The following is a 57,671-nucleotide window of genomic DNA, read 5'->3' on the forward strand; positions in this document are numbered from 1 at the left end:
ATCCCTTGAGGATCTCCTTGCCTTCGATCGAAGAGCGAAGATCTTCTATTTTTAATACCGGTGCTTGTGCCATAACGTTGCGTTCCCTCCATATTTGGATTTCATCTATTTAGAATTATTCTAAATTGATTCTCAGTGATTCTCAACTGTTAATTTTAATATAGAATAATTCCAATTCGCAAGGGGCGTTTCTTGCAGACCTCGTCCGACCGCTAATCGCTACCGCAAAGCCGCCCGAATTTGCTCGGCTTTCGCGGCGAACACCTCGTCCGACAACACCGGACGCTTCGCCAGATCGGCGGGCAGGGGGAGGCGGAGCCACGATTTGCAGCCCGCGAAAGCCGGATCGTTCGAGACGATCAAAGGCTCCTCCAGCCGATGCACGCGGAGCAGCAAACAATGCAGCGGCTTCGTTCGCTTCCAGTGCAGCCGCTCCGACGCGTAATCGTCGGTCCATATATGATATGGAGACAACGCTCGAAGCTGTTCCTCGTCATGGATCAGGATGTCCTCCGCCGCCTCGGCCCATGCCCGAATCGTCACGTTCGGCAGGTCCGGGCTCCACGACGCCCGCGTTTCCGACGCATATCGCCGGAACGGTTCCTTCAGCAGATGCTCCTTTTGGTGCTCGTACGTAGGAAAAAAGTAAAACGATTCGCTCGTCAGCTCGAAATCCCGGTTTTCTTCCCGGATGCCGCCTTTGCGCAGGGCAAGGATCGTGTCCCCCGCCAAAAACGCTTCGACCGCCGACGCCCATTCTTTCAGCAACGCCGTTTCTATACTCATTGTTCCACCTCTCCCCCTCCGGTAAAACCATGCAGCGCGTCGGCCGCATCAAAAACGCCCGTCCGCTCCATCCTAATATCGCAGTCATCATTCTCGCCAAAGGAGTGACGTTCTCATGCGCGAAAATCTCATGCGCGAAGGAATGATTCCGGCCATTCTCGGCACTGCGGTGGCCGCGACGGGAGCTACGCTGTTGAAGCGCAATCCGGCCGCAGGCTACGGCATCCTTGGCTTCGGTCTCGCCCACATCGTGCTCGGCGCCATCGACCTGTTCGAACACCGCTAAGGAAAAAAATGAAGAACACCTGCTCCCTCACGGGCTGCAGGTGTTTCCATTATACATAAAAATCGCTATTCGTTAAACGAAGCCAGCATCCAGACGTGCTTCTCGAGGGAGGAGTGGATCGCGAGCAGCATGTCCGACGTCGTTTCGTCGCCGGAGCGCTGCGCCAGCTCCATCCCCTCGACGAGCTCGGCGATGACGGTACGGAAGTCGGTTTCGATCGAACGGACCATTTCCGAAGCGTTCTCGTTGCCTTCGGCTTCCCGGATGGAGGAAGCGGCCAAATACTCCCTCATCGTCGCGAGCGGCCTGCCCCCGATCGCGAGCACGCGCTCGGCGATGTTGTCGATATGCAAAGCGGCCTCGGTGTACAGCTCCTCGAACTTCAGGTGCAGCGTGAAGAAGACGGGGCCTTTGACGAACCAGTGATAATTGTGCAGCTTGACGAACAGGACGCTCCAGTTGGCGAGCTGCTTGTTCAACACGGCTACCACGTCTTGATTGCCGGCATGCGGGGATCCCGATGGTGCGGTCATGGAGATGCTCCTTCCTTTGTGCAAGGATTTCGTTAACGAATTATATTTTCTTCCTAGCCCTGCTTGTCTTATACTATTACGTAATGCTTTTTTGAATTGAAAGGACGGGGTCCCCATGAACGCATATCATCCGCTGACCGAAGCCGAAGCGATCGAACGCGCGCGCGCGGTGCCGGGCTTCTTCGCTCCCGGCGCCGAGCTGACCAGCCGCGAAATCGGCGACGGCAATCTGAACCTGGTGTTTCATATTCAGGAGCCTGCGACAGGCAAAGGAATCATACTTAAGCAAGCGCTGCCGTACGCGAAGGTCGTCGGCGAATCGTGGCCGCTGACGCTCGACCGCGCCCGCATCGAAAGCGAAGCGCTGATCATCCAAGGCCGCCTCGCGCCGGGACTCGCCCCCAAAGTGTACGATTATGTGCCGGAGCTCGCCCTCACCGTCATGGAGGACCTCAGCGACCACGTCATCATGCGCCGCGGGCTCATCGAAGGCAACATGTATCCGCTGTTCGCGCAGCATATCGGCGAATTTCTCGCCCGCACGCTGTTCTTCACGTCCGATTTCGGCATGAACCAGCAGGAGAAAAAGCTGCAGACGGGACGCTTCATCAACCCGGAGCTGTGCAAAATTACGGAGGATCTCATCTTCGACGATCCGTACACCGTATCGCCGAATAACAATTACGATCCCGCCATCGAAGCGGAAGCCGCGGCGCTGCGCGAAGACCGCGAGCTGCACGCCGAAGTGGCGCGGCTCCGCTACGGCTTCCTGACGAAGGGACAAGCGCTGCTGCACGGCGACCTGCATACGGGATCGATCTTCGTCACGCCCGAATCGACGAAGGTGATCGACCCCGAGTTCGCGTATTACGGTCCGATGGGCTTCGATATCGGCGCCGTGCTCGCGAACCTGCTGCTGAACGCCGCGGCGCAGGGCGGGCGCATCGAAGACGCTGCGAAGCTTAACGACTTCCGCGCCTACCTGCTCGATACCGTCGTTGGGGTATGGAACGAATTCGAAACCCGCTTCCGGGCGCTGTGGGCGGAGCACGCCGTCGACCGGATGCTGCGCGAGTCGGGCTACCTCGACATTTTCCTGCGAGAGCTGCTGCAGGACACGTTCGGCTACGCAGGCTGCAAAATGGTACGCCGCATCGTCGGGCTCGCCCACGTCGCCGACATCGACGGCATTCCGGACGCCGATCTGCGCAACCGCGCCCGCCGCGTCTCGCTCGCCGTCGGCACCGCGCTTATTAAACATCATCGCTCCGCGGCTTCGATCGAAGACATGCGCACGATCGCCCGCCGCGAAATCGCCCGGAAGGAAGGTTAACCGACATGAACGAAGGCTGGCTTCAATCCGTTCGCTGGAACGCGGACCATCTCGAACTGCTCGACCAACGGCTGCTCCCGGAGGAGGTTGTTTACCTTGACCTGACGACCTCCAAGGACGTATGGGACGCGATCAAAGAATTGAAAGTGCGCGGCGCGCCGGCCATCGGCATCGCGGCCGCGTACGGGCTGTACCTCGGCGTCCGCGGCGTTGAAGGCGGCGTCCCGGAGCTGCTCGCCGCGGTGAAGCGCGAGCGCGATTATCTCGCGACGAGCCGCCCGACGGCCGTCAATTTGTTCTGGGCGCTCGACCGGCTCGTTCGCAAAGCTTCGGAGCTCTCGGAAGCCGGCGCGGACGCCGCGGCGATCAAGGAAGGGCTCCTGCGCGAAGCGGTCGTCATCCAGTCGGAGGACGAGGAGACGAACCGCCGGATCGGGGAGCACGCGCTCTCGCTGCTGCAGGACGGCTTCGGCGTCCTGACGCACTGCAACGCCGGCGGTCTCGCCACGGCCCGCTACGGCACCGCGACGGCGCCGATGTACCTCGCGAAAGAGAAGGGCTGGAACCTGAAGGTGTTCGCGGACGAGACGCGTCCGGTGCTGCAGGGCGCGCGCCTGACCGCGTTCGAGCTGATGCGCGCCGGCGTCGACGTGACGCTCATCACCGACAACATGGCCGCCATGGTCATGTCCAAGGGCTGGATCCAAGCCGTCATCGTCGGCACCGACCGCGTCGCCGCCAACGGCGACGTCGCCAACAAGATCGGCACGTACGGGGTGGCGGTGCTCGCCAAAGCGCATAACATCCCGTTCTACGTCGCTTGTCCGATGTCGACGATCGATCTCGACACGCCGACGGGCGCCGACATTCCGATCGAGGAGCGGCACGAGGACGAAGTGACGATCGGCTTCGGCAAGCGGACCGCGCCGGTCGGCGTGAAAGTGTACAACCCGGCGTTCGACGTGACGCCGGCGGAATACGTGACGGCGATCATTACGGAGAAGGGCATTGTCCAAGCGCCGTATGAAGAAAACCTCCGCAAATTGTTCGAGCAGTAAGCTCATAGCACGCAAAGGCGACCCGCCGTCGATTCGACGCGGGTCGCCTTTTTGGTTCGCTCGTATGTTTACCGTCCTCTGCGGCGCTCCGCGATCAACAGCGGCACCCGGAACAGCAGGTTGATGAGCAGCACGACGAACACGAGCACGGCCGCCGACTTCTCCGCGATTTGCTTCGCGTCCTCGACGATCGCCTCCGATTGGATGTACCACAAGTGGACGGAGAGCGTCGCGCCCGGCGAAAACAAATTGAAGTCCCACATGGCGCCCGACGTGCTGACGCCCGCCGTCAGGATGATGACCGCCGACTCTCCGTAAGCCCGTCCGGCCGTCAGACACATGCCCGTGACGATGCCGTTCATGGCGACGGGAATGACCGCGCCCAGAATCGTCTGAAACTTGTTCGCGCCGAGCGCGTACGAAGCCATACGTATCTCGGCCGGGACGCTGCGGATCGCCTCCTCCGTCGTCCGCACGAGCACGGGCAGGTTCAGGAAGGCGAGAGACACCGCGCCGCCCAAAATCGTCAGCCCGATGCCGAAATACTCGACGAACAAGGCGAGACCGACGAGGCCGAAGACGATCGACGGAACGGACGCGAGACCTTCCACGCACGTGCGCACCATCGACGTGAAGCGGTTGTCCGGCGCGAACTCCGCCAAATAAATGCCGGCGCCGAGGCCGATCGGAATCGAAAAGACGAGCGACAGGATGAGCACGTAGAACGAGTTGAACAGCACCGGTCCGATGCCGCCGCCCGCCATGATTTCGTCCGGGATCGTCACAAGGAACTCCCAAGTGACGGCCGGCAGCCCCTTGCGCAAAATCGTGAACAGCAGCCAGAAGATGAGCAGCACCGTCAGCAGGCCGACCGTCCACAGGACGGCCGTCGAACATTTGTCTACGAGCCGCGATACGCGGTTCGCGCGGAGCGCTACGGATTTACTCATGCGCCATGTCTCCTTTCCGCTGCAGCAAACGGATGATCAAGATGAGCAGCAGGGAGATGGCGAGCAGGAGGAACGCCATCAGGTACAGGGAGTAGCTCCACGTCGAATCGAACGGCACGTTGAGCACTTGGCCGACGATCGTCGTCGTCAGCACCGACGTCGGATACAAGAGACCCTCCGGCAGCTGCGCGGCGTTGCCGATGACCATGACGACCGCCATCGTCTCGCCGATCGCGCGCGCCATGCCGAGGATCACGGCGGCGATAATGCCCCGCTTCGCCGCGGGAAGGACGACGCGGGCGATGACCTGGAACCGCGTCGAGCCGAGCGCGTACGCGGCGTCGCGGTATTTCCGCGGCACGGAGCTGATCGCGTCGTCGCTGATGCGGCTGATCGTCGGAAGAATCATGAACGTCAGGACGATGGCCGCCGCGAGCAAGCCGTCGCCGAGCCCCGACCCCGACCATTCCCGCAGCAGCGGGATAAGCACCGTCAAGCCGATGTACCCGTACACGACGGAGGGGATGCCGACGAGCAAATCCATCACGGGGCGCAGGAAGCCGCGCAGCCAGTTCGGCGCGATTTCCGCGAGAAACACCGCGATGCAAATCGACAGCGGCGTCGCCATAAGCAGCGTCAGCGCCGTCAGCGCGAACGTGCCGATGATGAATACGGCGGCGCCGTATTGGCCGTTCTCGGGCGCCCAATCGAGCGAGAAGAAAAATTCCGCGACTCCCGCCTCTTGGAACGTCAGCAGGCCGGTCCGCCCGACGAAGACGATGACGCCGAACAGCACGAGGCAGACGAACGCCGCGCTCGCGAGACAAAACCACCGGAACATCCGGTTCGCAAGGCGCATGCGAACCCAGCGGTCGAACCGCCACGGGCCGCCGTTCGTCGCGACGAGGCCCCGGGGAGCGGAGGGAGCCGCCAATTCTGTGCGATGATCCATACTTTCATCCTCCACAAGGATCGATAAGAAAACGGTAAAAACCCAACCCGCTACGTCCATCTGCTGACCGACGTAACGGGCTGGGCCGGGGATTCGTATCCGTCGCGACCGCTTATTTCATTGCGGAGATCGGGATAAACTTCAGCTTTTTCAGCGAGCCGTTCTGGAACTTCGCGCTCTGAACGTACTTGATGAATTCCTTCGTCGCGCCCGTCGGCTGGCCGTCCGTCATGTAATAGCCGTAGCCCCAAACTTTGTATTTGCCGTTGATGACGTTGTCTACCGTCGCTTCGACGCCGTCGATGCTGACCGCTTTAATGTCGCCTTTCACGTACACGAGGTCGACGTAGCCGATCGCGTTTTTGTTCGAGCCGACGCTCGTCGTCATTTCGCCGCTCGAGCCCGTTTCTTTGTAGTTGCTGCCCTTCGACATGAATTCCACGCCTTGCAGCGCCTTGTCTTGGAAGTTGACGCGCGTGCCGGAACCGAACTTCCGGTTGACGACGACGATCTCCGCATTGCTGCCGCCGACGTCTTTCCAGTTCGTGATTTTGCCGGAGAAGATGTCCTGCAGCTGCTTCGTCGTCAAGTCTTTCACCGGATTGTCCTTGTGCACGATCGCGGCGAACGGAATGACGGCGACTTTGTGCGCGACTTGACCTTCGAACTTCTTAAAGCCCGGGACGTCGACCGACGCGTCCCAGTCGCAAGCGCCGATGTCGGCGATGCCTTTGCGCACGCCTTGCGGGCCCGTGATCGAGCCTGCGCCGGACGCCGAAATTTTCACCTTCGGGTGCAGCGCTTTGAATTCCTTCGCGGCTTGCAGCGTCAGCGGCAGCAGCGCCGTCGAGCCGTTGATGACGATACTTCCGGACAGCTTGCTTTGCGCGGCCGAAGCGAGCGATACGTTGACCAGCAGCGCGATCGCGGCCAGCATCAAAAATGCGATGCGAAATTTCTTCATGGTTCCGACTTCTCCTTTATCTTACGATTGGTGGAATCTCTTAAAATACCGGGACGAGCGCGCCGTCGCGCACGAACTGGAGCGTTTCCTGCTCGCCGTCCAGCGTCGTCGCGATGACGCTGCCGTTCGGCGAAACGACGATGTCGAGCACGACCGCGTCGGTGGACAGCAGGACGTTCTTCTTGTTCGAAGCGATCTCCACTTGGTACAGCACCGTTTTGCCGCTTTGCGTCGTGCCGAGCACGTAAGCGAAGCCGCCGGCGGTTTCGACCTGCTGCACGTCGAGGAACGAAAGCATCGTTTTCGCGCTGTTGTTGAACAAGTTTACCTTCTTCAACCGGGAAGACGAGGCTTCGCTCTGCGTGTCGCTGCTGACGAATACAGCGTAGTCCGTGCCGAAGAAGTTCAACGACGTTTTGTTCGCTTCGTCTTGGACCGCGACGTACGGACCCGGTTTCGCCATGCCTTTGTTAAAGAAATGAATCTGCGTGTCCGCGGCGGAGACGTCGATTTCGAGCGCATCGGCTTCGACCGGCTTGCTGCTGTCGACCGTCGTTTTGCCGACTTTCTCGACCGCGTAGACGAAGCGCTTGCCGTCTTCGCTCACGCGAAGGTCCATCTTGTTTTCCACTTTGTCGTCGATGATTTTGGCGATCTTCTTCGTTTCGAGATCCAGCTCGGAGACGATCGCCGCCTTGCTGCCCTCGATGTAATACAGCTTTTTGCCGTCGCTCGAAAATTGGAGCTCGAACTTCTCGGCTTCGTTCGTGCTGATCGCCTCTTGCGTCTTCTCGGCAAGATTGACGAGGTACACATGGCCGACGTCCGACGCGTAAGCGCCCCATTTGCCGTCCGGCGATACCGCGAGACCGGAGACGCCCTCGATGATCGGTTCCGCCTTGCTCGTAGCGGCGTTCACCAGGTAGTCCGTCGCCTCGGTTTCCCCGAAGACGGTCACGAGGAAGCTGGAGTCCGAAATCCAGCGCGGGCTCGTGGCGCCTGCCAGCTCCGAAGCGGATACGGCCGCGATCTTTACGCTGCCGGCGGCCGATACAACCGGGGAAGCAGGAGCGGCTGCCGCCATCGAGCCTGCGGCTAATGCGGAAATCAGTAGTGCGGAGGTTGAAACTTGGAGGATGCGTTTCATGCACCGTTCACCTTTCCCTTTGGGATATGGATTGTTCCTATCTAAAGAGAAAGTATAGGGCGGATGTGTTATACGAAGATTAAGCGGCGAGCGGAGAAGAGGGGGTTTGATGTAAATATTATGTAAATGCTTTATGCATTCGAATTCGGGAGGCTTGTCCAAAACCGCAGCATATGATGGAGCGAGTTCGCCGCATCGATGCAGGAATATGCATGTTTATTCGGAAAATTTGAATATCATTGTTATCGGATTGTAAAATTTAACTAATTAATTTACAAATAATACATATTTTCTTCGCGGAAAAGGTGCGCCGACGCAGCATTTCTCCCGCCGGCGCCGCTCGTTCACATCATTTTCAGCAGCGCGTCCGACCCTTTCATTCCGACCGTCACGCCGAGCCGCTCCGCTTCGATCGTCACCGATTCGAGCGGCGCCGCCAGCAGCTCCTCGAGCGTTTTGACGCCGACCGCCCGTCCCGCGACGATGCCTCGGTCCTTCAGCTTCTCGTTCAGCAGCGCGACATCCAGCGCGCCGCACATGATATATCCTTTCTCCGTCGAGACGACGACGAGCGTCGTTTTCGGCAGTTTCACCTCGATTCCGATCAACGTATGTTCACCGACGTGCAAGGGCGTCATTCGCATCATCGCCATCGCCTCCCATAAATCGACTTTGCTTTATCCTATGGCGCGATTCGATTTCGGGTGACGCTCGGGCGCGAATCGGGCGCCGGCGCGCGAACGCAAAACAACCGACGGACATCTCCGTCGGTTGTGGGATCCCGGCGCTTCAGGCCGGCTTTCCGTCTCTCGTTTCCTCCTCCGCTCGGCGCGCCGCCCAGCTGCGGAGCCGTTCCCGCATTTGATCGGGGGAGAGGGGCGGGCTGTACAAATAGCCCTGCATTTCGTCGCAGCCGTATGTACGCAAGTAAGCGAGCTGCTCCTCGGTTTCGACGCCTTCCGCGATGACGGTTTGATTCAAGTGATGCGCCATCGTGATGATCGTCCGCACGATCGCCGCGTCGTTCGGATCGTCCATAATGTCGCGGACGAACGACCGGTCGATCTTCAGCTTGTCCACGGGGAAGTTTTTCAAATAATTCAGCGAGCTGTAACCCGTGCCGAAATCGTCGATCGACACGCGCAGGCCGAGCTCCTTCAGCCGCATCAGCGCGGCCGTCGCGAATTCGACGTCCATCGTCATGCTCTCGGTGATTTCCAGATCGAGGTACGACGGATCCAAATCGGTTTCGGTCAGAATGGAGGAGACGCGCTCGATCAAATTCGGCTGAAGGAATTGCCGCACGGACAAGTTGACGGAGACCGGAATCGCCGGAAGCCCTTCCCGCTGCCACGCGCGGTTTTGCCGGCACGCCTCGCGGATGACCCACTCGCTCATCGGCACGATCAGGCCGGTCTCCTCCGCGATCGGAATGAAATCCCCGGGGGAGACGAGACCGCGCTCCGGATGGAGCCAGCGGATCAGCGCTTCCGTGCCGACGATTTCGCCTGTGTAAATGTTATATTGCGGCTGGTACACGAGCCGGAATTCGCCCTCTTGAATCGCTTTGCGAAGATCGTTCTCGAGGGTGAATTTCAGCAAATACAGCTCGTCCATTTCCGGCGTGAACACCTCGAAGCTGCTTTTCCCTTTTTCCTTCGCTTTGGAGAGCGCCACGCCCGCATTTTTGAGCAGCGCCGTCTCTTCCGTACCCGTGCTTCCCGCCGCGATGCCCATGCTCGTCGTAATATGCAAGGTATACTCCTGAATGGAGAACGGCTCTTCCAGCTCCTGATTGATGCGGCTCGCCAGCTCGGTCGGCGGGATCGAGCCTTCGACGTCCCGGAACAGAATGCCGAATTCGTCCCCTTCCATGCGGGCGGCGATCCCGAAGTCGGATACGCTCCGGTGAAGCCGATCCGCCAACTGCAGCAGTAGCATGTCCCCGATGTCTTGACCGAGCGAGCCGTTGACCACCTTAAAGCGATCCACGTTCAGCAGCGCGACGTAAATCCGCGTCCGCTCTCCGGCCGACAGCAAATATTCCGCCACCAAATCGCGGAACAGCCGCCGGTTCGGCAGGCCGGTCAAGTCGTCGTAATACGCCATGTGCTTGATCCGCTCTTCGGTTTGCCGTTTCTTCGTAATATCCTCGTAGATCGCGATAATGCCCGTAACGTGCTCCTGCTCGTCCTTCACCGGCAGCGTCGTCACCTGAATGTCGGCGGGGTACCCGCTCTGCAGCAAGATGACCGAGTGGAACGTCTGCACCCGACCCTCCAGCGTTTGGCGGAACCGATCCATCGTCTCGTTCAGATGATTGACGTGGATGAACTCGGTGAACGATTTGCCCAAGATATCCTCGGACCGGTACCCGGTTATGCTGCGCGACGCCGGATTCGTCCGGACGAACGCTCCCGTACGATCCAGCAGCGTGATGGCGACCGGGATCGAATCGAACAGCGAGGTGAACACTTCGTCTTTGCGCTGCAGCTTCCGCACCGTCGAATGCTCGGCGGCCGCCACTGCCTTATACCGCTTAATCAAAAACAGCGCTTGCGCGGCCATGCCGGCCGCCGATACGCCGGCGAACGCCCAATCGGCGCCCGCAACGTCGCCGAACGCCAGCCATCCCAAGAAAACAGCGAACTGAACCGCAAGTACGATCAACGGCAAAAATGGATTGAAACTTCGAGGCATTTGCATGGTTGAGGTCCTTTCGCGTGAGCTGGTTCGGATGGCGTACGGACCGCGTACGGCGGCAACGAGTCCGCCCACCCGCATAGCTGTTTCAAACGATGTATAGCCGTTGCTATTGCCTCTTGCCCGGACGGACGGCCGATATCGCCAGCAGCGCCCACCCCGCCAAAAACGCGAGTCCCCCGAGCGGCGTAATCGCCCCGAGCCACGTCATGCCCGTCACGCTCAACACATAGAGGCTGCCCGAGAACAGTACCGTCCCCGCCGCGAACAGCCGGCCCGTCCAAGACGTCAGCGACGGACGGCCGAACCGGTCGCCCAGCAGCCCGACGGCCAGCATGCCCAGCGCGTGCATCATATGATATTCGACCCCGGTTTGGTACGTCGCCGCGAAGCGCTCCGACAGCTGAAGACCGTGCGCGCCGAACGCGCCGATCGCGACGCACAAGAAAGCGCTGACGGCTCCGGCCGCCACCCACGTTCGATTCGACAACGAAATTCGCCCTTTCCGATTTTGTTAGCCTTTGGTTAAAATGATAATGCATCGCATGAAAAAAGGAAACTATTTTCAATTTCTGCCATTACTGGAGGAGGTACAAGCCTGTTATGGAAACCACCCACTCGCGCGCAGGCATAGCCTCGTTCCTTCTCGCCGCCGTCTCCGTCGTCGGGTTGATCGCCGCGTTCGCCTTCGCGGCTTCGATGGCGCCGCTGCTGGCCGCGGATCCGGAGGCGCACCTGGGAAGGATGCTGGCCGCCGTCGGCTTGATGTGCTTGTTCGTCGTAACGGCGCTCGTCGGCGGCGTGCTCGGAATCGTCGGCCTCTTCCAAAAGCAGCGCTCGCGGCTGTTCTCGATATTGGGGCTGTCCATTAACGCGCTGCTCGTCGCCGCCGTCATGGCGCTGCTGCTGTTCGGCATGATCAGCGCCCCGGCGCTGCCCGGCACGTTCGACGCCCCGTAACGCCGGCGGCGCGAAGAAGGTCCGTCAGCCGGTACAACGGCTGCGGACGGACCTTCGTTCTTTCGTGCGAACCGCGCTTCGGCGGTGCGCAAAGCCGCGGACGAAGGGTTGGTGTGAAGGGGCTTTTCGTGCGCGCCGGATTCCGCTATGATGGGTGTTCAACATGTAGATTTACAGCAGGAGGAACATCCATGAAGCTAAACGCAACGCAACGCAACGTTTGGAAGCACCTTTTCTTCGTACTCGCCCTCGTTTTGCTTTTCTCCGTCGTCCCTCCCGGCGCGTCCGCGGCCTGGGAAGCCCCGCAGCTGCCCTACAAGAGCGTCGGGTACGCCTCCGACGAACTGAAGGCCTATTTCAACGAAGACGGCTCGATCACGATCGAGGGCCGGACGGACCGCGGCGAGCGGCACGTGGACGTCACGTTCTGGTATACATACGCTTACGAAGAAACCGGCGATCCGTTCGGCTCCGACGTCTCCGCGCAGGCGGACATCCGGCCGGACGGCACGTTCGCGATCCGCAGCGGACCGCTCCATCCGGACTACCCGTCCTACAACGTCTCCTTCGCGTACGGCGACGGGTATTATTATCACGAGCCGTTCACGCTGTCCCGGCGCGCCGTCGATCAGCCGAAACTGATCGAGCGCAAAACGAAAACGTCGATCAAGGACGCTTACGCCGCGCTGGCGCCGACGATGTTCGACGATCCATTCGTCGAGCCGTTCCGGGCGAAGCCGCCGTACCGGTCCGGGAAGCTGTCGCCTGCGTTCCTGAACGACGGACTCAACATGGTGAAATTCGTCCGTTACGTCGCCGGCCTCCCGACCGACGTCCGGCTGAACGCGGACGACGTGAGCACCGCCCAGCACAAAGCGGTGCTGCTCGAGGCGGCTTACGATTACGCCGACCCGCACAACCCGCCCAAGCCCGCGGACATGCCCGACTCGTTCTTCGAGGCGGCCGATTCGGGCAGGGAGACGCTCGCCTTCTCGACGTTCACCGTCAGCGCGGCGGTCGAGGATTTCATGAACGATTGGGGCGACAACAACCGCGAGCGGGTCGGCCACCGGGACTCGTTCCTCATTCCGTCGCTGTCCGGCGTCGGCTTCGGGTATACGCCCGATTATTCGGTGACGCATTTCTCTTCCTCGGGGGAAGCGCCCGCCGTCGAGTACGATTACATCGCGTGGCCGGCCGTCGGCTATTTCCCGGTCGAGTACATACCGGCCGAGATGTGGTCGATCCACCCGGATATGACCAAATACAATTTCGACGATCTGAGCCAGATCCGCTTGACCGTCACGAACCGGACGACCGGCGAAACCCAAACGTTCGCGAACCCGAACGCGCGGCCGGACCGCGACTTCTTCGTCGGGTCGGTCGTCACGTTCGAGCCGGACGACATCCGCCGCGACGAAGGCGACGTGATCGAAATCGCGCTGCAGGGCATTAAGGACGCCGCCGGCCGCGAGACGGAAATCCGTTACGCGACGAAGCTGTTCAGCCTGTATGAGTTCACTGTCATGTATAACGGCAAGGAGCTCGACTTCTCGGCGCCGCCGCGCATCGAAGGCGGAACGACGCTCGTGCCGATGCGCGCGCTGTTCGAAGCGCTCGGCGCCAGCGTTCAATGGGATCCCGCCGCGCGGACCATCGCCGCGTCGAGCGGCGGCACGCAGATCGTCCTGCGGCTCGGCGACGCCGCCGCCCGCGTGAACGGCCGGACGATCCGGCTCGGCGCCGCCCCGACGGTCGACGCCGGCACGACGTTCGTGCCGCTCCGGTTCGTCGGCGAAGCGCTCGGCGCCAAGGTCGACGCCGACATGGAGCGCCGTTTGATCACTATCGAGAAATAAACGCGAAGAGCCGTTCCGGCCGGCGCCCTGCGCCTCCGAGACGGCTCTTCTTCTCCATATGCAAGAGGCCGTCCAGCGATAGGACGGCCTCTTGTACTGGGGCGTTCCTTACGCCTGCGCGCCGGCGGCGGCCCGATGCGGCTGGGCCAGCGCGGCCTTCAGCAGGCCGATTTCGACGCCGGCCAGCATCATGATGCCGATGCCGTGGTTGTCGTTCACGACGGTGCGCAGATCGTACATGTAATAGTCCGGCGAGAACGAGTAGCGCGACCCGCTGCACACGCCGTGCACGTTGCCCTGCCGGTCGATCGCCCCGCCGGTCAGCCCACGCCAGCCTCGGAACGCGGCGGCCGCGTATCGCTCCGGCTCCGGCAGCCAGCCGAACCGGACGCCGCGCGCGAAGGCGTACACGAACATCGCCGTGCAGGACGCCTCCTCGTACGCCTCCGGCTGATTGAGCACCTGGCGCCACAAGCCGCTCTCCGCCTGCAGCGCGGCCACGCCCTCGCAGTGCGCCAGGAACAGCTCGAGCAGCGCGGGGCGGTCCGGATGCTCCTCCGGCAGCTTCTCGAGCAGCTCGGAGAGCGAGAACAGGCACCAGCCGTTGCCGCGTCCCCACGGCACGCGCGTCGCCTTGCCGTATTTGAAATCGAACACGTGCGACATGACGCGCTCGTCCTCCATGAACAGGTAGCGGCGGTACAACAAAAACTGCCGCGCCGCTTCGTCCAGCGCCTCGCGCCGGCCCGTTGCTTCCGCGTACCGGATCAAGAACGGGGCGCTCATGTACAGATCGTCCGCCCACATCGTGTCGGCGGAATATTCGCCCGGGCACAGCCGGTAGAACGCCCCGTCCTCGCGGCGCTCCAGCCGGCGGAGGATGAAATCGGCGATCGTATCGGCGATGGCGAGGTACCGCTCATGACCCGTCTGCAAATAGGCTTCCAGCATGGCGGAGCCGAACGAGCCGCAGTTGTCCAGCATCTTGATCAGGACGAGCTGGTGATTGACGGACGGGAAGCCGTAAGTATCGCGGTCCCACAGCGCGTACTCGTATAGATCCGTGCAACTGCGGATGTGGCCGAGCGCGTAAGCCGCGAGATCGTCCCGGTTCAACGCCCGGGCGGTCCGCAGCAGGCCGTACATCGTTACGCCGAGCGGGTAATCCCAGCGCGCGTAGTTGGTGGCGGTGCCCGTCGTCCATTTGTTGCTCAGCATGGCGTTCTCGTAATAGGGTCTTACCATGAGACCCGGACCGTCCAGCCGCCAATAGGTCGACCCGGCCGAGCGGCCCGCAGCGTCGACCGCCGGAAACAGGACGTCCGTCCGGCATACCGCGTCCGGGTCCGGCTCGCCGGCGGCCGCAGGCAGCGGCCCCGCATACAGCCACGGGCCGCTCGCGCCGTGGACGGGCAGCGGCAGCTCGAGCGGCAGCGGCCGGCCCCCGGCGTGCGCGTGCAGCTCGAACCCCCACCCGTCGGACCCGCTCGCGCTGCAGACGAACAGCCGGCGGGTTCCGGGGGCGACGAGCGCCTGCACGCGGAACGGGCCGGGAGCGCCGAGCTCGACCGCCTTCGCGTCGTCCAGCCAAATCGTCGTGGCCCCAAGCGCGCGGCCCTCGAGGACGATCGTCTCCGCCCCTGCGGGAACGGCGACGGCGCTCCAGCCGTACGCCGCGGCCGGCGCGGCGGGCCGGCCGAACACGCGCCCCAGGTTCGGCAGCTCCGCCTCCTGCGCCGTCCAGCGCATCCGCGGCAACCAGGCGAGTCCCGTCGCCTCCTCCGGCCCCCGGCAATCCGGGAACCCGAAGTCCGCGCCGAACCGCCGGCGGTCCGAGGCGGACGAATACGCCCACCCCGCGCTCCCCTCCCGCTCCGCGAACGGGGCGAGCACGTGGAGAATGCGCACCTTCGCCTCGTCCGCCCCGAAGCGGCAGCCGAAGCCCGCCGGCGTCTTGCGGCACTCGATCAAGATCGCGTTCCAGCCCCGCCGGAACGACAGCGGCACGACGATGCGCGCATCCGGCTTCATCTCCTCCGCCGCCGACGAGCGGTACAATTCGGCGTCGTTCATGTACAGCCGCGTCGGGCCGAGCGGCTCCATCAAGGCGTCGATCGACCGTTCGTCGTCGCTCCACACGAGGCCGCATACGTAGGCATAGGCGCCGTCCGCCGCCTCGGGCAGCTTCGCCGACAAATCCATGTCGTACAAGCCCTCCCTCGTCTGCAGCACGCCCGACGAGGCGAACGCCCGCAGCGCGAACGGGACGGGCGGGTTCGCGCCCGCGTAGCGTCCGGACAGCGCCTCCAAGACGCGCCGCTCGTCGTCGCCGTACCAATACCGCGCGCTTTCGCGCGGCTCCAAATACCCGCTCATGCGCGTTCCCCCTCTTTCCCCGAACCGGCGCCGGCGCCGACGTCGGCGCCCTCACCGGGTTCCGCGCCAGCACCCGCGCCGACGGCCGCGCCCGCGGCGCCCGACAGCGTAATGCGGAACGTCCGGTCGTACGGCGTCAGCAGGTTCACGAGCAGCGTCCGGCTCTTCGGCGAATAACTGATGCTATTGAGCGCGACGGCCCGGTGATCGTGCGCGCCGCCGTCCAGCTCGATCCAGTCGCCGCCGACGGACATGCGCGCCGCGCCGCGCTTCCAGAACCAGAGGCCTTCCGCCGCCGGCTCCACCCCTTCGCCCGCGAGCTCGCCTTCCGCGCCGAACACGAACGACACCTGCGTCAGCAGCAGCTCGGGCTGCGAGCACCGAATGCGCACGTCCCAGCCGTCGCCGCGCTCGGTGAGCACCGCCTCGACCTCGTGGCGCTGCTCATGCGTCAGCTCCCGCTTCTGATGCGGCAGCGAATACCAAGGGCTGACGGGACCCGCGGCGCTCTCCGGCAAATCCCGCTCCGCGACGGGGCCGTAGTACCCTTTGCGTTCCACCGCCGACAGCCGATAACCGCCGCCCTCGATCCGCTCGAGCCGCTGCATCTTCACGAAGCCGGGCTCGAAGGCGGACGCGACTTGCACGGCCAGCAGCCGCGCGGCGCCGTGCCGCAGCGCGAACAGCGAAGGCGACTCCGTAATGACGGTCGCGCTCGTAACGCCGCTGCGGTGCCGCGCCACCGGCGCGCCGAAGTCGGGATGCAGCCGGCTGTGATAGATGCGCCCCCCGTGCCCGGCCGCCTCCATCCCGGCCAAATACGTCTCCCGGTCGAAGCCCTCGTTCAGGACGACCCGATACTGATCCGGCAGCGCGCAAGGCGTCACCGCGCCGTCCCGCAGCTGCGGGTACCGCAGCAGCCCGAGCATCGCTTGGTTCGGAAGAAACCCCGGCTGCTTCAGCGACGCCGCGGCAAGCTCCGCGATTCCCGCGAACAGCGGCTCCCGATCGCGCTCCGCCATCAGCTTCGCCGGCAAAAAATACGAGCTCATGTCGAAGGCGCCGCCGTAATCCTGCCGTCCGGAGTAATCCGTAACGACGTCGCCGTTCGGATGGATCAAATACGCCATCATCCGCAAATTCCGCCGCACCGGCTCGAGCAGCTCCGGCCGGTCGAACAGCTCCGCGGCGTAATACAGCATGATGTCGCTCACGGCGTTGTAGATGCCGTTGCTCCGCTCGGTCCACTCCCCGTCCTCCGTGCAGTCCATCCCTTCCGCGAGCCACTGCTCCGCCCGCTCTTTCAGCTCGGACATGCCGGTGAGCTTATACAGAAAACCGATCGCCGCGGTCAACACCCACCGGTGGTTCGGCGTATGGCAGCCGCCGGTCAGCAGCGCCGGGATCGTCCGCTCGAGAAACAGCCGGATCGCCCCGACCGCCCGCTCCAGCGGCTCCCAATCCTGCGCCGCGAGCAGGTCGTACACCTGCGCGAGACCGCCGACGACGAACGCGGTGTCCGGCGGCGAATGCATATTCGTCCACGGCGGCGAAATCGTCCCGTCCTCGTGCTGGAAGCGCAGCATGAACGCCGCGGCGAGCTCCAGCCTCGAAAGCAGCGCCGGATCGCGATAATAACGGGAATCCGGGCACGCCAGCGCGGACGCCCATACCGCCATCACCATCGGCGTCCCGCCGTGGCTCGGCCAAGCGAGGCCGTTCGCCGGATCGGCGACGCCGCCGTAGAAGCGGCTGTCCGGATCCAGCATCTGCTGCCGCATGCCGTCCTGCGCCCACTCGTCGTTCAGGGCGACGAGCTTGTCGTATACGCTCACGTTCGCTCCCCCTTATCCTTTCACGGCGCCGATCATGACGCCGTTCACGAAGTAGCGCTGCAGCCAAGGATAGACGATCAAGATCGGCACCGTCGCGAAAATGACGCTCGCCGCCTTCAGGCTTTCCGGAACGAGCGTCGCCATCTGCGCGCCCTCCATCTGCAGCAGGTCCGTAATCATGTTGTTTTGAATCAGCTGATACAGCTTCAGCTGCAGCGGATACAGCTCCGGGCTGTTAATATACATCAGCGTATCCGTGAAGCCGTTCCAGCGGCCCACCGCGTAGAACAGGCTGAGCGTCGCGACGACGGGCAGCGACAGCGGGAACACGATGCCGACGAGCGTCCGGAAATGGCTGCTGCCGTCGATCTCCGCCGACTCCAGCAAGCTTTCCGGAATGTTGTTGAAGAACGAAATAATGATGATGAGATAGAACGGGTTGACGAGGCCGGGCAGCACGAGCGCCCAAATCGTGTCGAGCAGGTTCAAGTTCCGAACCAAAATGTATTCCGGAATGATGCCGCCGCTGAAAAACATCGTAATCAGGACGATCACCATGAATACGTTCCGGCCGCGGAGCTGCTTCTTGGACAACGCGAAGCCCATCGCGATCGTCATCAGCATGCACAGCAATGTGAACAAACCGGTCAACAAGGCCGTAAACCCGAGCGAACGAATCATCGAGACGTCGGAAAACACCTTCGCATATGCCTCCGTGTTGAACTCCACGGGCAGCAGGCTCACTTGGCCGGATAAAATCGGCCCCGCCGAGCTGAAGGAGATCGCCGCTATATGAAGAAACGGAGCCAGACATAGCAGCGTAAAGACAAGCAGGACGATAAAATTGACGGTGTCGAACACACGATTAGCCGTTTGCTCTTTCATTGCGTCCGCTCCTTTCCTTAATAATCGAATTCGGTCGTTACATAATGCTCTCGTCCGTCAGCTTCTTGGACGCGTAGTTGGCCCCGAGCACGAACACAAGCCCGACGACCGCCTGGAACAAGCCGACGACCGTCGCCAGCGTATACTGGCCCGATTCCAACCCGATTCGGTACACGAACGTGCTGAGCACCTCGGAATATTCGCGGACGGCCAAATTGCCGATCACGTACGGCCGCTCGAAGCCGATCGAAATCATATGGCCCAAATTGATGATGAGCAGCACGATAATCGTCGGTTTGAGGCCCGGAAGCGTAATATGCCATATGCGCTTCAATCGTCCCGCGCCGTCGATGGACGCGGCTTCGAACAGCTCCTTGTTGATGCCGGTCAGCGCGGCTAAATAAATGATCGTCCCCCATCCGGCGCTCTGCCAGACGCCCACGAGCAAGTAAGTGACCAACCAGGCGTTCTTCTCGGTGAGAAACGGAATCGCCTCGAACCCTGCCGACGTAATCAGGTTGTTGATCATGCCGGATTGCGTGCCGAACACTTGATACACGATGCCGCCGATAATGACCCACGAAATAAAATGCGGAACGTACAAAATCGTCTGCGACAGCTTCTTGAACCAGACGAACTTCATTTCGTACAGCAAAATGGCGAGAATGAGCGGCGCCGGGAACGAGACGAGCAGATCGAGGAAGTTCAGCATCAGCGTATTGCGCAGCGCCAGGTAAAAATCGCGCATGCCGAACACTTCGCGGAACGCGTCGAACCCGATCCATTCGCTCCCGCCGATGCCTTGAAAGAAGTTGAAATCTTTGAACGCGATCTGAATCCCGTACATCGGGCCGTATTTGAAAATAATGAAATATGTCAGAGGCAAAATCAGCAGCGCGTACAGCTGCCAATATCTGCGCATGTAGACGCTCCAACTCACAGCGGTCCCCTCCTTCTTGGCGTTAAGGCGCTAGGCGCCGAGACGGGGTCTCCCCCGTCCCGGCCCGCAAGCCTCAACGTCTTTACTTGGACTGCATCTCTTTGTAAACCGCCGTCCGTTCGTCCAAAATCGCCTGGCCGCCGCTCGCCATATAGTCCTTCATCATCGTCTCGTAGACGGATTCGAACTGCTCCGGCTTCGCCATCGTCGTCTTGACGATCATTTCGTTGAACTTGTCTTGCAGCGTCGTGCCGTATTTCGTCTGCGCTTCGATCGGACGGTCGAGCAGCACCGGCGGAATGACGTCCGTATTGGCGATTTGCTGCGCCGCTTCGACCTCCGCCTTGAACTGCCTCGGCATTTGCATCGCGCGCGCCTTCAAATTTTGCTCCATGCTGCCGAACTGCTTGCCGTTCGAAACAATGACCATGTCGCCGACGTTATACAGTCGATTCAGCGCTTCCTCGGTCGGATTTTCCACCACGACCGGAAGGCCGTCCTCGAGCACGTAGTTTTCGCCCTCGACGCCGTTTTGCAGCTTGAACAAGTTGTCCTGCGTCGCCATCCAGTCCAAATATTTCACGGCCTCGGCCGCGCGCTTGCTCGACTTCGGAATCATAATGTACATGCCGTTCGGCGCGTACATCGGCTTCGGGTGCTTGCCTTCCGAATCGGAATACGCATCGACGGGCAGCAGTACGGCGCCCGGAACGTTTTTCTGGAGCGTCGCGTAGGAACCGTTTTCATAGAAAGGATTGATGTCGTCCTCGCTGTAGAAGCCGACCTTGCCCGACGAGACGTCTTCGCCCAGCTTCTTCTTGTCTTTGTCGAGCGCGAAATCTTTGCTCATAAGCCCTTCGTTGTACAGTTTGTTCATAAACTGCAGCGCGTCCTTGAAGCCCGGCAGCAGCACCGGATAATCGTTCGCGCCGAGTTGCTGCGTCAGCGTATACCGCTCTTCTTCCGTCACCGGCTTGATGAAGGACCAGATCAGCGGCTCGTATTGGGCGGACGCGATCGTCATGCCGAGCGGAATGACTTGGCCGCCCGTTTGGCCAGGATCCTGCTCTTTGAACGCCTTCAATGCGTTGTACAGCTCTTCCGTCGTGTCCGGGACTTCCATATTCAGCTGATCCAGCCAATCTTTCCGGATGAAAGACGCGTATTTGCCGACGATCGAACGTTTCGCGGGAATCGCGTACTGCGTCCCTTCGTACCGCCCGTACTTCAGCACGTCCTCGCCGAGGAACGATTTCAAATTCGGACCGTACTGATCAGACAGCGGCCCGACGTCCGTCAGCCCTCCCTGCTTCGCGTATCGATTGAATACGTTCGGATCGTACGTGAACACGATATCCGGCACGTCGCTGCCGCTCGCCATCAAGACGTTCAGCTTCTCGACCTCTTCAGAGCGCGGTACGGGCACGTATTCCACATCGATGTTGTTCGGATCCCCGAAATGCTCCTGAATATAATTCGTTAAATAGTTGTCCGTGATCGTCATGCCGGCCGGCGAGTTGCCTCTATCGAACACTTCGACCTTGAGCGTGACGCGTTCCGCCGCGGCCGGCGCTTTCGCCCCGCCCGTCGTCGTTTCCGGCGCCGCGTTCGAGCATGCCCCGAGCACCAAGGTACAGGTCAGCGCGACCGCCGCCGTCGTCCGCTTCTTCGCCTGAGCGCCTCGTTTCGTTTGGTTGCCGTTCATCTTCGTTCCAACCCCTTTTATCGAAATGATGGTATCCTGCAGGCCGCTACCAGGAGAACGCTTTCAGTCTGAGCGAAAACAGCCCGTTTCGGATTGACCAAAGTATGGCACGGGATCCGAACGGGCTGCAATAAACCAGTTTCCGACGCATAAACCGGTCGAGCAATTTCCATTACCTGGGTAATAAAACCGAAATCGCATGCTAAACCGTTTTCAAATCGGCCCGGAAATCCGGGCTGTTCCCGGCTTCATCTTCAGCTTTCGGAAGTCGCCCGGCGTGACGCCGACGATCCGTTTGAAGACGCGCCCGAACGTAATCGAATTCGCATACCCGACGCGGAGGGCGATGTTTTGCACGGATTCCTCCGTCTCGGCGAGCAGCTGCTCCGCGCGCTCCATGCGCAGCTGCACGAGGAAGTCGACGAATTTCAGATTGAACTCTTCCTTGAACAAGTAGCTCGCGTATTTCCCCGAAATGTGGAACCGGTCGCTCAGATGCTTCAAGGACAGATCGGGATTGTCGAAATGCTCCTCGATATACGAGCGCATTTCGTTGATCATCGCGCGATGGTTTTTCGTCTCGCTGTGCGCGACGTACGTCCGGTAGATGTCCGTCAGCCGCTCCGACCACCGCGCCTTCACGTCCTCCAGCGTCGCCAGCTCGTCGAGCTCGCGCGACATCGCTTCCGCCTCGGGTCCCCGGAAATGCGCGGCCAGCTCCTCCGACAGCTCCGACAGCTCGGCGTTTAGCATGTCCATGAGCGTCTGCAGCACCGTTCGAATTTCTTCGTCTTTCAATCGATCCGTCTCCATCCGCTCGAACAGCGCCTCCAGCTGCGCGCGCCAATCGCCCGCGATGAGCCGGAACTCCTTCACGAGCTCGGAGACGTGCTGCATATAGGCATACCACTTCCGGCTGCCTTCCTCCGGCACATCCTCGCTCATAATGACCGCCGCGCGGCCGAGCGACATTTTGTGCCGGAGCCCGTCGACCGCCGCCTTGTACGACCGCCCGACGCCGTCCCATCCGCTTTCGATCTGTCCGATGCCGAACAGCAGGGAGAGCCGCAAATATTCCGATACCCACGCGCGCCCTTTGTCCGCGAACCGGCGGATCGTCTCTCGGGCTTCCCCCGCATCTCCGCGGAGGCCGACGATCATGCCCATCCGGTTTTCCGCGATCCATTCCGCCCAACCGTACATGCCGTCCGCTTGAGCCAGCTCCTGCAGCACGTTCGTCAGCGCGAATTTCAGCGTATGCTGATCCCTATCGGAGAACGCGCTGCGGAAATTGCGGTATTGCTTGATCTCGACGACGATGAACGCCAGCATGTCCGGACCGCCCCCCTCGGGCAGCTGCGCCAGCGTCCGGAACCGCTCCTCCGGAATGTCGAGCCCGTTGCCATGCATCACATCGTGGAACAGCTGCCGCCGGCTGACGAGCCAATTTTCGCGCTGCTGCTTTTCGAACTCCGCCGTTTGTTGGATCAAGTTCTCGAGCGCGCTGTCGATCACGGACAGCTCGTCCATTTTCTGGCCGAACTCGTCCTCCCGCAGCCGAATCGACTCGATCCGGTTCATCATAATGCGAATCGGCTTGTAGTTTTTCCTCGTGATATAGATGATGTAAAAAATGGCGAAGCCGACCGTCAGCAGGCCGACGACGACCCAAGTGTACGAAATGACCGACACCCACACGAACAGTTGACCGGCGGCAAGGCCGCTCTCGAATTGCCAGCCGAGCAGCTCCGATTTCATTCGGTTCAGCACCCGGCCGTTCTCCGCCTCTTCCTGCGACGAGCGCGTGCTGAACAGCAGCCGCCCCTCTTCGTCGCGCACGTCCACGAACGAGACGTCGCCGTCGTTCATCGACTCGATCATGCGCTGGATCGCGTACATGTCGACGCTGATGACGATGAGGCCGTCCGTTCCGAAGGGCAGCGGTTCCCGTTTGTACATGGAAATGACCCGCTTCTCCGAATCGATCCGAAACTCGCGGAACGGCCGAATCGGCGACCACGACTGGTTATCCGGCTGCCGCAGCGCCTGCTCGATGAACGCCCGGTCGGCGAACGCCTCCCAAGGCACGAGACCGCTCGGCGTCAACACCTGCTTGTCCGCGTGGCGATACAAGTAGATCGAAGCGATCAAGCCGTCGCTCGCCGTCAGCCGGCGCATGCTGTCGGCCACGTCGTACATGATTTGGCTGTCCGCCTCCGCCCGCGCCGGATCCATGAACTCGCGGTATCGGTCGTTCTTCTGGACTTCTTCCAGCACGTCCAGCTCGATGTTCCGCAGCGAACGGGAGAGCCGGTCGATCATGTAACCGGTCGTCATCCGGTCCGCCTTCACGGTTTCTTTATACGAGAGATCGTTCACGATGGCCAAGGATAGAAAAATAAGAATTGTAATCGTAAACATAAAAATCGGGAAATAGGATAACAGCATCCGTCGATACCAATTTTGCTTCATGACGATCCTCCCCTTCCGCGCACGACGCACGTCCATCCATCGGCTGCGAGAAAGCGCTTTACCTATTCATTCTACGAAAGGTTGCACGCGGAAGCAATGAAATGGGGTCATGGAAATAACTCCTACAGCAAGCCGTAAGAGTCCCGTCGAGTTCGATCGCCGCGTAAACGCCAAGTCAACAAAAAAGCTAAAACCCCTGGAAAGATAGGGAATTTTAGCTTTTTCTCAATCGATATAGACTCGCTTATCCGCAATGAAAACGAGTTCTCCGAACCGCGCCGGCATATGAAAATTCACCTTGCCTGTGGGAGACCATGCCGAATAGTGCCTTCTTCCGGACGGATCGTCGTCGATCCGGTACAAATTCCAGCGCCACACCGTGCCGAGCTGCGGCCGCTCGGCGAACGCCTCGAAAGGAATGGAGATGAAATACGTCCTTCGGTTTTCGTTTGCGAACACCTGCGTCTCCATCGCTTCCGCGTTCCATTCTTTGTCGATCTGCAAGCCCCCGGCTTCGTCGCGATGAATGATCGCGTCGAATACGATATTCCTCGGACTGACTTCGAATTCCAAATAACGCCTTCCTTCGCCTGTCTCGTCGATAAAGATCTCTACTACGTCTTCCTCGTACAGCGGATCGTCGCGGCTTGTCATCGAGGCCGCCACGTAATCGTCTTCGCAATCGAAGCGGATGTGCAGCGCCTTGGAATCCCAGTAAGCCCGAACCGCGGTTTCGAGCCGCGGCGCTTCTCCCGTGACCGTATCCTGGAGGTGCATGAGCTCCAGCCCGTCCCACCGATCTTCAGCGGAGGACGACCCGCCTTCGACGAAGCGACATTCATATCGCATCGTTTCGCCCGCCGGCCTTTCTATCGCACCGGCGTCCACGCGCCGCCGCCGTCGGCGGATTCGACTTCGGCCTCGATGATCGCGATGGTTTCCATCGTGCTCTCCGGCGTCGCGGCGCTGACCGGCGTGCCGTTCGCGACGGCCTCCACAAAGTATTTCAGCTGAAAATAATAGCCGAGCTCCGGGGACAGCTCCGGGACATAGCCGGATGCGTCGCTCGGGTTGACGGTCAGTACGCCGTCCTTAAAGACGAGATTGCCTCTCTCGCAGTTGACGCGGAACGACATTTCGAAACCGAAGTCGCCCTGCAGCGTCCAGTCGGCCTGCGCGTTGATTACCTTGCCGTCCGGGTACCGATAGTGTGTCGAGACGATATCGTAGCCGCTGCCGGGCACCACGTTCAACGCCTGGCAGGAAACCGCTTCGGGTTTACCGAACAGCCAGTTCACGACGTCCGCGTCGTGCACATGCATATCGATCAGCGCCCCGCCGCTTTTCTCCTTCTGCGTCAGCCAGGCGGCCCATGTCGGCGTGCTTCCGCCCCGGAAAAATACGGCGGCCTTCACCTTGCCGTAGGTTTCGTTCGCTACCGCTTCCTTCAGGTAGACATAGGCCGGCCAGAAGCGCAGACATTGACCGACCATCAGCAGCTTTCCCGCTTCCTCGGCGGCCTTCGTCATGTCTGCGCACTCTCCGACGCTTAAAGCCATCGGTTTCTCGCACAAGACGTGAACGCCGCTTCGGAGGCATTGTACCGTCACGTCCCGGTGAAGGAACGTCGGAAGCGTAATGTCGACCGCATCCAGCCGCTCGCTCGCCAGCATCTCGGCAGCATCGGTATATTTCGCATATCCGCTCAAATCCAGGTCGGATGACGACGTCTCGATATTCCCGCCGGCTCCCCTTCCCGCAAGCTTCGCCGGATCGGCGTCGCAGACGGCGACGACTTCGACGGGCAGCCCTTCCTTCCGGAGCCGCTCATACGTTTCAAGATGGGTTCTTCCCATAAAGCCTAGTCCGATCAATCCGATTCTCATGCCGTTACCCCCTCCCCAGAATGGCATCCATGGCCGTAGAAGTGTTCTTTACGATCGTCGCGGCATGATGCGTATACGGCGGGATCATTTCGGCCGTGACGTAGCTGTCGTAGCCGATCTCTCGAAGCGCGCGCATCACTTCGGGATAATCGACATCGCCGGCGAGCAGGTCGACGAAGCCGTGAAGACCGCCGGCATTTCGTCTGTAATCCTTGAAGTGCACTTTCTTGATGCGCTTGCCGAGGATACGGATCCACTGCTCCGGATAGCCGGAGAACAAGACGTTGCCCACATCGAAATAGCTGCCTACGTAAGGCGAATCGACCGCATCGATGAACTGGCGCATTTCGAGCGGTGACAGTAAAAATTTGTTCCACACATTCTCGACGCCGATCGCGACCCCGAACTCCTCGGCTGTTCCGGCGAGCGAGGCCATGGCTTCCAAGGCACGGTCGTACGCCTGATCGTACGCGACGACGCCTGCATCCGGAATAAAATCGACTCCCACCGCCCCGGGCACGACTAAAATCGTATCGACGCCTAGCGCCGCCGCAAGCTCAAGCTGCCGCTTCACGATAGATTTCGCTTTCTCCCGGGTCCGGGGGTCATCGCTTGTCAGCGAATACGACCAATATAAGCCGCTCGCCAGGCTGGACAGCTCGATCCCCGCTTCCTCCGCCGTTCGCCGGATCGAACGGATCTCATCGTCCGTGCAGTCGAGGCTCAGCTCCCCGTCCTCGTTCATAGCGAGCTCGATCCCGTCGAACCCGGCTTCGGCGGCCGAACGGATGCAGTCGGCGACTTTCATGCCGCCCGGAAACGACCAAATATTGATGCCCTTCTTCATATTGCCCCCACCTCGCCTTGCAAGATGGTTTCATTATAAGAGACGATTGCAGCGTTGCATTTATACAAACAGCCGGATTTTTTATACAATGGAAGAGCAACGACAGTGCCATCGAAAGGAAGTCGCCCATGAAATTCCCGAGGACCATGCTGGAGCAAGTCATAACGGTCGGCGGCCTGATCTCATTCCATTACTTCGAATATGCCAAGGGATTTGTTTTCGAAGGCGAAGAGCACGACTTCTGGGAGTTTCTGTACGTGGATAAAGGAGAAGTGGAAGTCAGAGCCGACGATCGCTTGCTGGACATGAAGCAGGGCGAAATCATTTTTCATAAGCCCCACGAGTTCCATACGGTCCGCGTACGGGAGCATCATACGCCGCCGAATCTGATCGTCATTTCGTTCGAATGCGCTTCGCCGGCGATGTCGGCCTTCGCAGAGCGCCGATTTGCGCTCGACGGCCGGGAACGAAATCTGTTGTCGCTCCTCATGCAGGAGGGCTTCCAAGCCTTCGAGCCGCCCTGGGGCGACCCGTCGTACCACCGCCTCGAGCGCCGCGCCGATGCGCCGTTCGGCTCCGAGCAGCTGGTGAACGCTTATTTGGAAATTTTGCTGATTTCATTAGCGAGAAGAGCGTCCGCGCCCGCCGCCGACGGTGTTAAAATATCGCATGTGCGTAAAGAAAAATCCGACGAGCAGCACGCGGAGCAAATTATCGAATACATGCGCTCCCACCTGTCGGACCCTCTGTCGCTGGACGACCTCGGACGAGCCCTGCACCTCGGAAAGAGCCGGCTGAAGGAAATTATGCATGCCCATACCGGCATGGGCGTAATGGAGTATTTTAAGAGCCTGCGCATCGAACAGGCCAAAACGATGATCCGGGAAAGCCAGTGCACGTATACCGAGATCGCCGAGAAGCTTGGATATTCCGGCATTCATTATTTCTCCAGGGATTTCCGCAAAAAGACCGGCATGTCGCCGTCCGAATACGCCAAAACCGTGCAGGCGCGAATGCGTCTGTAAAGGAAAAGGAACCCTATCCCCCGAACAGCAGGATAGGGTTCCTTCCATTTTCGCTTACGTCCGCTCCCGGTTTCGTTCATACCAATAACCGGGCAGCCCCTTTTCCATTCGCAGCAGCGCCTCGAGATAATAGTAGTCGCCCCAGATGATATAATCGTCGGGACCGGCATCGCCCCTGACGTAATAGGAGCCGTGCTTCAGGATCCCTTCCGCCTCCGGTTCGTCTTTCGTCGAATAGTTCTCATACAGCGATTGCATGGAACGATGAACGGCATCCGCAAAATAGGCGTAATCCGCTCCGTCCCGCTCCAGATGCTCCATGAGCTCCAGCAGCCCGCATGCCGTAATGGCCGAGGCGGAGCTGTCCCGGTAGGTGCCCTCCGCCTGCTCGACGTCGAAGTCCCAGTAGACGACATGGTCCTCGGGCATCCGTTCGATGAAATATCGGGCAAGCCGCTTCGACGTTTCCAGGTACAGCGGATTTTCCGTATACCGGTAGCATAGGGCGAAACCGTAGATGCCCCAAGCCTGCCCGCGCGTCCAGGTGGAGCCGTCGTGAAAGCCTTGATGCGTGCCGCCTCGGATCGGCTGGCCGTCTTCCTGATCGAAGTAAAAGGTGTGATACGAGGAATCGTCGCCGCGCACCAGATATCGGCGGCTCAAATCCGCGTGCTTGACGGCGATTTCCTTATATTTCGGATCACCGGTCTGCTCCGACGCCCAGAACAGCAGGGGCAGATTCATCAAGCAGTCGATAATGATCCGCCCTCCGTTCTTGGCGTCCCCTTCCGGTCCCCATGCCTGGATGTACTGCCCTTTCGGCCGCCACCGCGTCAGCAGCTTGTCGGCCGCGTCCAAGGTCAGTCTGCGCGCCTCCTCGTTGCGCTCGACGATCCAGCCCGCCAAAGCCGACGGGCAGTAGAGGAAGCCGATGTCATGATGCTCGAGACTGACATTCTCGTCGAGCCGCCGGCGGAAGTCGGCGATTTGCCGGTACGCCGCCTCGCGAAAATAAGCATCTCCCGTATATTCATAGCTGAGCCAGACCATGCCGGTGTAGAAGCCTTCGATCCAGTCTGTATTGCCATGCCAGACATAGTGGTTTTCCGGGCTGCCGCCTTTTTTAATATGCGGGAAGAGCTCCCCCCGGCGCTGCAGATTGTTCCTTGTTTTCGAAATGACGTCCTCGATCGCCTGAACGCGGTTCATGCTCATGCTCCTTTCCCGCCTGTTATAGTTTGAGCTCCTCCAGCCGTCTCCCCTTGCGGGATCGTTCGGCGGCGAATGCGATCGCGTGACCGTAGACGGACTCCTCAAGCGCTGTATAGGAAAGAGAGGGCTCGCCTCCCTGCAGCACCTGCACGAAATCTTCCACGAGCCGCAAATCTCCCCCGCCGTGGCTGTCGTCCGTCACGCTGATATCCGTTCGGGCCGACGTATACCCCGCCTTCACGGATGTGTCGGGCTTGCGGATCTCAAAATAGCCGTCCTCCAGATTGCCCTGGATATCCCCCTTCGTTCCGACGATATGCAAGGTTCGGTACGATTTGGCGGCGCCGCCGACCATATTGTGGGTAGCCGTACAGCCGTTCTCGAACTCCATGATGACGGATTGCCGGTCCACCACGTCGTTGCCGCTGTGCCACACGCACCGGCCGTACGGGCTCTCGTCCCGAAGCAGGCGGTACATCTCCTCCTCCGAACGCCGCAATCCTAAGTCGAAGTTGCCCCACACATGAAAATTCCACGTATCCCGTTCGATGTACTGCTTTCTTGCGGAGTAGGGACAAGAGTCCTCGATCCGGCAGTCGGCCAAGCAGCGCATTCCCGCGCCTTCCGGCGCGCGCTCGGGCCTGAAATGGACCAGCGCACCGAAGCTCCCTACCCGGACAGGCTTCACGCCGTTCATCAGCCAGGCGATAATGTCCAGGTCGTGGCAGCATTTCTGCAGCAGCATCGGGGACCCGCATTGCTCCTCGCTGCTCCACTTGCCCCTGACGAAGGAAACCGCCATATGGTGATAACTGACATGCTCCGCCGTCTGGATGTTGACGATGTCCCCGATTTCGCCGGAAGCGATTGCCCTGCGGATCGCCGCATAGAACGGCGCGTACCGCAGCACATGGCAGATCATGACGACCCGCTTCGTCCGCTGCGCCGCCTCCCGGAGCCGGTCGATCTCCTCCATATGGATGCCCATCGGCTTCTCAAGCAGCACATGATAGCCTGCATCAAGGAGCGGCAGCGTCGTCTCCACATGCAGCCGGTCCATCGTCCCGTTAATCGCCGCATCGGCAAGCTTCGGGCCCGCCGTCAGCGCATGGACCGAGTCGAAGCACTGCGATTCCGGAATGCCGTGGAGCGAAGCGGCCAGACGCCTCCGCGCCGCGTCCGGCTCCGCTACGCCGACGATTCTCAGCCGGTCCGGGTGCTTCAGGGCGTAAGACGCATAGATCATGGCACGCTGCCCCGCGCCTACAATGACAGCTGATACAGGCTGATTGGCATTCGTATGGTTCATTGCTCGCTCCCGTATGCTTTGATCAGACGATTGATTTGCTCCCGCTTCGCAAGCAGCCACTCCGCATCGCGCGGGTAGCTCCTGAACGTAATCGGCGAGTCCAACTCCCCTTCGATCACTTCCACCACCCGGTCTTTGCCAATATAGCTCTCAAGAAGCTGCAGCGCCCGCAGATCCTGAAGCGCATCGCGAAAGACGGCCAGCCGCAGCGATTCGATCGGACCTTCCGGACCGGGATACACGACGAACGCGTCGCCGGAAGGGAAAGCCAAGTCGCAATCGGTCACCCGGAAGGGGTCGACCGGCCGTTTGGAATATTGGCTGTACCAGAAATTGAAACCCCAATGAAGGAAGCCCGCAATTCCGTATTTGTACAGCTGAAAGCCGATGATCCGGTTCCGGACGGAAGGGTGGGCGAAGAAGCGGTTGGACACCTCGATATGCTGCGAGTTGCAGTAATAAGCCCATAACCCTGGCACCTTCCGCTCCAGAAAGGGCTCGATCCGGTCGGTCGCCGGAACCGGCGTCGGGACCAGCCCCTGTTCGTAAAACGCGATATCGGACAGCGCGTCGATCCTCGGAAACTCCTTCACATGCTCATTGAGGATTTCGGCCGCAGCCGCATAGTCCTCTAGATGCTCGGCATGCGGTTCGTCCGACACATGGAAGAAGCAGTGCTTCTCTATGCCGTGCCGCTTGATGAAGGCCGCAAGCTCCGGCAGGAACTGGGCCAGGAAGCTGCGATACTCGGTACCGGCCGCGTCCGTTTCCCAGCCGAACAGCCGCTTCGGCTGTCCATTCGCGAGACCGATAATTTTCGGCGCATGCTTCGCCCCCCATTGGGTGAACAGGTGAGAAAACTCGAAATACTCGACGCCTCTCTTTCTGCAAAGCTCCACCCATCGCTGCAGCCGTTCGAATCCGAACGAGTAGCCGCCGTCCGTTACAAATACGTCCACAAGCTGTACCGTCGGGCGCTCTCCGCCGACTTGCGTATCGAGGGGAGGCGTGAAGAGCGGTGTCAAGATCATGTTGACCCCGTTCTTTACGGCCGCCTCGACGAACTTATCCATCAGCAGCCAATGCCTCTCGCTGAATACGTCCACCTGATAATAGGTGGCGATGCAGTCGGCATGGAACCACTCCGTGTGGATCAACGACTGAGCGGGAAGAAGCTGCGGGATGACTTCCAGCGAGAACGTTTCCTCGCCGAGCGGCTCGCCCCGCTCCGTCTCGAACGCGACGCGGATTGTCCGCTTCCCTGCCGGCGAATCCTCGCGAAGCTCGACGTCGATCCATAAGGCATGCCATTGTCCGCCTACTGCCGTTACATCCTCCTGCTCCTCCAGCGGATAGAGCGGATCCGGATACAGACCCGGCGCAGTGCGCAGGACATATCCGTCATGATGGTCCCTAACCGGATAATGCGAAGGAACAAGCCCGACACGGCGGACGGTCACGGCGTCGTTACACTCCGAATCGACGGCGACGTTAATGTTCCTTATCCGTTCCCTTGCGCGGTACGCCGCCTGGAAGGAGAACGTTTCGTTCTGCAGCGCCGATGCCTCTCGGTAAGGCGGCGCTTGAAGCTCCTCATCGGCAAACACCTTCGCGAGGGAGCTAATGAGTCTCGTTTCGAATCTGATTCCGCCGCTCGTCATACTCATTCTCCTTAGCTAAGCGCATCGATCAACCGGATCAGCAGTTCGGCATGCGCTTGGGTAATCATTTTGCCTTGCTGTGCTTGAACCTCATGAATGAAAGGAGCGTACATCCTCTTCTCAAGCTTCTCGAGCAGCGACTTGGCGACTCCGTTGCCGCCCGGACCCTCGACCCATTCATGAATCAGCCTTGCAACGCCTTCCGGCGTAACCCGAACCGTATAGCCGGCTGATGCCAAGACCGCATTCCCCGCCGCATCGGTCGCATGCGCGGTAACCGTATACGTGCCGGGAGCAAGCAGGTAAGCCAGAGTATCGACGAGCGGCCCTCCGCCGCAATCGCTGTACGTTACGCCGGTAACGGTATCCGAAGCGGTGCAGGTGACCGTAATCCGTTCGTTCGCGTCATATTCCCCTGCACCATCGAACAGGATCTCCGGAGCGGTCTTGTCGACCAAGAAAGTACCCGCATATACGGCTGTCTCTTCGTCCCCGAACGCGTCCCTGGCCGTTACGGCAATATGCGCATGCTCGCCCTCCGGCAGCTCCGACCCGCTCCAGCTCAGCTCCACATTCGGCTGTTCGGGCTCCGTCCGCGGCGGGGCTCCCAGCACTACGGTTTTCTTCGTTCCGCCGGCCGACGCCGCGACCGTCATCGGATCGCCGTCGGGGTCCCAAGCTTTGGCGTAGATCGTAAAGACGTAATCCGCATTCCCCGTCTGCGCGGCGTTCCCGTCGTCCAGCACGGAAATACGCGTTCCGTTGGCAGAGTCGGAATCCTCCGTCTCCAGAAAGCCCGCGGGATACACTCGCAGATTGTCCAGATAGAACGTCCCCGAGCCTCCGGTGGCGGTCGATGCCGCAAATCCCGCCAAATGGGAAACCGAATAGCGGAAGCCCTGATCGCTCACTTTCAGCTCGCCGTTGACATATAAAGAGAAGCGATTGCTGTCCGGGTCCGCGATGATTTTGAACCTGTACCATGTCCCCTCGCTGTACGGCTGAATGACGGTGTCGCCGCCCGATGCGTTTTTATAGACGAATACATGCTGACGATTCAGGTACGACGACATGATCGTAATCCCGTTGGTGCCGGCCCCGTCCTTGAGGTTCCAGGAGTGGTATGTCCCGTAAGCGGGAAGCATGACATCGAACTTCGCGACGACGGACTGGCGCTGGGTGAAGAACGTCTTCGTCGCGACGGAAGCCCGGCTGGTGCTGTCTTCGAATCTCAAGCTTTTATCCGTCCCGCTCGGCGTATCGCTGATCGCGATCGGGCCGCCGCGTGCATCCAGGACGTAGCCGGTTGGGGATGCGCCGGTCGGCTCCGCATCGTAATCGTCATCGATCAGAAATTCGAACGGATACACCTTGACGTTGTCCGTGTAAGCGATGCCGGTCTCTCCGGCCGCAGACGAAACCCGGAGCCGGGACGTTGCGCTTACAGGGTGCTGCAGCGCTAGTTCTGCCGCCTTTCTGCCGTTAAGGAAAAGCATGTAGCGCTTCTTGGGGACGTCCACCATGAGTTTCGCCTTATACCATACATCGGGATAAAGGCTCGCCACGACTTGGCGGGTACCGTCCGGTCCCAGCGCGACCAACTCCGACCCCGACGCCTCAAGGGCCGCCGCCGATCCGCCCGCTTCGTCCAGAAGGCTCCAAGTGAAGCCCCGCGACTCATCCGGCAGCATCAAATCGAACTCCAGCGCCGTCCGGACGGCGGAAATAAACGACTTCTCCGCGGAAACGGCGGCATCCGGGCTGTCATCCTGAAGTCTCAAGCTGCCTCCTGACCTTCCCGGAGACTCCGCGATGGCGGCCGATCCGCCGCCCGAGGCTACCGTATACCCGCGCGGCGCCGTCCCGGGCGGCTCTTGATCGAAGGCATCCTCGATCCAGACGGTAAACGGATACACTTCGATGTCGTCCAAATAATGCGTGCCCGTGCCCGTTGCCCCCGTCGACGCGGCGAATGCGTTCAGGGTAGATACGGCTTTCCGGAACGGGACGCCGCTCGCCCTGACGATACCGTCGACGTAGATATTAGCCCGATCCGACACCGGATCGGCGAGAACGGCAACCGTGTACCACGTTCCCGGCGTATAAGGCTGAAGCACCGTGTCTCCGCCCGCCGCGTTCTTAAAAATCAGATTGCGGCCGCTCGTCATGATCGTAACCGCATTCACCGTGCCGTCTCCCTGCAAGTTCCAGGAGTGATAGCTGCTTGCCGACGGCAGCATGAGCTTGAACTGCAGGCGGACCGGCTCCGACTGATCGCCGATCGCCTTCGAAGCGACCGCCGCTAAACTGCTTGATGTATCGGCCATTTCTAAACTTCGGTCGGACGCATCCGGAATGCCTGCAACCGCGATCCGGCCTCCCGCGAGATCCAGCGTATACCCCGCCGGCGCCTCGCCTACGGGCGCGTCGTCGAAATCGTCCCGGATCAGATAGGCGTTGACGTCGAGCGTCGCGGCGCTGACGGTCTCGCTCATTCCCGACCGCAAGCCGGCCGTGTCCAATGCCGACACGGCATAACGGTACACCGTATTCGGCGCCAAGCCCTCGTCCACAAAATAAGGGGAGTACGCGACGCCGACTTTGGCGCCGTTTCTGTACACCTCGTAACCCGCTACACTATGGTTGTCGCTGGAAGGAGCCCAGCTCAGCCGGATTGCGCTCTTCGATACCGGCGTCGCGGACAGCTGCGAAGGCGCGCTCGGCGGTTCGCTGTCGCCGTCCGGACTCGTTAAGGCGAGCTTGATCCGGAAGGAGCTTCCTTTCGCGCCGGCCGCGTCGACCGCCAGCTTGACCGTGGGGCGCAGCTGGAGGACCCGGATTCGGGAATCCTGCGAGACGACGCCTTCGGCCGCCTCATGAATTTCAACCGAAAGCGGCTCCGTTCGGGACTGGGTCGGATCGGAAACCGTGACCTCCAGCGTATCCGCCATCCTTCTCGTCATGACGGAAGCCTTGGAAGCGCTGGATATCCACGGCGTTCCGTCGATTGCGGCGGTCGCGGTCTTATCCGTCCAGAAGTTAGCGGCTGCGATGCCCCTGTCCGTCTCCTGAACGGCCTGAACCTCCGCCGTATTGGCGAGCACCCGGATATGGGACTGCTCTGCATACCGCGCCGTCTCCTCGGCCGACTTGTTCGGGAGCAGCACATATTCGTAAGCGGCTCCGGAAGGCTTGGTCCCGTGATCGAACCACAGCTTCTGGTAGGTGCGCGTAATCGGCACCGTTTCGGCCGGTCCCTGAATCGCGCCCCAAGTTCCGGTTCTCACCTCTCTGCTGCCTATCACCGTGCCGCCGGCGGGAAAATAGTAGCCGATGTCCGAGCCTGCTTCAGAACCTGCCAGATGGGCCCAGCTCACGTTCATGTAGGACTGCTCCGCACCGTCCGCATCCGTTGGCTGCTGCTGGCCGTTCACCGTGAGCAAGGCGGTGCCCGCATCGTCGATTCTCCGATTCTCCACAATCGTCTCCACCGGGTAATCGCTCGCGGACGTAATGCCCGCGCCGAGCGCGACGATTTCGTCGTCGAACATGAACCATGATTTGTACCCGGTCAAGCTCGTGCCGTACGGTTGAAACTGCATACCGGCGGCGCCGAACTCTCCGTCCGATACGCCGCCGACCCAGCTGTACGGCGTCTTGGTGCTCTGACCCGCGCCGTCTGCGAGCGGCTGTGCGTCCGCCGTGATCCCGGATAGCCGGTACGGATCCACAGTCGGCCAATAGTCCTCGTCATAGTGGCCGAGATCGCCGTTATACAAATATGTCGCGCCGTCTCCGGTCCGCCAGCCGTGCAGATTGTTCCCGTTAATCGATTCGTAGCGGAATACGCGGGATGACGACATGCTGATCCCGAACGCGAAGTCCGGTCGGCGGTGGACGACGCGGTCGGACTGGGTATAGATCTTATTCATGACCATGTCGCCGTAAGGCTCGATCGCCGGATCCTCGATGAGCTTCTTCGCATTCGCCGAATAAAAGATCGGAGCGTTCACGAGAAAATCGCGGAACGTATCTCCGGTCACCCAAGATTTGATCATGCCGGCGAACGCCGCCGCATCGTCGGGCGGCGCGAACATCATCGTCGTCAGCACGCCCTGAATGACTCGGTGCCCGGCCACATGGCTTTGGACGCCCGCGTTCGAAATCAATCGCCCGCGAAACATGTCCATCTGCCCGCCCTTATACAGAGTAGGGGCAAAGCTGTCGTACACCCACTGAAACACGTTCGCCGACCGCGGGTCGGTCACTTCCCAGGGGGAACCGCTCAGCAGATAGACTGCGTTCGCGATCAGCTGAAAGAAGGTCGTGCCGTAGTTCCCGATGTACGGATGGGGCCCGTGCTGAAGGAAGGACCCGTCCTCATGCATGCCGTCCGCCTCCGGAACGGTCGTATAGGCGAATACGTTGTTGAGCCCGTTCGTCGACGTCTCGGTACCGGTAGCGTCGCTAAGCGCATCCCGCGCAAGAGCGATCTCGGAGCCGTCCTTCACAATGATGCCCCGGAGCATATAAACCCAGGCCTTCTCGACGCGGTTCGCTCCGGTGGCGACCACGCCCCGGGTCAGATTCGGATCGGGCGAGAACGCTTTGACCGCTCTCATGTAGCTGCCGATCTGTTCGGATGACAGCTCATCATAGAGCAAAATAACGGTATCCATTAGATTTTGAGGCCCTGACATCTCCCAGTGGTACCAGTTGCCGTACCGGACCGTATGCTCGTTGTAGCGGTTGGCATAATTCCAGTCCAAAGCGTCGATGACGGCCGAGAGCAGCGAATCGTTCCCGTACAGCCCGCTTCCCGGCGTCTTATAAGCTAGCGCCATCGAGCGGAGGCGGTCGTAAGCGACGACATTGTTGCCCGATAACGTCGTGCCGGTCAAATCAAGCCATAGGCAATCGCACGCGATACGCGCGTCGCCTGTCTGCAGCGAATCCCAGGCGGCTTCCGCTTTCTCCTCGATCAGGCGGATTTGCCCGGCCTGGTCCGGATCTGCCGTATCGGCCAGGGTGCCGCCGGTCAACACGTCAAACCATTTGCCGCGAAGCGAATCGAATGCATCCGCCGTCTCCTCGGCCGAAGCCGCAGCCGGCATCAAGCTCGACAGCAGCAGTGCGGCGCAAAGGATGAAGCTCAGCCGCCGGGTCCGTCTTTCCTTCATGATCCAACACCCCATTACTGGAAATTGTCAGCCTTTAATAGCCCCGATCATGACGCCCTTAACGAAATACTTCTGCAGAAACGGATACAGGCACAGAATCGGTACGGTCGCCACGATGATGGTTGCATATTTGATGCTTTCGCCGATCGGCATCCGGTCCCCGCCCGCAGCGCCCGTCAGCATCGAATCGGTGCTGTTCGTAATGAGAATCTCCCTTAAAATCAATTGAAGCGGATACAACTCCCGGTCGCGCAAGTAAATAAGCGCATGAAACCATCCGTTCCAATGCGCTACGCCGTAGAACAGGATCATGACGGCGACGACCGGCATGGATAGCGGAAGGATAATCCGGAACAGAACGGTAAAATCGCCCGCGCCGTCCAGCTTGGCGGATTCCTCCAGGCTAACCGGCACGGCTTGAAACGCGGTCCGCATAATGATCAAGTTGAACGCGCTCATCGCGCTCGGAATGATCATCGCCCACCGGGTATCGAGCATCCCGATGCTTTCCACGAGCAGGTACGTCGGAATGAGTCCGCCATTGAAGAACATCGTGAACACGATGAGAAACATGACCGGGTTTTTCCACATCACGTTCTGCCTGGACAAGGCGTACGCCCCAAGCGAAGTCATCAGGATATTGAGCGCGGTTCCCGCGACGACATACAGAATCGTGTTTACATACCCGCTCATGATGGAAGGATTCTCGAAGACAAGTCTGTATGCCTCCAGCGTAAAGCCTTCTGGGAACCAAATGAGGCCTCGGGTCTGCACCACCCATGAGGGATCGCTGACGGAAGCGATCAGGATATACCAGAACGGATATAATGTGATACTCGACAGCGCGAGCATAAAGACGACGTTGAACGAATCAAACAGCTGTTCTCCCCAAGTCCGATGATTCATGGATCGCGAAACCCTCCTCTACCACAGCTTTGTTTCGCTTGTGCGGCGGCTCAAGGCGTTGGCCATTATGAGCAGAATGAAGTTGATGACGGAGTTAAACAAGCCTACAGCCGCGCTGTAGCTGAAATTGGATTCCAGTATCCCTTTGCGGTATACGAACGTGCCGATGACGTCGGCGGTTTCGTAGGTGCTGCTGTTGTACAGAAGCAAAATTTTGTCCGTCCCGACCGCCATGAAATTCCCGATCTGCAGGATCAACAAGATGATAACCGTCGAGGCGATACCGGGCAGCGTGATATGGATCGTCTGCTTCCACCGGCTTGCGCCGTCCACCTTCGCCGCTTCGTACAAGGACGGGTCGATCCCGGATATCGCGGACAGGTAGATGATCGAGCCCCAGCCGACGCTTTGCCAGATGCCGGACGAAATAAAGATCGTGCGGAACCAGCCGCTTTCCTGCAAAAATGCGATCGGCTCCACCCCGAACCAGCCGAGCACGTTGTTGATCAGCCCGTCGCGGGCGAGAAAATCGACCATCATGCCTGCGATTACTACAATGGATATAAAATGAGGCATATAAGTGATCGTCTGCACGGTCCGCTTGAATACGGCGCTGCGGAGCTCGTTCAGGAGCAGAGCGAGAACGATCGAGGCCGGGAACGCAAAGAGCAGTTCGTATAAGCTGAGCAGAAGCGTGTTGCGCAAAATCCGCCAGAAATAATAGCTGTCGAAGAAGTCCTGGAAATGCCTGAAGCCGACCCACGGACTCTCCCATGTCCCGAGCCCCGGCGAGAAGTCCTTGAACGCGATCTGCAATCCATACATGGGCATGTAATAAAAGACTAAATAATAGGCGACTACCGGAAGCAGCATGAGATACACATATTTGTTCGCGGCCAGGTCGCGCAAAGCTCTGTATTTAAAGCTATTCTTATCGACCTTGGGGGTTCCCTCGGCCTGTTTTGGGATTACGATGGACACGGGTTAGCCCTCCTGCCTGTCTGATTCCGCGGAGCATGCCGGTCGCAGCGGGAGCGGAAGAGGGCGGCTTCGCCCCCGCCGAACCCCGGCAAGTCGAACTATTCGCGGTTGTTGAAGCGGTCAAGGGCAGCTTGACGGGCGCTGATTGCCTCTTCAATGCCCATTTCCTTAATCACGTTCACAAATTTATCGAAGTTTTCGATCGGCTCGGCTCCCATGATGAATTTGTTGAACATTTCGTCGCGGTACGTTTTTATGTCGTTCATAATCGAAGCCGATTTCGAGCTCTCCTCTGCGGTCAGCGTGATCGGCGGCATAATCTTGGAGTGATCCGCCTGCATCCACGCCAGCTGCGCGTCGCGCTGCTCGGGAAGCTTATAGAACTGCTCGATGTAGCGCTTATCCTGGACGAAGGGACCGCTGAACGAAGCGAGGAAATACTTCGCCATCGCCTGCGAAATCGGCAACTTATCCGGATTGTTCAGGATCGCATCGGTATAGGTCGGATAGCCGTTGACCATGTTGTAGCTTTCGCCTTCGATTCCGAAGTTGAACAGCAGATGTCCCTCTTCGCCGTACTTATAATCGAGCCATTTCACGATTTGCTCCGGATTGTCCGCGGTGACGCTGATGGCGGCGCCGATGCCCGTGAACGGATACGTATAATGGCCGAGCGCTTTCTCGCCCTCTTTCGCTGTCGGATACGGAATGCCCGCGAGCGAAGCGCTCGGGTTGCTCTCCTGAAGCAGCGGGATATAGCGGCCGATGCCGCTGCCGGCGTATACATTCATCATCCCGACCTGGTTACCGGTCACCTTCGCGTCCTTCAGCTTGGGATCGGTCGTCGCGTAGTCTTTGTCGATGAGTCCGTCCTTGTACCATTTGGCCATGGTCGCCAGAAATTCTTTGTACTCCGGCTCGATGGGACCGAACTTCACTTTGCCGTCTTCTTGGTAAAATTCATTGGTAATGCCCCAGGCGCCGACAAGCATATGGCTGAGCTCGATTTCATGGTTCGGGCTGATGGTGAACAGCAGAGGAATTTCGTCTTTCTTCCCGTTGCCGTTCGGGTCTTTATCGCGGAAGGCGGTCAGGACATTCTCCCAATCGCTTAACGTCTGCGGCATTTCGAGGCCGAGCTGATCCAGCCAGTCCTTCCGGACGGCCGGGCCGTTCACGACGGACAGCTTCTCGTCTCCAAGTAAATAGGGCATCACGTAAATATTGCCTTCGTCGGTCGTGATCAGCTTGCGCAGATCCGGCCTTTCGTTCAGAAGCTTGGTCAAGTTCGGCGCGTGCTGTTCGATCAGCTCGTTCAAGCGGATAATTCGTTTTTCCTTGATCAGGCTGTCCGCGCCTTTGGGTGCGGCGTTCCAGTTGTATTCGATGACGTCCGGAAGCTTGCCCGAGGCCAGCATCAGGTTGAACTGATCTTTTTCCTGTCCGACCGGCGGATGCTGAAACTCCACCTTCGTGCCGGTGATTTTCTCCAGCTCCCGATAAGCGGCGATTTCATTGTAGCTTTTCATCGTCGCCGCCACGTTCGAGTTGAGCGCCGTCCAGTAGGTGATCGATTCGGGGTACTCCGCCTGCGCCTTAAGTTCATCTTGCGTCTGCTCGGAAGGCGGCTGATCGGCCGCGTTCGACGAGTCGTTCGTATCGTTCGTATTCGAACCGCCCGTACAAGCACTCATAATAACGGTCAATAGGGTAAGGATGGCGATCGAGGATGCGGGTTTGTATTTGTTCACCACGGAGTTGACCCTCCTTCGGATAGTTACGAGTGAGCTCCCTCGCCCTTTCACTATAGAGCATGCGGGCACCTCTGCCCATAATCTCTTGCCCTTGAAGACTAACCGATCTTCACATCCCGGGATAAACCGGTATAATCGGGTAAACTGTTCTTCGCATTCCGCCTGCGATGATTGTCTAAGCGTCTGGATTGTGTTAAAATCGCACCCATATTTATCACATTCAAGATTTGAACGATCATGGATCACAAAAGGTCGCAAAGGAGGAGCGGAGTTGCTGAAACGCCGGAAAAATGTATTCCTCACCCTTTGGCTGTCCTACTTCCTCATTTTGCTTATTCCCGTTACGATCTTCGTCTTTCTCTATGCCAATGTGGAGAAAACGATGGTTCAAAATGCGAACCGGTCCAATCTTGCCTTGTTGGAGCAAGCAGGCGAAATTTTAGAGAACCAGATGCAGGACATCGACCGGCTCGTCTCCCAAATCTCCACCCATCCCAAGCTCCAAACGCTCTGGAATTTGAATGACGGCGAGCGTTATTTGGAATATTCGGAGGCGGTCACCGCTCTCCGCAACATGCGCTTCGGCGACGATATCGTGGACAACTTCTTTATCCGGCTCGACAAAACGGATGTCATTCTCACACCAACGCTGAAAACGGATACAAATACATTTTTGACCCACATCTCACCCTATCGGGACCTGACCGCCGAGGAGGCGCGGGATCGGTTCTTCACCGGCTCCCACTACAGAACCTGCTGGCCGTCGGCCGCCGTCATGGATACCGCCATACCGAAGAACGTCATCACCTGCGCCTTTACTCTGCCCCTCGGCGAAATGGATAACGGCCGTGCGACCCTCGTCGTCCAAATCGGCGAACAGCAAATTTTCAATATCTTGAAGCGTACGGATTGGGCCGGCGAAGGCTCGATCTTTATCGTGAACGATGCCGGTCAAGTGCTGCTGTCCGCCCCGCAAAGCGAGCTGCCCCGCGATATTATCTACAAAACGGATGCAGGCAGTCATTACGAGAGCTATCGCATGGACGGTCGGAACATGATGCTTTCCTACACGCGGGGCGATAGCGGCTGGAGATATGTGTCGATCATGCCGGAGGAGCTCGTACTGCGCCGGGTGAACGAGCTCAAGGGGTGGGCGTTCACGCTGCTCGTCGTCGTTCTGCTGGCCGGTACGGGCGCAGCGCTATGGATGGCCTACCGCAGCTACAGCCCGATCAGGAACATTGTGGAGACGCTGCTTAGCGGGAAAGGAAAACCGGCGCCGGGCGGAAACGACTATGAATTCATTCAATCCTCCATCAAGCAGAAGATGCTGGAGAGCGAAGAGCTGCAGCAGAAGCTTCGCGGCCATCTGCCCGTCGTTCGGGCGCACTTTCTGACCCGTCTCTTGAAGGGGCAGATCGACCCGAACGATCTGCAGGAAAGCACGTTCGACTACATGGGCGTCCGCTTTCCGACAGAGTATTTCTGCGTGCTGCTCTTCGAGGTGGACGATCATACGGAATTCGGGCGCAGCGATAGCGAGGAGGAATGGGCGCTTGTCCGGTTTGTCTTAATGAATCTGAATACCGAATTAATCGGCGACAACGGCTATGTGGTCGAAACCGACATTAACCGGCTGGCCGTTCTGCTCAGCGTAGAGGGCCCTTCGGAGGCTGCGAAAAAAGCTAGAGCGGAGCTCATCGACGATTTGAAGCAAGTGATCGAGAACCGGTTCCGCTTGAAGATTACGGTCGCCACCAGCTCGATCCATCAAGGCGTCAGCTCGGTCAAGCTTTGCTATGAAGAAGCGCTCAGCGCGCTGGATTACCGGATTATCCACGGCATCAATTCCGTTATTTATTTCGACGATCTGGTGAAGCTGGAGACGGCCTATTACCATTACCCGATCGAAACGGAAATCCAGTTGATGGGCTATCTGAAAAGCGGGAAATACGATCAGGCCGCCGAGCTTCTGAATGAATTATACGAGCATAACATCGTTTCCCTCGGCCTCACGCCGGAGATGGGTAAATGCTTGTTCTTCGACCTGCTCAGCACAGTCATGAAGGTGCTCGGCGCGCTCAAGATCGACGAACGGGATGCATTCGGGGGGACCGATCCCGTGAAGCATATTATGAGCTGCACCTCCGCGCGCGAAATGCTGCGCAACATTCAGGAGCTGTGCAAGATTATTTGCGACAATGTACTTGAAGCGAGAAGCGGACAGAGCTCGCAGCTTAACGACGAGATCCGGGCCTATATCGCGCAGCACGCCTCCGAGAACGGTCTGAGCCTCACCTCGATCAGTACGCACTTCGGGCTCTCCCCGCAGTATGTATCGACCTTCTTCAAAAAACAAAACGGTATGAATTTAACCGATTATATTATGGAGAAGCGGATGGAGGAAGCCAAGCGCTATCTCTCCGATCCGAGCCTAACCCTCCTGCAGGTCGCGAACAAAGTCGGCTACGCAACCGATATCGGATTTATTCGCGTCTTTAAGCGGCTCGAAGGCATGACGCCGGGCAAATACCGCGAGATGATCGGACAATAACGAATCGCGCCTTCCCCATTCATCACCCCCGTCCCCCCCGCATATATTGATTTACAAGACCCAATCGACGGGGGTGCATCGATGACGGAGCCGTTATTTATCGTTTCCCGGGAGGATTGGTCGCTCCACCGCAAAGGGTACGAAGACCAATCCCGGCATCAGCAGCGCGTGAAAGACGCGTTAAAACGGAACCTGTCCGACATCGTGTCCGACGAGAGCATCATTTTGTCGGACGGCCGGAAGCAAGTGCGGGTTCCGATCAAGAGCCTCGACGAATTCCGCTTCCGCTTCAACTACACCAAGAGCAAGCACGTCGGCCAAGGCGACGGCGACAGCAAGGTCGGCGACGTGCTCGGGCGCGACCCGCAGCCGGCGCAGCAAGGCAGCGGCGAGGGCGGCGCCGGCGACAAGCCCGGCGATGACGTGTACGAGGCCGAAGTCGACATGGAGGAGCTCGAGAACGTCCTGTTCGAGGATTGGGAGCTGCCGGACCTGAAGCGGAAAGAGAAGCAGATCGTCCAGACCGAGCATATCCGCTTCACCGACGTGCGCAAGAAGGGCATGATGAGCAACATCGACCGCAAGCGCACTTTGCTCGAGAACTTGAAGCGCAACGCGACGCGCGGCGTCCGCGGCTTCGGCGGCATTACGCCCGACGACCTGCGGTTCAAGACGTGGGAGACGATCCAAAAGCCGGAGTCCAGCGCCCTCATCATCGCGATGATGGATACGTCCGGCTCGATGGGCTCCTTCGAGAAATACTGCGCGCGCAGCTTTTTCTTCTGGATGACCCGCTTCCTGCGCCGCAAATACGAGCATGTAGAAATCGTGTTCATCGCCCACCACACCGAAGCGAGAGTCGTCACCGAAGAAGAGTTTTTCACGAAGGGCGAAAGCGGCGGCACGATCTGTTCGTCCGCGTACCAGAAGGCGCTCGAGCTGATCGACACGAAATACCCGCCGTCGCAATACAACATCTACCCGTTCCACTTCTCCGACGGCGACAATCTGACGAGCGACAACGAGCGCTGCGTGAAGCTCATCAAAGAGCTGCTGAAGCGGAGCAATTTGTTCGGCTACGGCGAAGTGAACCAGTACAATCGAAGCAGCACGCTCATGTCCGCGTACCGCAACATCGGCGAGCCCGGCTTCATGTACAGCATCATTAAGGAGAAGGGCGAAGTGCTGAAGGCGCTGCGTTCGTTTTTCGGCAAAAAGGAGACCGCGGGGGGGTAAGGCAATCGATGCTCGCAGAGGAACAAAAACAGCTGGAAGCGGCGATCGAAGAAATTACGGACATCGCGCGGAATTTCGGGCTTGATTTCTACCCGATGCGCTACGAAATTTGCCCCGCGGACATCATCTACACGTTCGGGGCGTACGGCATGCCGACCCGGTTCAGCCACTGGAGCTTCGGCAAAAGCTTCCATCGCATGAAGACGCACTACGACCTCGGCCTTTCGAAAATTTACGAGCTCGTCATCAACTCGAACCCGTGCTACGCGTTCCTGCTCGACGGCAACTCGCTCATCCAGAACAAGCTGATCGTCGCGCACGTGCTCGGTCACTGCGATTTCTTCAAGAACAACGTCCGCTTCTCCCGCACGAACCGCGACATGGTCGAGAGCATGGCGGCGACGGCGGAGCGCATCCGCAGCTACGAGATCGAGTACGGCACCGACGCGGTCGAGCGGTTCCTCGACGCGGTGCTCGGCATCCAGGAGCATATCGACCCGAGCCTCACGCGGCCGATCCGCCCGGAGGCGGTGCGCAAGGACGCGGCGGCTTCCGCGGCGAAGTCGACGGAGCCGGATTCGCCGTACGACGACCTGTGGGAGCTCGACGAGGAAGCGAAGCGCAACGCGGCCGAAGAGCCGGAGAAGAAGCGCTTCCCGCCGGAGCCGGAGAAAGATTTGCTCTGGTTCATCGAGCAGTACGCGCGCGGGCTCGAGCCGTGGCAGCGCGACATCCTCACCGTCATGCGCGAGGAAATGCTCTATTTCTGGCCGCAGATCGAGACGAAAATCATGAACGAAGGCTGGGCTTCCTACTGGCACATCCGCATTCTGCGAGAGCTCGACCTGACGCCGGAGGAGACGATCGAGTACTCGAAGCTCAACTCGTCGGTCGTCGTGCCGTCCCGTCATCAGCTCAACCCGTATTACCTCGGGTACAAAATATTCGAGGATATCGAGAAACGGTTCGGCCGGGAGTACATGTTCGAGGTGCGGGAGCTGAACTCCGACCAGTCGTTCCTCCGGAACTACTTAACGAAGGAACTTGTCGACGAGCTCGACCTGTACGTGTTCGAGAAGCGCGGGCAGGAATGGCTCATTACCGACAAATCGTGGGAGCGCGTTCGCGACCAGCTCGTCGCCTCGCGCGTCAACGGCGGCTTCCCGGTCATCCGCGTGTACGACGGAGACTATATTACGAACGGCGAGCTGTACCTCAAGCACGAGTTCGACGGGGTCGAGCTCGATGTGAAATATTTGGAGCGCACGCTCCCGTACGTGCATCAGCTGTGGGGGCGCACGGTCCATCTCGAGACGATGGTCGAGGATAAGAAAATCGTCTTCACGTACGACGGGAAAAAGCATCATCGACGATTTTTATAGTAAAAAGCTGCCTTCGGCAATGCGCGAAGGCAGCTTTTCTCATTTCTTCCGTCTTACGAACGCGAGCGCGACGATGAACAAGATGGCGCCTGCGCCTAAATAGTAGTACAAGCTGTTATCCCCGCTCGGCTCTTGCGCAGGTTCGGGTTCGGACGGCTGCCGTTCCGCTTGAGGCGTCTCGGCGCCTTCCTCCGTCGCTGCGCTATCTTCCGGAGCCGTCGTTTCCTCTTGCACAGGAAGGTCTACCGTGAACGAATACTCCTTCTCGATGCGATGGCCGTCCGCCGCCACGATATTGTAGATCACTTGGTACTGTCCGCTCGACAGCGGCTCCTGAAGCGTCCCGGTCAGCGTCGTCTTGCCGACGGACGTCTGCACGGGAATTTCCTGCCCCTGACCGTCAAGAAGCGCCAACGTGCTCAAATTTTCGATTCTCGAGTTAAATTCCAATACGATTTCCGTCAACGGCTGCGTCACGACCTCTTGGTCGCCCGGCGCAGCATGCTTCAGGGTCGCATGGGCGAACGCTCCGGCAGGGAACAGCATCGACAGCAGCACGATCATTATTGCGATTCGTTTCATATTTCCTCTCGCCTCTTCATGATGTTTTGGCCGGTCGGCCTTTCCTTAAAGATATCGCCAAGGATAGAGCCCCTAGCACGACGGCGACGATCGACAAGGTCAGCGAAAGCGATCCTTCCCGTTCGTCATAGCCGCCTGCATTCTCGCTTGGAACGATGGTCGTCACCGATGCGGGCAGATCCGAATCCGACGGTCCGGCCCATGCCACGACGCTCCCGTCTCCATAGTACTGATGGGCTTCCCAAATCAACGCTTCCGCATCGTCGGCGATTTTCCCGGAGACGTTGAACTCCGCGAACTCCGTCGCCAGCAGCCCCTGGCCTTCCGCCGTCCAAGCGATGCCGGTCACTTTATCCTCCGCATCTCTCGTCAAGGTGTACGTCCACCCCGGTTTCGGTTCGACTCTCGATATGTTCACTTCTTCCGGAATGCGCACTTCGACTTTCACGGTCGGGGTGTCCTCCGCCTCGCTCGGGACGCGCACCGTAAACTTTTCGTACGCTCCCGGGTTCGCTTCTTTGGGCCATACCGTGACATGCGCGACGGCCGTCCCCGCGAATAACGCGAGCGCGGCGACGCTCCCCGCTAAGAGGCACGCTGCCTTTTTCATCATTTGCATTCTCTCCCTGCTTCCCTCTATCCGATTCGGGCTGCCCCAAGGTTTTTGATATACTTGTTCTTGAACGACGTTCCCTGCACAAGTATATCGCGGCGCTTCGAAACGGAAATCACCCGAACGGGTGATTTTCGGGTCGGCTGCGGACGGTAAAATGTAGCATACGCGTTTGAATTCCCGGGGGGAGTTGTTTCCTTGACATACCGAACTCTAAAACTGCTGACCATCCTGCTCCCGCCTGTCATCATCGGCGGGTTCGAGTTTCTTCGGCACGATTGGCTGCTTGCGCATTTGTCCATGGAAGCGGGCAACGTGTATATCACGATCATTTCTCTGATCTTGTCGTACTTGTTCGCGACGTGGATGTTCCGAAAGATCGAACGGATGAACGAGCGTCTCGCCGCCGCCCAAACCGAGCGCGCCGTTTACGAGGAAAGGGAGCGTCTCGCGAGCGAGCTGCACGATAATATCGCGCAGACGTTATTTTTTCTGAATGTGAAGCTGAAAAAAGGGGAGCTGGACGAGGCGAGGGCGGCCGTCGCCGAAATCGATCAGAATTTGCGCCAAGCGATATTCAACCTTCGTTCCAAACCCGAAGAGGCCGGCTCCCTGCCCGCTCGGCTCCGCAAATGGCTGGCCGAATGGCAAACCGTCACGGGGATCGAGGTGGCGGAGGACCTTCGGGTCGAGGAGCGTTACTTCAGCATAGCGGAAGAAGTGCTGTTGTTCGGCATCGTGCAGGAGGCGTTCACGAATATACGAAAGCATGCCCGCGCGACGCGAACGGAAATCCGGTTCGCGACCGACCCGAACGAATGGTCGTTGACGATCAAGGACAACGGGGAGGGGCTTCCTCCGGCTTCCCCCGCCGGCAACTCCTACGGCTTGACGCTGATCAACGAAAGAGTGAAAGGCATCGGAGCGTCGATCGCCCTCTCCTCCGCGGAAGGGCAAGGCACGACGATGTTCATCCATGGGCGCAGAGGGGGATCCGCCAAATGAATCCGTATCGCGTGCTGATCGTCGACGATCATCCTTTGGCGCGAAACGCCGTGAAATCGATTCTAGAGCTCTCCCCCCGGTATCTCGTCGTCGGCGAGGCCGCCAATGGGGCGGAGGCATGCGAGCTTAGCGGTCAGCTCCTGCCCGATTTGATTCTCATGGATATCAACATGCCCGGCATGAACGGTCTGGAAACGACGCGCCGCATCAAACAGCAATTTCCCTTGATCAAAATCGTTATTCTGAGCGTTTCCGACGATGTCGCCGATCTGTTCGCCGCCATTCAGTTCGGAGCGCAAGGGTATCTGCTGAAAAATATGGAGCCGGACCATTGGATCGATTATTTGGATTCGCTGTTCGAGGGCAAGGACGATGTTTCCAGAGAAATGGCCGGAAAAATGCTGTACCAATTCCGGGAGAGCAAAGGGCAGCAAGACGATCATCTGTTGACGGAGCGAGAGAAAGAGATTCTGGCGTACATCGCGCACGGCAATACGAACAAACAGATCGCCGAGCAGCTTTGCATTACGGAAAATACGGTGAAGACGCATATTAAACATCTTTTGGAAAAGCTGCATCTCCAAAACCGGGTGCAGCTGGCTTCTTATGCCTTTAATAAGGGGATCGCCGGAAGGTGAGTTCCCGTAAACACGAACCGGCAGGAAAGCGGATAGCTTCCTACCGGTTCGTTTTGTTGTATGATCTCCAGCGCCAAGCCGCGAGTATCGTCCACCCGAAAGGCAGTGCCGATGTCAGCGCGAGCACCCATGCGATCGGTTGGAACAGCGTGAAGACGATGCCGGCGATGCCGAGCGCGCCGCTCAGCGCCCCCCATGTCGTCCCGGAGCCGAGCGCGACCGCCAGCCACGCCGGAATCATGGCGAAATACCCGAGCAGCAAGCCGTTCGCGAATAAGCTGGCGGCGAGCGTTCCGGCATGTTCATGAGCGTCGATGCGGTCTACCGCGATCGGCAAGCCGCCGAGCTCGATCGACAGCGCGGTCAGCCACATCGCGATCGAGCAGACGGAGAGCGCGGCGGCGGCGAAAGAAAGCGGCCTCGTCCGGCCTTCGTGCCCGAAGCCGATCGCGAGCCCGCCTAACCATAAGACGATGCCGACGGCCATCAGCGCATGGTCCCACACCCACTGCGTACGGCGCTCGGCGATGAACCGGATCGGCAAGTCCGCATGCCACGGATCCAACGTGAGCGGATGCAGCGCCGAGGCTAATGCGACGATCGCCGCGCCTGTCAGCGTCCATCCCGCCGCCCAACCCGGAACCCCCGTCCGTCGTTCCATTCCGATCCCCCACTTCGAGTCAAAGCTACTAGCATTATAGGGGGAACCGAGGCGAAACATACCTACTGTTCCGGCCCGGGAATACGCGCCGGTCGGGTTGGGCAAAATCCACCGAGAAACATCCCCACATGTAGAAAGGACGAACTTCCCATGGCGATGAAACCCGCGAACGAACGAGCGGACGACATGACGGCGGAGACGAAATCGGCGCCCGCCACCTCCGCGAAAGAAAGCAACGAGAACGATCTCCAGTTGAAACAGGAGCAGCCCGCATTCAAGGAAAGCGGGAAAATCGCTTCGGAGAAGCTGCGGTACGAGCATGCCGACGACATTTACCCTACTTGACCAGCTTACCCGCTGACGAAACGCTTGAACAGCGCTTCGCAACGCCAAGAGCCGTTCCCTCGCCTGCGCGATGGGGACGGCTCTTTAGGTCTTTCAGGGCTTAGTAATAATGGCCGGGATGGTACCCGTGGCCGTACCCGTGGCCGTAACCGTACCCGTACGGATAGCCGCCGTAGGGATACGGACCGTACACGTACGGCGACGTTCCGATGGCGAGCAAATCGAACAGCGCCAAAGGAAGAATCGCTTTCGTTTTCACTTTTTTCCCGCCGTTTTGCTGCAAATAAATGCGGTCCCCTTGTATGCGAACCAGCTTTCCGCTGACGACCGTGCCGTCGCGCTTTTGGGCGTACACCCGTTTTCCTGTCAGGCTTGCAGCCTTCTGCTTCGAAATCGCCATGTCGAGGCCTCCTCTATCCGCTGAAAAGTGAAGTGCTCCCATTATGCTATGTCCTTCCGGACAGCGGGGAGTGGACAGAGCTCCCGGTTCGTTGGCGGAATTTGCTGCAGCTCCGGCCGGCCAGCTTAGGCTCTTGCATGCCGGGCTTTCCGGCGGCTGCCGCCGGCTCAAGGAGTAGGCATAAAGTCCAAGCGCCCCTCGATATATTGGTTAAGGCCGCCCGCTTACCAATATATGGAGGTGCCGATTTGATTTTATCGACAATTCGCCGCAGCGTCTCGATCGCCGCGGCAATGGCGCTGCTTATCGCGCTGTTCGGCCTGGCCGCCCCGGCCCTCGGCTCGACCGGCGTTTCCTCGAACGATGCCCTGCTGATCGTCAACAAATCGACGAACGAGCTCGCTTATTTCCGAGACGGCGCGTTGGAACGCGTGTTTCCCGTCGCGACGGGCAGGACCAAGGAGCTAACGCCCGAAGGGACTTTCCCGATCGTGAATAAGATCATCGATCGCCCTTACTATAAGGAGAAAATTCCCGGAGGAGACCCCGCCAATCCGCTCGGGCGCCGCTGGCTGGGGCTTCGGGTCGGGAAAACCGAAGGGACGACGTATGCGATCCACGGCAACAGCAACCCCTCCTCGATCGGGAAATACGTAAGCGCCGGATGCATTCGGATGCATAACGACGATATCGAGTGGCTGTTCGAACAAATCGCCGTCGGCACGAAGGTCGTCATCACGTCGTCGGAGCTTTCCTTCGAAAAGCTGGCCGCGAAGCACGGGTACGAGTTGCTGCGTCCGTTCCCCGCCTCGCTGCTGATCGACGGCGCGGCGTACGAGCTGCGGCGGACGATGCTTGTGTACCGCGGGGTTACGTACTTGCCGCTGCGCGAATGCTTCGAGCTGCTCGGCGGCACGGTGCAGTGGGATGCCGCCGCGCGCACGGCGACCGTCGTCTTCGAGTCGAGCGTCATCGCGCTGCAGCCGGGCGCGCCGACGGCGCTCGTCGACGGCGAAGAAGCCGCGCTCGCCTCGCCGGCGCGCCTCGTGAACGGCGCCCTTATGGTGCCGCTGCGGGATATGGCGGTGCTCGCCGGCTGGACCGTGCATTGGGACGCGGAAGCGCGCGCCGTGGTGTTGAGCGGCGCGGCGCCCGAGCCGGAGGTATAAAGTGTTGGACTGGAGTCGTTGAATTAGCGCGTTTTTGAGTTGAAGAATCCGTCAGCTTTTAAAAAATTAGTTGTAGACTGATCCATTAAAGAAGCAGCGGCGGTCCAAGACTTAAAAAATAAAGTCTTAGACCGCCGCTGTTGTCATTCAACAAACGTCCCCGATAGCGTAATTAATAAAGGCTTGGTGGAAGGTCAATGTCTCCTTGTAGAAGTCCTTCTTTTTCAATCTCATGACGAATATCAATATAGATATTTCTTACAGAGTTGGGGTCCTGAACCCTGACTGCTTGTAAGTGCTTAGCGTATATTTGGAGGATTTCATTAATCTTTCCTGCCACTTGTTCATCCGTCGGTTTACTCCAGTACATTGTTAAAAGCCAGCGCATCTCGTAAGGAATCACATAATACACCTTACCGCTGGCATCATAAGCAAAGTTTGGGTCGATGTCCCCCAATCTTGAAAAAACCGCCTCCGCCGAAGCCAAAGCCTCATTTGATGCGACTCGATAGTGATATTTTTGGTCCGCATCAATTTTGAAGCTTTCGCTGAAAGCATTGGTTGCACGAACCAGTTCCGATTGGTACTTGGTAAATGATTTGTTAATCTGATCTTTCTTGTCTATGGCGTGCCATACGTTTAAACCAAGACTTATTATCAACAGCATGAAAAGCAATATTTTTTTCCATTTATTCAAACTTCTGAACCCCTTATTGATTCTTTTCATCAAGTATGCCCTTTTCTTTGTATGCAACATAACTGCCCAGATAGTTGAGCGGTCGGCCGGAAAGAAAAACAGCGATGGACGGCTCCATCGCTACACTCTTGTCTCCGTTAGCTTAAAGTTTCCAAGGACGTTCTTTCGGCTTGATTAGAATTCAATAATACTTAAGTTCACTTTCATCAACAATGCCTCTATAAATAATTGTATAAAACGTATTTCCATCATATTCATATGCTGTGTAAGGCACTATTCTGTTGTTTCTTACTGTAAATTTTTCTACAGATACAAATTGTGCAATGGCTTCTTCTTTACTGTAAAAATTTACTGGAAAATAAAAATCCTCGCCCTCGTTTTCCCATCCCTGATACTTTGCACTTATTACATGAAACTTCTCCTCTGATGCCATAATTCATCCCTTCACTAATGTAATTTTTCATACTCCAAGTTTCCTTGCATTCTATTTCTTTGAAATCATTCAAATATCCTGCCCGTTTGTTCAATGGCTAGGCCCGTTAACGAAACGTAGCGGTTGATTGGTCCGCCGCTGCGCTCTTGTCCCCGATGGTGGTTCAATGACAAGCATCACTTCAAATGTTTCATTAACTGGCTTGGGTTAAGTTGAGAAGATTCAATTATGACAACAGTCATACCCATCTTTGAGCCTGATTCGTGCCACTCACCTTCCGTCCAGAAAGCTGCTTGACCTGATTTTATCGGAACTTTGACACGATCTTCCCCTGTTACAAAGCCCTCGCCTTGAATAACAAGGAACAGTTGCGGGTTTGTTGCTTGATGGTAGCCTATAACACCTTCCTCACCCAGATGAATGCAACCAACCTGAAAAGAATGCTCACTTCTCACGATCGGCGTGATCGAAGCTTGCAAAGAGTTAAACGCATAAATTGGCTTGGAAACTCCTCTGTCAAACCGATATAGTTCCATAATTGCTCTCTCCTCGTCGAAACCGCACTACTGCCCAGTTAGCTTAACGCCACCGCTGCCAGTCTAGAACTTTATTTTCACGGTCTAACACTTTATTTACTCAGTCTACAACTTTATTTTCATGAGACAGGAGGAGACGTAGGCGGCAGGCGCCGGCAGTGCACTTATTGGAATTTTCTGACTACATTTCGCGCATAAGGGAATACTGTTTCTGTACCTCCATTTTCCAAAACAGAGGCAGGTGAACCCAATGGAAGCGGATATGACCGCATTGGACGTCATTGAGGAAATCAGGCGGCTCCGTCGGAACGGAAACCCGTTGTCCAAGAAGAAAATCAAGGAGTCCCATCCGCAGCTCATTCGGAACGCGCTGTATTACTTCCCGAGCTGGGACCATGCCGTCCAGCAGGCGGAAGCTTAACGCGCGGCCCGATTGACCGTTGAAGCCGCTCTTGCCTGATGACCCCGCCGCAGGGGGACGGCGCCCTGCTCGCATCGACCGCCCGCTCCTCGTCCCCGAGGGGCGGGCGGTCTTGTTCGTCGGGGGGCGTTGCGCAGGCCGCACCGCGGCGATTAAGCGCAGCTTTGCGCTTATCCCGCCTCCGGCAGGCCGCGCCGCGGCGATTAAGCGCAGCTTTGCGCTTATTCCGCCTCAGGCAGGCCGCGCCGCGGCGATTAAGCGCAGCTTTGCGCTTATTCCCGCCAACGCAAAACATCCCCGCAGCGAAAGCGATGGACCAACCATCGCCCCGCCCGGGGATGCACCATGCGCCATATGCGCCTGCCTTACAACACCTTGCGCAAAAACTCCTTCGTCCGCGGATGCTGCGGATCGGCGAACAGCCGCTCCGGCGGCCCCTCCTCGACGATGACGCCGCCGTCCATGAACACAACGCGGTCGCCGACTTCGCGAGCGAAGCCCATCTCGTGGGTGACGACGACCATCGTCATCCCTTCCCGCGCCAACTCGCGCATGACGTCGAGCACCTCGCCGACCATCTCCGGATCGAGCGCCGACGTCGGCTCGTCGAACAGCATGACCGCCGGCTGCATCGCGAGCGCCCGCGCGATCGCGATGCGCTGCTTCTGGCCGCCCGACAGCTGCGACGGATACGCCTCCGCTTTGTCCTGCAGCCCGATGCGGGCGAGCAGCTTCATCGCCAAAGCCCGTGCCTCCGCGTCCGGCATGCCCTTCAGCTTCTTCGGCGCGATCGTAATGTTGTCGATGACCTTCAAGTGCGGAAACAGATTGAACTGCTGGAACACCATGCCCATCCGCTCGCGCAGCTTGTTGATGTCCGTCTTGCGCCCCGTAAGCGGCAAACCGTCGAACTCGATTTCGCCGGACGTCGGCGTCTCGAGCAAATTCAAGCAGCGCAGGAACGTGCTCTTGCCGGAGCCGCTCGGCCCGATGACGACGACGACCTCGCCCTTCGCGATGGTCGTGTCGATGCCTTTCAGCACGTGAATCTTGCCGAAGCTCTTCGTCAATCCCGTTACTTTAATCACCGGCGCGCATCCTCCTTTCCAGCAGTCCGACCAGCTTCGACAGCGTGAAGATGACGACGAAATAGAACAGCGTCACGATCAAATACGGCTCAAGCCCTTTGTACGTAATGCCTCGAATGACGCCCGCTTTGTACATCAGCTCGCCGACGCCGATGATCGACACGACCGCCGTCTCCTTCATCACGACGACGAACTCGTTGCCGAGCGCCGGAATGACGTTCTTCACCGCCTGCGGCATAATGATCAGCCGCATCGCCATGCCGTGCGGCATGCCGAGCGAGCGCGCCGCTTCCATCTGCCCTTTGTCGACGGACATAATGCCCGCGCGCATAATTTCCGCGACATACGCCGACGAGTTGATCGAGAGCGCGATCACGCCGTAGAAGAAGATCGAAGGCAGCCCCATCATGTCCGGAATGGCCGGAAACAGCTGCGTGCCCCCGAAATAAATGAGCGATACCTGCACGATCGCCGGCGTCGAACGCAGGAAGTCGATGTACGCAGCCGCGATCCAGCGCAGCGGAGCGATACGCGACAGCCGCAGCAACGCCACGACCGTGCCGAGCAGCACGCCGAACACGATGCTGGCGACGCCGAGCATCACGGTAAATTTCAGGCCGTCATAGTAAAACGTTTGATATTTTGTGAAAATGTCGACGAGCGTATCCCAAGTGCTCTGCTTCTCCGGCATGACCGGCTTCCCCTCCTAAGACGGAAAAAGAGACAGCGGGTGTTCCGCTGCCCCCTCGCCTTCCGTTATTCCATCGCGTTCGTCGCGTCCGTGACGAACTGATCGATTTTGCCTTCTTGCTTGAGTCGCGCCAGCGTCGCGTTCACCGCTTCGACGAGCTCGGCGGAGCCCTTCGGCAGCGCGATCGCGGAGCCCGCTTCATCCTGCTCCAGCTTAATGTCCGCAAACACGAGCTCCGGATTCGCGGCGATATACGCCTTCGCGACCGGCTCTTCGACGACGACCGCTTCGACGTTGCCCGCCTTCAAGTCCAGGATGAGATCCGGCAGCTTCGAAAGCGCGCGGAGCTCGGAATTCGGCATTTGGTCCGTAACGACGCCTTCTTGGATCGCGCCGAGCTGCGCGCCGACTTTCTTGCCGGCGAGCGACTCGATCGTCGTGTACGTCGCTTGGTCCGCCGCGCGAACGATGACTTTCTGAATAGCCGTGTAATACACGTCCGAGAAATCGACCGCTTCGGCGCGCTCCGGCGTCGGCGTCATGCCGGCGACGACCATGTCGATGTTGCCCGACTGCAGCGCCGTAAGCAGACCGTCGAAGCCCATGTCGGTGATAACGAGCTCGACGCCGAGGTCGGCCGCGATCTCTTTCGCGATCTCGATGTCGAAGCCGATGATCGTGTCTTTGCCGTCGATGATTTTATGGAACTCGTACGGCGGGTAGTCCGCGCTCGTGCCGAGGCGAAGCTTGCCCGACGCTTTGATCGTCTCGAGCAGGTTCGTTGGCGCAGGCTCCTCGGCCGCTGGCTCCTCCGTCGCCGGCTGCGTCACTTCGCCGCCCTGCGTCGCGTCGCCGGCGTTGTTTTGCCCGCATGCCGCTACGACCAGAGATAAGGCAATAATTGCCAAAATTGTGAGCCAAAATGGTTTTTTCTCTTTATTTCCCAATATAAGTCCCTCCTGCATTCGCATATTTATGCAATATGATTCACGATTATAAACCACCGTTCAGCCGCGCGCAACTCTATTATTTCCCGGAATCGCCTGCCAATTGTTTCATCCGAACCTGCGACCAATCCGTGCGGTAATAGCGAACCATCAGCGTCAGTCCGAACACGGTCATATATAGGTACAGCGATACCCAAGCGCCGTAGCTGCCCCAATCGAACACGAACACCGACAAATACGCCGCGGGCAAAAACAGCAGCCAGTTGAGCGCGACCGCCGTCTTCATCAAAAACGCGGTATCGCCGATGCCCCGGAGGCCCCCGCCGTAAAAATTGTAGAACCCGTCGAACAGCTGCAGGAACGCCGCCACGCGAATCAGGTGCGCCGTCAATTCGTACACCTCGGGGTCATGAGAGTACCACCGGGCGATTTGCTCCGCGAAGACGAATTCGATTGCTCCGAGCAGCAGCAGGAGCAAGCTGCCGAGCACCGCGGTGTGCGTGCCGAGCTTCCGCGCGAGCTCCGGCGCGCCCCGGCCGATTTCTTGCCCGACGAGAATCGTCGCCGTCGCGCCGAAGGCGAACGCCGGCATGAACCCGAACGACATGACGTTGAGCGCGACCTCGTTCGCCGCGACCGCCGTCGTGCCGAGCTCCATGACGAACCGGGTGAAGATGAGCATCGCGACGCTCATGGCGAATTCCTGCAGCCCGAGCTTGCCGCTCTCCGCGGACACGAGCTTGATTTCCGCCAGCGACGGCTTCATGCGCCGTCTCGTCCCGAAGCGGCGCCCCATGCGCACATAATAAACGTAGAAACACCCGAGCAGCCCGATCGCTTCGCCCGCCAGCATGCCCCAGCCCGCCCCGGCGAGGCCGAGCTCCGGCAGCCCCCAACGTCCGAAGGCGAGCCCGTACGTGAGCGCGATCATGACGCCGTTGCCGAGTACGGTCAGCAGCATCGGCGTGCGCGTGTCGCCGACGCCGCGCATAAACCCGTGGTAGACGAAGATCGGAATCGAGCAAGCCATCGCCGCGAACCGAAGCTGCAGATAGGGCGTCCCTTCCTTAACGAACGCCTCGCTCCCGCCCATCAGCGTCAAAATCACCGCCGAAGCGAACCAGCCGACGACGAATACGGCCCCGCCCATGACGAGCGCCACCAGCAAAGCGACGTACGTGCGCCGCACGCCTTCGTCCATCCGCTCTGCGCCGTAGCTCTGCGCGACCAAGTAATTTATCGTATGCCCGAGCCCCGAAAAGAGTGCCCAGGCATTGTACATAATAATATTGCTGACGCCGACGATGGCGATGACGAGCGCGCCCAGCTGCCCGACCAAAATCAGGTTGATCGTGCCCGACGCCGTCATCGTCGCGAACGATAAGATCGAAGGCAGCGCCAGCGCGAGTATCGTTTTCCAATGCCGCATGAATTGGTTCCTCCTCGGATTCCCGTCTCCCGACCGGAACAGGGCGGGACCGCAATCCATTCTATCACAAGGACAAGCCGCATACATTCATAGCAAGCAGACGACCGACCTAAAACCGCAAAAAACCGATAACCATGATCAAAAAAATGGAGGGAATGCACCTCATGCCCAAGCCCACGTACCGCCGCTTCTTGATCGCGGCGCTCGCGCCGCTTCTGCTGTTCGCCGCCTACCGCGCCGCCGACCTCGCGCACGAGCGGCTCGCCGCGACGCACCCGGCGGCGGTCGCCGCCGCGAAGCCGGAGCCCTCGCTGCGGTTCGCGAACGAGCGCACGGCCG

General features: G+C 59.2%; 52 protein-coding genes (2 of these 52 only partly in view). 15 read left to right on the plus strand and 37 right to left on the minus strand.

Annotated elements, in window-relative coordinates; translation table 11 throughout:
- Window positions 1–73, minus strand: the beginning of a protein-coding gene (sufC, locus tag VE009_RS01640; protein WP_325005644.1) for a Fe-S cluster assembly ATPase SufC. It extends 761 nt beyond the left edge of the window; only the first 73 of its 834 coding nucleotides appear in the window; it begins with the start codon at window positions 71–73; its stop codon lies beyond the left edge, outside the window.
- A 146-nt stretch (window positions 74–219) separates the two neighbouring features.
- Window positions 220–786 (minus strand): DUF1802 family protein, encoded by a 567-nt coding sequence (locus VE009_RS01645; protein ID WP_325005645.1) that lies wholly within the window; start codon window positions 784–786, stop codon window positions 220–222.
- 130 nt (window positions 787–916) lie between these two features.
- Between VE009_RS01645 and VE009_RS01650 the strand changes: the two genes are divergently transcribed.
- Window positions 917–1,072 carry an asparagine synthase gene (locus VE009_RS01650; RefSeq protein ID WP_325005944.1) on the plus strand — a complete coding sequence of 52 codons (156 nt, stop codon included), beginning with the start codon at window positions 917–919 and terminating at the stop codon, window positions 1,070–1,072.
- Window positions 1,073–1,137: 65 nt separating this feature from the next.
- On the opposite strand, the gene VE009_RS01655 is transcribed toward VE009_RS01650, so the two are convergent.
- Window positions 1,138–1,605: a Dps family protein gene (locus VE009_RS01655; protein WP_325005646.1), complete on the minus strand. Its 468-nt coding sequence runs from the start codon at window positions 1,603–1,605 to the stop codon at window positions 1,138–1,140.
- A gap of 115 nt (window positions 1,606–1,720) precedes the next feature.
- Here VE009_RS01655 and mtnK point away from each other — a divergent pair, with 115 nt between their 5' ends.
- A complete protein-coding gene (gene mtnK, locus VE009_RS01660; RefSeq protein ID WP_325005647.1) occupies window positions 1,721–2,938 on the plus strand; it encodes an S-methyl-5-thioribose kinase in 1,218 nt (405 codons plus the stop codon).
- Between the two features lie 5 nt (window positions 2,939–2,943).
- Window positions 2,944–3,996, plus strand: a complete 1,053-nt coding sequence (gene mtnA, locus VE009_RS01665; RefSeq protein WP_325005648.1) for an S-methyl-5-thioribose-1-phosphate isomerase — start codon at window positions 2,944–2,946, stop codon at window positions 3,994–3,996.
- 68 nt (window positions 3,997–4,064) lie between these two features.
- On the opposite strand, the gene pstA is transcribed toward mtnA, so the two are convergent.
- The 7 genes from pstA to VE009_RS01700 all read right to left on the minus strand — a co-directional run bounded on the left by pstA (window position 4,065) and on the right by VE009_RS01700 (window position 11,202).
- On the minus strand, window positions 4,065–4,946 hold the full coding sequence (pstA, locus tag VE009_RS01670) for a phosphate ABC transporter permease PstA (RefSeq protein WP_325005649.1): 882 nt from the start codon (window positions 4,944–4,946) through the stop codon (window positions 4,065–4,067).
- Window positions 4,939–5,898, minus strand: a complete 960-nt coding sequence (gene pstC, locus VE009_RS01675; RefSeq protein ID WP_325005650.1) for a phosphate ABC transporter permease subunit PstC — start codon at window positions 5,896–5,898, stop codon at window positions 4,939–4,941. Before pstC ends, pstA begins: the two co-directional genes overlap by 8 nt.
- Window positions 5,899–6,010: 112 nt before the next feature.
- The gene (locus VE009_RS01680; RefSeq protein WP_325005651.1) at window positions 6,011–6,862 is read right to left on the minus strand and encodes a phosphate ABC transporter substrate-binding protein; all 852 of its coding nucleotides are present in this window, start codon (window positions 6,860–6,862) and stop codon (window positions 6,011–6,013) included.
- A 40-nt stretch (window positions 6,863–6,902) separates the two neighbouring features.
- Entirely contained in the window at window positions 6,903–8,009 is a 1,107-nt protein-coding gene (locus VE009_RS01685) for a hypothetical protein (protein WP_325005652.1), read from the minus strand.
- A gap of 344 nt (window positions 8,010–8,353) precedes the next feature.
- Complete coding sequence (locus VE009_RS01690) at window positions 8,354–8,656, minus strand: YunC family protein (RefSeq protein ID WP_325005653.1); 303 nt, start codon at window positions 8,654–8,656, stop codon at window positions 8,354–8,356.
- A 142-nt stretch (window positions 8,657–8,798) separates the two neighbouring features.
- Entirely contained in the window at window positions 8,799–10,685 is a 1,887-nt protein-coding gene (locus VE009_RS01695; RefSeq protein WP_325005654.1) for a putative bifunctional diguanylate cyclase/phosphodiesterase, read from the minus strand.
- A gap of 136 nt (window positions 10,686–10,821) precedes the next feature.
- On the minus strand, window positions 10,822–11,202 hold the full coding sequence (locus VE009_RS01700) for a DUF423 domain-containing protein (protein WP_325005655.1): 381 nt from the start codon (window positions 11,200–11,202) through the stop codon (window positions 10,822–10,824).
- A gap of 113 nt (window positions 11,203–11,315) precedes the next feature.
- On the opposite strand from VE009_RS01700, the gene VE009_RS01705 reads away from it, so the two are divergent.
- Window positions 11,316–11,672, plus strand: coding sequence for a DUF6142 family protein (locus tag VE009_RS01705; RefSeq protein WP_325005656.1), 357 nt, complete (start codon window positions 11,316–11,318; stop codon window positions 11,670–11,672).
- A gap of 191 nt (window positions 11,673–11,863) precedes the next feature.
- On the plus strand, window positions 11,864–13,531 hold the full coding sequence (locus VE009_RS01710) for a stalk domain-containing protein (protein ID WP_325005657.1): 1,668 nt from the start codon (window positions 11,864–11,866) through the stop codon (window positions 13,529–13,531).
- 108 nt (window positions 13,532–13,639) lie between these two features.
- Here VE009_RS01710 and VE009_RS01715 read toward each other — a convergent pair whose 3' ends face one another.
- From VE009_RS01715 to VE009_RS01755, 9 genes are all read right to left on the minus strand, one after another.
- Window positions 13,640–15,907 (minus strand): glycoside hydrolase family 88/105 protein, encoded by a 2,268-nt coding sequence (locus VE009_RS01715; protein WP_325005658.1) that lies wholly within the window; start codon window positions 15,905–15,907, stop codon window positions 13,640–13,642.
- Window positions 15,904–17,742: a hypothetical protein gene (locus VE009_RS01720; protein ID WP_325005659.1), complete on the minus strand. Its 1,839-nt coding sequence runs from the start codon at window positions 17,740–17,742 to the stop codon at window positions 15,904–15,906. The genes VE009_RS01715 and VE009_RS01720 overlap by 4 nt, the downstream gene beginning before the upstream one ends.
- A gap of 12 nt (window positions 17,743–17,754) precedes the next feature.
- On the minus strand, window positions 17,755–18,627 hold the full coding sequence (locus VE009_RS01725) for a carbohydrate ABC transporter permease (protein WP_325005660.1): 873 nt from the start codon (window positions 18,625–18,627) through the stop codon (window positions 17,755–17,757).
- Between the two features lie 37 nt (window positions 18,628–18,664).
- Entirely contained in the window at window positions 18,665–19,549 is an 885-nt protein-coding gene (locus tag VE009_RS01730) for an ABC transporter permease (protein ID WP_414694762.1), read from the minus strand.
- A 100-nt stretch (window positions 19,550–19,649) separates the two neighbouring features.
- On the minus strand, window positions 19,650–21,272 hold the full coding sequence (locus VE009_RS01735) for an extracellular solute-binding protein (protein WP_325005662.1): 1,623 nt from the start codon (window positions 21,270–21,272) through the stop codon (window positions 19,650–19,652).
- A gap of 213 nt (window positions 21,273–21,485) precedes the next feature.
- A complete protein-coding gene (locus tag VE009_RS01740) occupies window positions 21,486–23,744 on the minus strand; it encodes a helix-turn-helix domain-containing protein (protein ID WP_325005663.1) in 2,259 nt (752 codons plus the stop codon).
- Between the two features lie 225 nt (window positions 23,745–23,969).
- Window positions 23,970–24,593 (minus strand): carbohydrate-binding family 9-like protein, encoded by a 624-nt coding sequence (locus VE009_RS01745; RefSeq protein WP_325005664.1) that lies wholly within the window; start codon window positions 24,591–24,593, stop codon window positions 23,970–23,972.
- A gap of 20 nt (window positions 24,594–24,613) precedes the next feature.
- Window positions 24,614–25,630, minus strand: a complete 1,017-nt coding sequence (locus tag VE009_RS01750) for a Gfo/Idh/MocA family oxidoreductase (protein ID WP_325005665.1) — start codon at window positions 25,628–25,630, stop codon at window positions 24,614–24,616.
- Between the two features lie 4 nt (window positions 25,631–25,634).
- Complete coding sequence (locus tag VE009_RS01755) at window positions 25,635–26,477, minus strand: sugar phosphate isomerase/epimerase family protein (protein ID WP_325005666.1); 843 nt, start codon at window positions 26,475–26,477, stop codon at window positions 25,635–25,637.
- Between the two features lie 128 nt (window positions 26,478–26,605).
- On the opposite strand from VE009_RS01755, the gene VE009_RS01760 reads away from it, so the two are divergent.
- Window positions 26,606–27,502, plus strand: a complete 897-nt coding sequence (locus VE009_RS01760) for an AraC family transcriptional regulator (protein WP_325005667.1) — start codon at window positions 26,606–26,608, stop codon at window positions 27,500–27,502.
- Between the two features lie 54 nt (window positions 27,503–27,556).
- Here VE009_RS01760 and VE009_RS01765 read toward each other — a convergent pair whose 3' ends face one another.
- The 7 genes from VE009_RS01765 to VE009_RS01795 all read right to left on the minus strand — a co-directional run bounded on the left by VE009_RS01765 (window position 27,557) and on the right by VE009_RS01795 (window position 40,445).
- On the minus strand, window positions 27,557–28,717 hold the full coding sequence (locus tag VE009_RS01765; protein WP_325005668.1) for a glycoside hydrolase family 88 protein: 1,161 nt from the start codon (window positions 28,715–28,717) through the stop codon (window positions 27,557–27,559).
- A gap of 16 nt (window positions 28,718–28,733) precedes the next feature.
- Window positions 28,734–30,023, minus strand: a complete 1,290-nt coding sequence (locus VE009_RS01770) for a Gfo/Idh/MocA family oxidoreductase (protein ID WP_325005669.1) — start codon at window positions 30,021–30,023, stop codon at window positions 28,734–28,736.
- A complete protein-coding gene (locus tag VE009_RS01775; RefSeq protein ID WP_325005670.1) occupies window positions 30,020–31,684 on the minus strand; it encodes a DUF4091 domain-containing protein in 1,665 nt (554 codons plus the stop codon). Before VE009_RS01775 ends, VE009_RS01770 begins: the two co-directional genes overlap by 4 nt.
- An 11-nt stretch (window positions 31,685–31,695) precedes the next feature.
- On the minus strand, window positions 31,696–36,864 hold the full coding sequence (locus VE009_RS01780) for a polysaccharide lyase family 8 super-sandwich domain-containing protein (protein ID WP_325005671.1): 5,169 nt from the start codon (window positions 36,862–36,864) through the stop codon (window positions 31,696–31,698).
- A 27-nt stretch (window positions 36,865–36,891) separates the two neighbouring features.
- Window positions 36,892–37,770 carry a carbohydrate ABC transporter permease gene (locus tag VE009_RS01785; RefSeq protein WP_325005672.1) on the minus strand — a complete coding sequence of 293 codons (879 nt, stop codon included), beginning with the start codon at window positions 37,768–37,770 and terminating at the stop codon, window positions 36,892–36,894.
- A gap of 18 nt (window positions 37,771–37,788) precedes the next feature.
- Complete coding sequence (locus VE009_RS01790; protein ID WP_414694757.1) at window positions 37,789–38,751, minus strand: ABC transporter permease; 963 nt, start codon at window positions 38,749–38,751, stop codon at window positions 37,789–37,791.
- 98 nt (window positions 38,752–38,849) lie between these two features.
- Entirely contained in the window at window positions 38,850–40,445 is a 1,596-nt protein-coding gene (locus VE009_RS01795) for an ABC transporter substrate-binding protein (protein WP_414694763.1), read from the minus strand.
- 331 nt (window positions 40,446–40,776) lie between these two features.
- Between VE009_RS01795 and VE009_RS01800 the strand changes: the two genes are divergently transcribed.
- The 3 genes from VE009_RS01800 to VE009_RS01810 all read left to right on the plus strand — a co-directional run bounded on the left by VE009_RS01800 (window position 40,777) and on the right by VE009_RS01810 (window position 45,677).
- Complete coding sequence (locus VE009_RS01800; RefSeq protein ID WP_325005674.1) at window positions 40,777–43,059, plus strand: helix-turn-helix domain-containing protein; 2,283 nt, start codon at window positions 40,777–40,779, stop codon at window positions 43,057–43,059.
- Between the two features lie 81 nt (window positions 43,060–43,140).
- The gene (yhbH, locus tag VE009_RS01805; protein WP_325005675.1) at window positions 43,141–44,295 is read left to right on the plus strand and encodes a sporulation protein YhbH; all 1,155 of its coding nucleotides are present in this window, start codon (window positions 43,141–43,143) and stop codon (window positions 44,293–44,295) included.
- Between the two features lie 8 nt (window positions 44,296–44,303).
- Window positions 44,304–45,677 (plus strand): SpoVR family protein, encoded by a 1,374-nt coding sequence (locus tag VE009_RS01810; protein ID WP_325005676.1) that lies wholly within the window; start codon window positions 44,304–44,306, stop codon window positions 45,675–45,677.
- Window positions 45,678–45,716: 39 nt separating this feature from the next.
- On the opposite strand, the gene VE009_RS01815 is transcribed toward VE009_RS01810, so the two are convergent.
- A complete protein-coding gene (locus VE009_RS01815) occupies window positions 45,717–46,259 on the minus strand; it encodes a copper resistance CopC family protein (protein WP_325005677.1) in 543 nt (180 codons plus the stop codon).
- A 16-nt stretch (window positions 46,260–46,275) separates the two neighbouring features.
- Complete coding sequence (locus VE009_RS01820; protein WP_325005678.1) at window positions 46,276–46,872, minus strand: YcnI family protein; 597 nt, start codon at window positions 46,870–46,872, stop codon at window positions 46,276–46,278.
- A gap of 198 nt (window positions 46,873–47,070) precedes the next feature.
- Here VE009_RS01820 and VE009_RS01825 point away from each other — a divergent pair, with 198 nt between their 5' ends.
- Together VE009_RS01825 and VE009_RS01830 are read left to right on the plus strand one after the other, a co-directional pair.
- Window positions 47,071–47,877, plus strand: a complete 807-nt coding sequence (locus VE009_RS01825; protein WP_325005679.1) for a sensor histidine kinase — start codon at window positions 47,071–47,073, stop codon at window positions 47,875–47,877.
- Window positions 47,874–48,515 carry a response regulator transcription factor gene (locus VE009_RS01830; RefSeq protein ID WP_325005680.1) on the plus strand — a complete coding sequence of 214 codons (642 nt, stop codon included), beginning with the start codon at window positions 47,874–47,876 and terminating at the stop codon, window positions 48,513–48,515. Before VE009_RS01825 ends, VE009_RS01830 begins: the two co-directional genes overlap by 4 nt.
- Before the next feature lie 40 nt (window positions 48,516–48,555).
- Here the strand turns inward: VE009_RS01830 and VE009_RS01835 are convergent, their stop codons facing one another.
- Entirely contained in the window at window positions 48,556–49,176 is a 621-nt protein-coding gene (locus tag VE009_RS01835; protein ID WP_325005681.1) for a hypothetical protein, read from the minus strand.
- A gap of 150 nt (window positions 49,177–49,326) precedes the next feature.
- On the opposite strand from VE009_RS01835, the gene VE009_RS01840 reads away from it, so the two are divergent.
- The gene (locus VE009_RS01840; protein WP_325005682.1) at window positions 49,327–49,521 is read left to right on the plus strand and encodes a hypothetical protein; all 195 of its coding nucleotides are present in this window, start codon (window positions 49,327–49,329) and stop codon (window positions 49,519–49,521) included.
- Window positions 49,522–49,621: 100 nt separating this feature from the next.
- On the opposite strand, the gene VE009_RS01845 is transcribed toward VE009_RS01840, so the two are convergent.
- A complete protein-coding gene (locus tag VE009_RS01845; protein WP_325005683.1) occupies window positions 49,622–49,921 on the minus strand; it encodes a hypothetical protein in 300 nt (99 codons plus the stop codon).
- A 248-nt stretch (window positions 49,922–50,169) separates the two neighbouring features.
- Here VE009_RS01845 and VE009_RS01850 point away from each other — a divergent pair, with 248 nt between their 5' ends.
- Entirely contained in the window at window positions 50,170–51,090 is a 921-nt protein-coding gene (locus VE009_RS01850; protein WP_325005684.1) for a L,D-transpeptidase family protein, read from the plus strand.
- 172 nt (window positions 51,091–51,262) lie between these two features.
- Here VE009_RS01850 and VE009_RS01855 read toward each other — a convergent pair whose 3' ends face one another.
- From VE009_RS01855 to VE009_RS01865, 3 genes are all read right to left on the minus strand, one after another.
- Window positions 51,263–51,787 carry a hypothetical protein gene (locus VE009_RS01855; protein ID WP_325005685.1) on the minus strand — a complete coding sequence of 175 codons (525 nt, stop codon included), beginning with the start codon at window positions 51,785–51,787 and terminating at the stop codon, window positions 51,263–51,265.
- A 181-nt stretch (window positions 51,788–51,968) separates the two neighbouring features.
- The gene (locus VE009_RS01860; protein ID WP_325005686.1) at window positions 51,969–52,220 is read right to left on the minus strand and encodes a hypothetical protein; all 252 of its coding nucleotides are present in this window, start codon (window positions 52,218–52,220) and stop codon (window positions 51,969–51,971) included.
- A gap of 176 nt (window positions 52,221–52,396) precedes the next feature.
- On the minus strand, window positions 52,397–52,756 hold the full coding sequence (locus VE009_RS01865; RefSeq protein WP_325005687.1) for a cupin: 360 nt from the start codon (window positions 52,754–52,756) through the stop codon (window positions 52,397–52,399).
- A 250-nt stretch (window positions 52,757–53,006) separates the two neighbouring features.
- Here VE009_RS01865 and VE009_RS01870 point away from each other — a divergent pair, with 250 nt between their 5' ends.
- Window positions 53,007–53,177 carry a hypothetical protein gene (locus VE009_RS01870; protein WP_325005688.1) on the plus strand — a complete coding sequence of 57 codons (171 nt, stop codon included), beginning with the start codon at window positions 53,007–53,009 and terminating at the stop codon, window positions 53,175–53,177.
- Between the two features lie 365 nt (window positions 53,178–53,542).
- Here the strand turns inward: VE009_RS01870 and VE009_RS01875 are convergent, their stop codons facing one another.
- From VE009_RS01875 to VE009_RS01890, 4 genes are all read right to left on the minus strand, one after another.
- Entirely contained in the window at window positions 53,543–54,265 is a 723-nt protein-coding gene (locus VE009_RS01875) for an amino acid ABC transporter ATP-binding protein (protein WP_325005689.1), read from the minus strand.
- A complete protein-coding gene (locus VE009_RS01880; protein WP_325005690.1) occupies window positions 54,258–54,956 on the minus strand; it encodes an amino acid ABC transporter permease in 699 nt (232 codons plus the stop codon). Before VE009_RS01880 ends, VE009_RS01875 begins: the two co-directional genes overlap by 8 nt.
- A 65-nt stretch (window positions 54,957–55,021) precedes the next feature.
- Window positions 55,022–55,903 (minus strand): ABC transporter substrate-binding protein, encoded by an 882-nt coding sequence (locus VE009_RS01885; protein ID WP_325005691.1) that lies wholly within the window; start codon window positions 55,901–55,903, stop codon window positions 55,022–55,024.
- Between the two features lie 79 nt (window positions 55,904–55,982).
- A complete protein-coding gene (locus tag VE009_RS01890; protein ID WP_325005692.1) occupies window positions 55,983–57,332 on the minus strand; it encodes an MATE family efflux transporter in 1,350 nt (449 codons plus the stop codon).
- A 164-nt stretch (window positions 57,333–57,496) separates the two neighbouring features.
- Here VE009_RS01890 and VE009_RS01895 point away from each other — a divergent pair, with 164 nt between their 5' ends.
- A protein-coding gene (locus VE009_RS01895) for a M15 family metallopeptidase (RefSeq protein WP_325005693.1) crosses the window boundary here: on the plus strand, window positions 57,497–57,671 show its start. Its footprint extends 578 nt past the window's final position; the window shows 175 of its 753 coding nt (coding positions 1–175); its start codon is at window positions 57,497–57,499; its stop codon lies beyond the right edge, outside the window.

This window comes from Paenibacillus sp. (assembly GCF_035645195.1).
In the GTDB taxonomy this organism is placed as follows: domain Bacteria; phylum Bacillota; class Bacilli; order Paenibacillales; family YIM-B00363; genus Paenibacillus_AE.

Excerpts from the sequence above, each read along its gene's own strand:
- VE009_RS01645 (WP_325005645.1), bottom strand. The coding sequence starts at position 786 with ATGAGTATAGAAACGGCGTTGCTGAAAGAATGGGCGTCGGCGGTCGAA.
- VE009_RS01650 (WP_325005944.1), top strand. The coding sequence starts at position 917 with ATGCGCGAAGGAATGATTCCGGCCATTCTCGGCACTGCGGTGGCCGCG.
- VE009_RS01655 (WP_325005646.1), bottom strand. The coding sequence starts at position 1,605 with ATGACCGCACCATCGGGATCCCCGCATGCCGGCAATCAAGACGTGGTA.
- mtnK (WP_325005647.1), top strand. The coding sequence starts at position 1,721 with ATGAACGCATATCATCCGCTGACCGAAGCCGAAGCGATCGAACGCGCG.
- mtnA (WP_325005648.1), top strand. The coding sequence starts at position 2,944 with ATGAACGAAGGCTGGCTTCAATCCGTTCGCTGGAACGCGGACCATCTC.
- pstA (WP_325005649.1), bottom strand. The coding sequence starts at position 4,946 with ATGAGTAAATCCGTAGCGCTCCGCGCGAACCGCGTATCGCGGCTCGTA.
- pstC (WP_325005650.1), bottom strand. The coding sequence starts at position 5,898 with ATGGATCATCGCACAGAATTGGCGGCTCCCTCCGCTCCCCGGGGCCTC.
- VE009_RS01680 (WP_325005651.1), bottom strand. The coding sequence starts at position 6,862 with ATGAAGAAATTTCGCATCGCATTTTTGATGCTGGCCGCGATCGCGCTG.
- VE009_RS01685 (WP_325005652.1), bottom strand. The coding sequence starts at position 8,009 with ATGAAACGCATCCTCCAAGTTTCAACCTCCGCACTACTGATTTCCGCA.
- VE009_RS01690 (WP_325005653.1), bottom strand. The coding sequence starts at position 8,656 with ATGATGCGAATGACGCCCTTGCACGTCGGTGAACATACGTTGATCGGA.
- VE009_RS01705 (WP_325005656.1), top strand. The coding sequence starts at position 11,316 with ATGGAAACCACCCACTCGCGCGCAGGCATAGCCTCGTTCCTTCTCGCC.
- VE009_RS01710 (WP_325005657.1), top strand. The coding sequence starts at position 11,864 with ATGAAGCTAAACGCAACGCAACGCAACGTTTGGAAGCACCTTTTCTTC.
- VE009_RS01715 (WP_325005658.1), bottom strand. The coding sequence starts at position 15,907 with ATGAGCGGGTATTTGGAGCCGCGCGAAAGCGCGCGGTATTGGTACGGC.
- VE009_RS01725 (WP_325005660.1), bottom strand. The coding sequence starts at position 18,627 with ATGAAAGAGCAAACGGCTAATCGTGTGTTCGACACCGTCAATTTTATC.
- VE009_RS01730 (WP_414694762.1), bottom strand. The coding sequence starts at position 19,549 with ATGCGCAGATATTGGCAGCTGTACGCGCTGCTGATTTTGCCTCTGACA.
- VE009_RS01735 (WP_325005662.1), bottom strand. The coding sequence starts at position 21,272 with ATGAACGGCAACCAAACGAAACGAGGCGCTCAGGCGAAGAAGCGGACG.
- VE009_RS01740 (WP_325005663.1), bottom strand. The coding sequence starts at position 23,744 with ATGAAGCAAAATTGGTATCGACGGATGCTGTTATCCTATTTCCCGATT.
- VE009_RS01745 (WP_325005664.1), bottom strand. The coding sequence starts at position 24,593 with ATGCGATATGAATGTCGCTTCGTCGAAGGCGGGTCGTCCTCCGCTGAA.
- VE009_RS01750 (WP_325005665.1), bottom strand. The coding sequence starts at position 25,630 with ATGAGAATCGGATTGATCGGACTAGGCTTTATGGGAAGAACCCATCTT.
- VE009_RS01755 (WP_325005666.1), bottom strand. The coding sequence starts at position 26,477 with ATGAAGAAGGGCATCAATATTTGGTCGTTTCCGGGCGGCATGAAAGTC.
- VE009_RS01760 (WP_325005667.1), top strand. The coding sequence starts at position 26,606 with ATGAAATTCCCGAGGACCATGCTGGAGCAAGTCATAACGGTCGGCGGC.
- VE009_RS01765 (WP_325005668.1), bottom strand. The coding sequence starts at position 28,717 with ATGAGCATGAACCGCGTTCAGGCGATCGAGGACGTCATTTCGAAAACA.
- VE009_RS01770 (WP_325005669.1), bottom strand. The coding sequence starts at position 30,023 with ATGAACCATACGAATGCCAATCAGCCTGTATCAGCTGTCATTGTAGGC.
- VE009_RS01775 (WP_325005670.1), bottom strand. The coding sequence starts at position 31,684 with ATGACGAGCGGCGGAATCAGATTCGAAACGAGACTCATTAGCTCCCTC.
- VE009_RS01780 (WP_325005671.1), bottom strand. The coding sequence starts at position 36,864 with ATGAAGGAAAGACGGACCCGGCGGCTGAGCTTCATCCTTTGCGCCGCA.
- VE009_RS01785 (WP_325005672.1), bottom strand. The coding sequence starts at position 37,770 with ATGAATCATCGGACTTGGGGAGAACAGCTGTTTGATTCGTTCAACGTC.
- VE009_RS01795 (WP_414694763.1), bottom strand. The coding sequence starts at position 40,445 with ATGAGTGCTTGTACGGGCGGTTCGAATACGAACGATACGAACGACTCG.
- yhbH (WP_325005675.1), top strand. The coding sequence starts at position 43,141 with ATGACGGAGCCGTTATTTATCGTTTCCCGGGAGGATTGGTCGCTCCAC.
- VE009_RS01810 (WP_325005676.1), top strand. The coding sequence starts at position 44,304 with ATGCTCGCAGAGGAACAAAAACAGCTGGAAGCGGCGATCGAAGAAATT.
- VE009_RS01815 (WP_325005677.1), bottom strand. The coding sequence starts at position 46,259 with ATGAAACGAATCGCAATAATGATCGTGCTGCTGTCGATGCTGTTCCCT.
- VE009_RS01820 (WP_325005678.1), bottom strand. The coding sequence starts at position 46,872 with ATGATGAAAAAGGCAGCGTGCCTCTTAGCGGGGAGCGTCGCCGCGCTC.
- VE009_RS01830 (WP_325005680.1), top strand. The coding sequence starts at position 47,874 with ATGAATCCGTATCGCGTGCTGATCGTCGACGATCATCCTTTGGCGCGA.
- VE009_RS01835 (WP_325005681.1), bottom strand. The coding sequence starts at position 49,176 with ATGGAACGACGGACGGGGGTTCCGGGTTGGGCGGCGGGATGGACGCTG.
- VE009_RS01840 (WP_325005682.1), top strand. The coding sequence starts at position 49,327 with ATGGCGATGAAACCCGCGAACGAACGAGCGGACGACATGACGGCGGAG.
- VE009_RS01845 (WP_325005683.1), bottom strand. The coding sequence starts at position 49,921 with ATGGCGATTTCGAAGCAGAAGGCTGCAAGCCTGACAGGAAAACGGGTG.
- VE009_RS01860 (WP_325005686.1), bottom strand. The coding sequence starts at position 52,220 with ATGGCATCAGAGGAGAAGTTTCATGTAATAAGTGCAAAGTATCAGGGA.
- VE009_RS01865 (WP_325005687.1), bottom strand. The coding sequence starts at position 52,756 with ATGGAACTATATCGGTTTGACAGAGGAGTTTCCAAGCCAATTTATGCG.
- VE009_RS01870 (WP_325005688.1), top strand. The coding sequence starts at position 53,007 with ATGGAAGCGGATATGACCGCATTGGACGTCATTGAGGAAATCAGGCGG.
- VE009_RS01880 (WP_325005690.1), bottom strand. The coding sequence starts at position 54,956 with ATGCCGGAGAAGCAGAGCACTTGGGATACGCTCGTCGACATTTTCACA.
- VE009_RS01890 (WP_325005692.1), bottom strand. The coding sequence starts at position 57,332 with ATGCGGCATTGGAAAACGATACTCGCGCTGGCGCTGCCTTCGATCTTA.